This window comes from Nocardia takedensis NBRC 100417 (genome assembly GCF_000308695.1).
Taxonomy (GTDB): domain Bacteria; phylum Actinomycetota; class Actinomycetes; order Mycobacteriales; family Mycobacteriaceae; genus Nocardia; species Nocardia takedensis.
This window is the reverse complement of the sequence record NZ_BAGG01000092.1, coordinates 1-55,723: the sequence shown is the minus strand read 5'-3', so window position 1 is coordinate 55,723 and position 55,723 is coordinate 1. Positions and strand designations below refer to the sequence as shown.

Below are 55,723 nucleotides of genomic sequence, written 5' to 3'. Positions count from 1 at the left end.
TCCCACCCAACACCCGGTCCCCGTCCACGATCCACCGCGAACAGCACCGCCCCTCGGCACCGGCCCGCTCCCGCGCGAGCAACCGATCCACCCATTCGACGAACCCGGCCTCGGAGGCCACGTCATCCGCCGGCGTGAGCCCGAATCCGTCCTCGTGCGTCCCCGGCCCCCACTCACGATGCGCCGCAACCCATTCGTCGTACAAACGCGCGGTCGGCGCGACCAACTCGAACACATACCGACCCTACCGGCGGGGGCATCGGGGGTGTCCGGTCGAGAACGGTGTTGATCACTCGGCGGCGTCGGCCGGTTCAGGGATGTGCGACCGCCGCGACTGGCCGTTCGGAGCGAGGGGTGTTCTCCTCCGCGAGCACTTCCCCGATGACCCGCGCCCCGACTGGCAATTGGGAGCGAGTGGGCGTTTCGCTCCGCGAGCAGTTCCCCGATGACCCGCGCCCAGGCCGCCCGGACCGGCCGTTCGGGTGAGTAGGCGTTCCCTCCGTTGTTTCCCGCACGGCGGGGTGCGTTCGGCGTGGCGGGTTGCCAAAGGGGGCCGTGGGTGGTGACGGTGATGGGGTGCGGGAGTTACCGGAGGATCTGGCGGCGTTGGTGGCGGAGTACGGGCGGCATCTGCGGTTGGGGCGGAACCGGTCCGCGCACACGGTGCGGGCCTATGTGGGGGACGCGCGGGCGTTGTTGGGGCATCTGGTGGAGCGGTCGGCGGATTCGGCGGTCGGTGAGCTGGATCTGACGTTGTTGCGGTCGTGGTTGGCCGCGGCGGCGGCGCAGGGGACGGCGCGCACGACGATGGCGCGACGCGCTTCCTCGGCGCGCACGTTCACGGCGTGGTTGACCGCGACCGGGAGGCTGTCCATCGATCCGGGGTTGCGGTTGGGGTCGCCCTCGGCGCATCGGGTACTGCCCGCGGTGTTGGGCAGCGGGCAGGCGGTGGAGGCGATGGAGGCGGCGCGGTCGGGGGCACGCCAGCACGATCCGATGGCCTTGCGGGACCGGTTGATCGTGGAACTGCTGTATTCGACCGGTATCCGGGTGGGGGAGTTGTGCGGGCTGGACATCGAGGACATCGACCGCGAGCGGCGGTTGGTGCGTGTACTGGGCAAGGGGAACAAGGAGCGCGCGGCGCCGTTCGGGTCGCCCGCGGACGAAGCGGTCGAACACTGGTTGCGGTTCGGGCGACCGACCTTCGCGACGGTCGAGTCGGGGCGGGCGCTGCTGCTCGGTCGACGCGGGCGTCGATTGGATCAGCGACAGGCGCGCACGGTGGTGCACGAGGTGGTCGCGGCCATTCCGGGTGCGCCCGATCTCGCGCCGCACGGCCTGCGACACAGTGCGGCCACCCACCTGCTGGAGGGTGGGGCGGACCTACGGGTGGTGCAGGAACTGCTCGGGCATTCGAGTCTGGCGACCACCCAGCTCTACACCCACGTATCGATCGAGCGTCTCAAGGCCGTGCACGAGCAGGCCCATCCGCGAGCATGAGGCGCGATCGAACGAGCGGTGGCACGTGACGCGGTGTCGGCTCCCTCGGCGAGTCCGAAGCTCCAATTCCTCCGGCGACGATCTCTCCGCGTGCCCGAGTCTCGAAGTCGCTTCGAATGCCGGAGCGAGCCGGACAGCCGATCGAGCGGGAAAGCCGACCCGCGCGCGGCCGGAACTCGTATTCTGTAACGAGTTCTAGTTTTCAGGAGGGTTCATCCGGATGAGCACGCACACCGTCCTCGGTCGGGAAATCCAGATGCCGGTGCGGATCCGCCACGCGCGGGCATTCATGGCGTCCTACCGCGTGCCCGCCGCCGCCGCGCAGCGCCTCATCGACTACTCGGGACTCGCGGTCGTCCGGGTGCCGCGCGAGCGCGCCCTGTGCACGCTGGTGTTCGTCGACTACATCGACGGTGACCTCGGCCCGTACAACGAGTTCGGTGTGTCGTTCATGGTTCGTCACCACACCGCGCCCACCGGCGGCGCGGTGCGGGATCTGCGCGCGCTGGCCTCCGGCGGCGCGGGCGTGTTCATCCACCGCCTGCCGGTCGACGGCGATTTCACCCTGGCGGCCGGTCGCGGGATCTGGGGATTCCCGAAAGTGCTGGCCGACTTCGAGGTGGATCACGAGAGCCGGGAGCGGCGCGGGGTGCTGCACCAGGACGGCGCGCTCGTGGTCGACTTGACGGTGAAACCGGGCCTGCGCACTCCCGGTGGGCGCGGGGCGGGCACCTCCTTCGACGCCTACTCCCACATCGACGGCGTGACCAGATGCACGACCTGGGAGATGGAACCCACCGGAATGCGCGCGCGGTTGGGCGGCGCGGACCTGCGGTTGGGCGACCACCCGGCCGCGGCCGAACTCGCCGCCCTGGAACTGCCCGCCCGGGCCACCATGAGCTCGGCGGTCGACCGCTTGGCGATGACCTTCCAGGACGCGGTGTCGATCTGATCACGAGCGCGGCGTATTCGGCTGCGCGTCAACCATTCTCGTCCTCATTCGGAGTGGTGCGCGGCGCGCCGTGGCGCACCCGGCGTCGTTCGTGGACGCTCCCGTGCCCGCCCGCTAGGCTGACGTAGCGGTTTGTTTGCCTGTCATCGGAGCCGACCAGGAACGGAGCGTATCCGTGAGTTCGGAGGACTGCCTACGTGGTGTAGCGCGGTCCTGTGACGTCGCAGAACCGGTCGGACGGATGAATTCGGGTCGGCCCTCGGCGGGCGAAGCGTGCCCCCGGATCGGATCGACGCCTCCAGCGCACACTTCGGGCAACTTTTCGCGGGTCGGCGGGAACGCCTGCGGCGGCTCGGTGCCGGCGGCCGGGATCGGGTCGGCATGATGCCGCCCACCCCCGAAACCGAGTCCGAGGACGTCCCACGGCAGATCGACTACCGGTTCACCCTGGCCAACGAACGCACCTTCCTGGCCTGGATGCGCACCGCGCTCGGTCTGCTCGCGGGCGGTGTGGCGGTCGAGACCCTGGTGCAGTCCTTCCAGACGGTGGGGCTTCGTCGCGCGATCTCGGTGAGCTGTCTGGTCCTGGCGGTGATCGTCGCGGTCGGCGCCTACCTGCACTGGCGACGGATACGGCTGGCGATGGACCGAGACGAACCACTGCCCGGCACGTACCTGGTGCCGATCCTGTCGGTGGGCATCACCCTCGTGTCCCTGCTCGCCGGGGTGGCGGTGTTGGTGCGATGAGCGACGCCGACCTCGGAATGGCCACCCAACGCACCGCCTTGGCGTGGCGGCGCACGGCCATCGGCGCGATGGCGATCGCCCTGCTGTTCCTGCACCACGCCGCGGTGAGCGGGTGGCGAGCGGCCGGCGTCGCACCGGTCGTCTGCGCGGTCGCCATGGTCGCGCTGGCGGTCCTCTGTTTCGCCCGCAACCGCACGTTGCACCGTCGGAGATACGGGCACGGCGCGGCCGCGGTAACCCTCACCGCCGCGACGGTGGTCCTCGTCGCCTGCGTGGCGGCCCTGTTGCAGATCGCGGATCCGAGTCTCTGACCGCAGACCGGGTGAACCGGCCGAGTACAGGAGGATGGATATGAGCACAGCGACCGAACCGAGCGCTCTCGTCGCCGCCGCACATCGCCGCGCGGCCGCCGATCTGCCCTTCGCCGACGAGGCCGATCACGCCGACGCCGACCGCGGTTTCATGGCCGCGCTGGACCCGGGGGTGGTCACGACCGCCGACGGAACCGTGGTGTGGGACAGCGACTCCTACGCCTTCCTGCGCGGCCCCCGCCCGGATTCGGTGCATCCGGGACTGTGGCGACAGTCGGGTCTGGTCGGCAGACAAGGGCTGTACGAGGTGACCGACGGCATCTATCAGATCCGCGGACTCGACCTGTCGAACATGACCTTGGTCGAGGGCGACACCGGGGTGGTGGTCATCGATCCGCTCATCTCCGCCGAGACGGCCGCGGCGGGCCTCGCCCTGTATCGCGCGCATCGCGGCGATCGCGCCGTGACAGGGCTGGTCTACACCCATTCGCACGTCGACCACTTCGGCGGCGCGCTCGGCGTGACCACCCTGGCCGATGTCGAGGCGGGCCGCTGCCCGGTGCTGGCCCCGGCCGGATTCCTGGCCCACGCCGTCGCCGAGAACGTCTACGCGGGCACCGCGATGGCTCGGCGCGCCGCCTACATGTACGGCGCGGTGCTGCCGCGCGGGCCACTGGGGCAGGTCGGGGCCGGACTGGGACAGACGACCTCGGTCGGCACCGTCACCCTCGTTCCCCCGACGGTGGAGATCACCGCCACCGACCAGGTCGAGACGGTCGACGGCGTGCGCATGGTGTTCCAGGTGACACCGGGCACCGAGGCGCCCGCGGAGATGAACTTCTACTTCCCCGACCATCGCGCGCTGTGCATGGCCGAGAACGCCACCCACACCATGCACAACCTGCTCACCCTGCGCGGCGCGCCGGTGCGTGACCCACTGCTGTGGTCGAAATACCTGACCGAGGCGATCAACCTGTTCGCCCGCGACACCGACGTGGTGTTCGCCTCGCACCACTGGCCGACCTGGGGCGCGGACCGGGTGACCGAATACCTCAGCGCGCAGCGCGACCTGTACGCCTACCTGCACGATCAGACGTTGCGGCTGCTCAATCAGGGGTATGTGGCGGCCGAGATCGCCGAGCGGATCACTTTGCCGCCCGCCCTCGACAACGCCTGGCACGCCCGCGGGTACTACGGCTCGGTCAGCCACAATGTCAAAGCCGTCTACCAGCGCTATCTCGGGTGGTTCGACGGCAATCCCGCACACCTGTGGCAGCATCCGCCCGTCGAATCCGCCAAACGGCACGTGGCGTACATGGGCGGCGCGGAGGAAGTGCTGCGCAAGGCGCGCAAATCCTACGCGGCGGGCGACTACCGGTGGGTGGCACAGGTTCTGGACTATCTCGTCTTCGCCGAACCGGACAACGATCAGGCGAAACGCCTGCAGGCCAGTACATTCGAGCAACTCGGCTACGGCGCGGAGAACGCGACCTGGCGCAACTTCTACCTCAGCGGCGCCTACGAACTGCGCTACGGGCGGTTCGGCACACCGACGACGCCGGACGCACCCACCGTGGTGGCGGCGATGACCACCGAGCAGATCTTCGACGCCGTAGCGCTGCGCGTCGACGGACCGAAGGCTTGGGAGCACCGCGTGGTCACCGACTGGTGCGTGACCGACGAGGACCGGATCCACCGCGTGGAACTGCGCAACGGCGTGCTGATCCACTACGACCGGCCCGACGGTGTGAAACTGCTCGACCCCGACGCCGAGTTCACCCTGTCCCGCACCACCCTGGCCCGAGTGCTGTTGGGCGGGGACGACTTCGGCGTGGCCGTCGCCGCGGGCGACATCGCCATCGAGGGCGACCCGCTGTCGCTGTCGCATCTGGTCGACCTGCTCGACGCCCCTGACCCGGATTTCGCGATCGTCACCCCTTGAGCGCGGCGTCCGGATCTGGTCTCGGGGCGCCCGACAGCGGTATTCTCGACGTTTGCCCGGCGAACGCGCGGGCTCGGTGATCGGCAGGTGGTTCGGCATGGACGTGGCACAGTTCGAACTCGTCACCGAGCGGGTCCGCTCGGCATTGCGCCTGGGTGGCGGCGATCTGGTCGCCGCCACCGTCACGTGCGTGCAGGCGCTGCCCGTCGAGCACGTCGCGATCCTCATCGACGAACCGCACCTCGGCGCGCAGCCCTGGGCCTGCTCGGACGAGTGGACCGCCGGTGTGGAGGCGGCGCTGTCGACGGCGGGCGAAGGACCCGCCTTCGAGGCCGTGGCCGGTGGGGAGGTGGTCGTGCTTACCGAACCGGCGCGGGACGCGGACCGCTGGCCGACGGCCGCGACGGTGCTGCGGGGCTTGCCCGGCGCGATGGTGTCCGTCCCCCTGACCGCCGGACCGACCCGTCTCGGCGCGCTGAATCTGTATCTCGCCCCGGAGCGGTGGTCCCCGGCGCTGGCCGAGGTCGTCGGTGAAGTGTCCGAACTCATTGCCGCGCATCTCCTCTCGTCCAATGCCGCGCCGCCGCCCACGAGCACACTCATACACCGCGCGGCGGGCGCGCTGATCGCCGAACACGGTCTCGATACTGCCGACGCCTACGCCCGCCTACGCCGCGAAGCCGCCGACCGAGGTTCGACCCTGGCCGACTACGCCGGCCACCTCGTCGGGCGTGGATTCCGCGCCGAGTCGGCCGACCGCTGACCGGCCCGGCTCAGCGGGTGAGCGAGGCCAGGTAGCGGCCCGCGATGAACCGTTGCAACGCGCGCACGACCGGACCGCCCAGCCGCACGTACCAGGTTCCGGGCCGGGAGAACGCGACGACCAGGGCCGTCACGCTGTCGTCGGACGGGTCGTAGTCCACCGCGAACAGTTCCTCGCCGATCTCCGGGTGACCCGGCAACGTGCCGTAGGCGAATCCCCGCCGCTCGCCTTCGGTGAGCACGTACACCACCCGGCACGGCGCGGTGACGCCGATCGGCCCGATTCCGAGGCGCACCGTCAGTTCGGTGCCGACCTCGGCGACCGGAGTGCTCGCCTCGTGAAAGAATCCGGTCCCCTTCTGCATCCGATAGCTGAGGATCTCGTTCGCCGCCCGCTCGAACACCGTGCGCCCGTGCCCGATTCGGCGTCGCGCCGTGAAGCGGTGGTATCCGTCGGGCAGCGTCCCGGCCGTCGCCCCGACTTCGGCGTAGGTGAGTTCCGGTGCGCGCTGGGATTCCATGCTCCGATCCTGTACCCCGCGACCCCGTGCGCGACAGTGCGCGCGGACATCGCCTTCGCCACACACGGTCATCGCGGCTGTACCGGTTTCAGGCGCAGCGGTGAGAGGTGCAGCAGACCGAGCGGGTCGAGGTAGTCGCGCGGAACGCTCGCCTCCCGGCGCAACCCCCAGTGCAAGCAGGCGCCGGCCGCGCACCCGGGATGACCCGCCCGCAGTTCTCCGATCCGCGCGCCCCGCGCGACCCGGGCACCCACCTCGACCGCCGCTCCCACCGGTTCGTAGGTCGTGCGCAGACCACCCTCGTGATCGAGGGAAACGACCGGCTTTCCCGCGACCTCACCCGCGAACGCGACGATCCCGGCTCCCGCGGCGAGGACGTCCTGTCCCTCCGCCCCGCCCAGATCGACACCGCGGTGACCCGGCAGCCAGTCCCTCTCGGGTTCGTCGAAGGGCCGCTCGACGGCGGGACGTGGGCGCAGCGGCCAGTCGAAGTCCCCGGTGGGCGCCGCGCCGGCCGCACCCGCCTGCGCCGCCACCGCCGCGACCAGGACCGCGAATCCGCCCGCGACCCGCAGGATGGTCACCGCGTACTTGGCCTGCGGTTCCGGTTTCGTCACACCGGTCTTCTCATCGGACATCGGACACCTCCGATCGGTCGGTGAGATCTTCGATCTCGGGCAGGTATTCGCCGGTGGGCGCGGACAAGGCCGCGGGCACGCAGTCGGACGTCCGCGAGAGTTCAGATCCGGGCACAGAGTCGGCTGTCGGGAGGAATTCGGATGTCCGAACGGATTCGGAGGTGGGCGCGGATTCGGAAGAGGTCGCGGATTCGACGGGCACGCAGATCGTGGCGGGAACGCCGACGGCGGCGGGCGCGACGGCGGGCAACGGCAGCACCCGCGGCGCGGTGCGCACCATTCCCTCGATCGGACAGGCCGACCCGGTGCAGCCGACGTGGGTGCGCGGCGGACCGGAAGCTGCCGCTTGATGTGCGGCGACCAGCGACAACGCGAACAGCCAGGGGAGGATCAACGTCATCGACACGCTGAAACGGTTCATGGCTCCGACCCTGCCCGCCACCGACCTCGTCCGGGCCGCCGATCCGGCGAATGTGGACAACTTCGTCCTGTGTGAATGCCTGGTGTTTCCGATCCGGGAAATCAGACATCGGGCAGCGCGCTGACCTGCGGTTCCCGCTGTTATCCCTGGTCACAGGGGTGGACGGGAGGCGATTTCGGCGGAGGAGGCCGACGCCGTAGACTGGTCGAGCGGTCTGTGCTGGCACGGACCGACTTCGCGCGCCACCCGTGCTTGTTCGTCCGGCGCTGCTCGACTCCGACCTCAGAACCGAGATCGATCGGCAGCGGCTGTGCTGAGCAGGGAATCGCCGGCTGGTCCCGCCCACGAGGCGAGGTCCGGCGGTTCGGCGGCGCCAGGGCGGCGGATCACCGATCCGCCGCGTCAACCGGCAACGAAAGAGGGATACGGGAGCCATGGCTGTCGTAACAATGAAGCAGCTGCTCGACAGCGGCGCGCACTTCGGACACCAGACCCGGCGCTGGAACCCGAAGATGAAGCGGTTCATCTTCACCGACCGCAACGGCATCTACATCATCGACCTGCAGCAGACGCTGACCTACATCGACAAGGCCTACGAATTCGTCAAGGAGACCGTCGCCCACGGCGGCACCGTCCTTTTCGTCGGCACCAAGAAGCAGGCCCAGGAGTCCATCGCCGCCGAGGCGACGCGGGTCGGCATGCCCTACGTCAACCAGCGCTGGCTGGGCGGCATGCTCACCAACTTCTCCACCGTGCACAAGCGCCTGCAGCGCCTCAAGGAACTCGAGGCGATGGAGCAGACCGGTGGTTTCGAGGGTCGCACCAAGAAGGAAATCCTCATGCTCACGCGTGAGATGAACAAGCTCGAGCGCACCCTCGGCGGCATCAGGGACATGGCCAAGGTGCCCTCGGCCATCTGGGTCGTCGACACCAACAAGGAGCACATCGCCGTCGGCGAGGCGCGCAAGCTGAACATCCCGGTCATCGCGATCCTGGACACCAACTGCGATCCCGACCTGGTCGACTACCCGATCCCGGGCAACGACGACGCGATCCGCTCCGCCGCCCTGCTCACCAAGGTCGTCGCCTCCGCGGTGGCCGAGGGCGTCCAGGCGCGCGCGGGTGTGTCCGCGGGCGACGACAAGCCCGAAGCGGGCGCGGGCGAGCCGCTGGCGGAGTGGGAGCAGGAACTGCTCGCGCAGGCCGCCCCCGGTGCCGACGGCGCTGCCGCCGAGGCCCCGGCCGAGGCCTGAGCCACACCGTCGTATTCAGACACTGTTCCGGCGGTGATCACGTGGCCGTGCGCCCGTGATCACCGCTGACCGGTACTCAGGAGCGTCCGGGCGGTGCAGTCGCCGCCCGCCGCACCCTTTCTCGAAGGAGGCTCGCCACCCATGGCGAACTACACCGCTGCCGATGTGAAGCGGCTCCGGGAGCTGACCGGCTCCGGGATGATGGACTGCAAGAACGCGCTGGCCGAGACCGACGGTGATTTCGACAAGGCCGTCGAGGTGCTGCGCATCAAGGGCGCCAAGGACGTGGGCAAGCGCGCCGAGCGCGCCACGGCCGAGGGCCTGGTCGCGGCCAAGGACGGCGTCCTGGTCGAGATCAACTCCGAGACCGACTTCGTCGCGAAGAACGCGGAGTTCCAGACCCTGGCCGATCAGATCGTGGCCGCGGCGGCCGCCGCCAAGCCCGCCGATCTGGACGAGCTCAAGGCGCTGCCGCTGGACGGCCGCACGGTCGACGCCGCGTTGCAGGAGCTGGCCGCCAAGATCGGCGAGAAGCTCGAACTGCGTCGCGTGGTGTCCTACGACGGCCCGGTCGCGACCTACCTGCACAAGCGTGCCACCGATCTGCCGCCCGCCGTCGGCGTGCTGATCGAGTACACCGGCGAGGGCGAGGCCGCCGCGGAGGCCGCGCGCGGCGCCGCGATGCAGGTCGCCGCGCTCAAGGCCAAGTACGTCACCCGCGACGAGGTGCCCACCGACATCGTGGAGAACGAGCGTCGGATCGCCGAGCAGACCGCGCGTGAGGAGGGCAAGCCGGAGGCGGCGCTGCCCAAGATCACCGAAGGTCGCGTCAACGGCTTCTTCAAGGATGTCGTGCTGCTCGAGCAGTCCTCGGTCACCGACTCCAAGAAGACGGTCAAGGCCCTGCTGGACGATGCCGGTGTCACCGTGACCCGCTTCGCCCGCTTCGAGGTCGGCCAGTCCTGATCTGTGTCGAAAAGGCCCCGGATCCAACGTAATTCGTTGAATCCGGGGCCTTTCCGCTATCTTGTAGTCGGTTCGCGGATCGTGGTGGCCCGGACTCGTGCCGTGCGCGGCCCCGCTCGGCGGCCACCGGGACGCGGGCCGTGCTCCGCGCCGTTCGCCCCGCTCAGGTCGAGGGGTCCTCTGCACCGCGGGAAACCGCATAGGGCAGGATGGACGCGCCCTGTGTTGCGGGATCGCAGACGTATTCGCTTTGCCTGATGACTCGCCGTGTCGACAGACCACACCGCCGAAGGAGACCAGCACGATGACGGAACCCGGGACCGAACGTCCAGGATATCGCCGCGTGCTTCTGAAACTGGGTGGGGAAATGTTCGGCGGCGGCGCCGTCGGACTCGATCCCGATGTCGTGCAGACCGTGGCCGAGCAGATCGCCGAGGTCGTCGAGGACGGTATCCAGGTGGCCGTGGTGATCGGCGGCGGCAATTTCTTCCGCGGGGCCGAACTCGAGGAGCGCGGCATGGACCGGGCGCGCTCGGACTACATGGGCATGCTGGGCACCGTGATGAACAGCCTTGCGCTCCAAGACTTCTTGCAGAAACAGGGCATCGATACCCGCGTGCAGACCGCCATCACGATGGGGCAGGTCGCCGAGCCGTACCTGCCGTTGCGGGCCAAGCGCCACCTGGAGAAGGGGCGCGTGGTGATCTTCGGCGCCGGGATGGGCATGCCGTACTTCTCCACCGACACCACCGCCGCCCAGCGCGCGCTCGAGATCGGCGCGGACGTGGTGCTGATGGCCAAGGCCGTCGACGGGGTGTTCTCCGCGGACCCGCGGGTGGACCCGAGCGCGACCTTGTACACCGAGATCACCCACAAGGAGGTGATCGAGCGCGGTCTGAAGGTCGCCGATGCCACGGCCTTCAGTCTGTGTATGGACAACCAGATGCCGATGCTGGTGTTCAATCTGTTGACGAAGGGCAACATTGCCCGGGCGGTCGCCGGTGAGAACATCGGCACACTGGTACGGTCCTGACCCCGCGCCCCGCGGATCATGACGATGACGACGCTGTGGAGGAACGGTCGTGATTGATGAAGCCCTCTTCGATGCCGAGGAGAAGATGGAGAAAGCCGTCTCGGTGGCGAAGGACGATCTCGGAAGCATCCGGACCGGCCGGGCCAACCCCGGCATGTTCCAGCGGGTCGTCATCGACTACTACGGTTCGCCGACGCCGATCACCCAGGTCTCGAGCATCACGGTGCCCGAACCGCGCATGGTGGTGATCAAGCCCTACGAGCAGTCCCAGTTGGGCGCGATCGAGACCGCGATCCGCAATTCCGACCTGGGGGTGAATCCCACCAACAACGGCGACATCATCCGGATCTCGGTGCCGCAGCTGACCGAGGAACGCCGCCGCGAGCTGGCCAAACAGGCCAAGGGCAAGGGTGAGGACGCCAAGGTCGCGATCCGCAACGTCCGCCGCAAGGCCATGGACGAATTGTCGCGGATCCAGAAGGATGGCGAAGCGGGGGAGGACGAGGTCGGCCGGGCCGAGAAAGAGCTCGACAAGACCACGGCCAAGTACGTCGGTCAGATCGATGAACTGGTCAAGCACAAGGAAGCTGAACTGCTCGAGGTCTGAGGCACCGGACAGGCGCGGCGGGCCGAGGAGGTAGGGAGGGCACCGCACATGCCGCAGACCGGGGAGAGCCGAGGACCCGCCAGGGCGGGGGACGAACGGAACGACGAGTTGAGCGACGGGACAATCGTGGCCGAGAAAGCCGCCTCGACCGGTGCGGCCGACGAGCCGACACCGGCCATCGGCACACCTGATGCGCCGCACGGATATTCCGGCGACGCCCCGAGTGTCGGGCGGCCCGCCGACGACCTCGTGGACCGGGAGGTGCCCGCGGCGCCGGCCGCCGCGCCGCCGTCGGGTTCGCGCGCCGGGCGCAATCTGCCCGCGGCGCTGGCGGTCGGGTTCGGTCTGGGGCTCTCGCTCATCGCGATCCTGCTGTTCGTGCCGAAAGTGTTCATCGCGGTGGCGGGCGCGGCGGTTGGCGTGGCCACCTGGGAGGTGGCCAAGCGACTGCGCGAGGCCGACGTGCTGGTGCCACGGATTCCGCTGATCGTCGGCGGTCAGGCGGTGTTCTGGCTGGGCTGGCCCTACGGTGCGAGCGGTGTGGCCGGAGCGTTCGCCGCGACGGCGCTGGTGTGCATGGTGTGGCGGTTGTTCGACCACGGTCTGCGCACGGCGCCGCGCAACTTCCTGCGCGATACCGCCATCGCCCTGTTCACCCTGTCCTGGATTCCGCTGCTGGCCTCGTTCGCGACGTTGCTGCTGCTCGAACCCGACGGCAACCTGCGGGTGCTGACGTTCATGATCCTGGTCGTGTGCTCCGACGTCGGCGGCTACGTGGCGGGCGTGCTGTTCGGCAAGCACCCGATGGTGCCCTCGATCAGCCCGAAGAAATCCTGGGAGGGTTTCTGCGGTTCGCTGGTCTTCGCCGTGATCGGCGGGTTGCTGACGGTGACGCTGCTGCTGGAGGCGAACTCGATGATCGGCGTCGTGCTCGGCGTCGGTCTGGTGCTGGTGGCCACCGTCGGCGACCTGATCGAATCGCAGGTCAAACGCGAATTGGGCATCAAGGACATGGGCACCTTGCTGCCCGGTCACGGCGGCATCATGGATCGCCTCGATTCGATGCTGCCGTCGGCGTTCGTGTCCTGGCTGGTGCTGTCCACCCTGCTCTGAGCGGGGTGGACGCCCGCCTCAGTGTTTGGCGACCCGCCGCAACTGCATGATGCGCAGGCCGCCGACCAGGGCCATGACCAGTGCGCCGAGGATGACCGAGAGCAGCACGGCCACGCCGATCGGCAGGTTGAACTCCCAGAAGAACAGGCTCACCTGGACGCTCTGCAAGTTCTGCAGGATGAAGATGAGCAGCACGACCAGGATGAGCGTCCCCACGACCAAGCCCATCCAGGCGTAGCCGGTACGCGAGGAGATCGAGGTCTTCTTACCGGTGACCGTCGGGACGGTGGCCGCGGTGGGCGGGTCGACCGTCGGGTGGTCGCCGGGTAGATCTTCGGCGTTGGTGGACATCTGTGCATCATCTCCGACCGCTTCGTCGGGGGCACGCATTTCGTGCCGTCCCGAATCATGTCGCCGTTCCGTGCCCGGTCCGGCGTGCGTTCACCTCGCCCTCCCGCGGTACCCCGTAGCGGCCGGAATACGCGACGAAGCGACCGAATGCGAGAATGGGGGAACTATGACCGTCTCGCTGCCCCTCGTGTTCGACGCCCCGCGCCGCGGTATGCCGCCGCGCCATCTCGCCGATCTGGACGCGGACGGCCGCACAGCGGTGATGGCCGAACTCGGTCTGCCGAAGTTCCGTGCCGATCAGATCGCCCGGCAGTACTACGCGCGGTTGGAGGCCGACCCGGAGCGGATGACCGATCTGCCCGCCCCGGTTCGCTCGGCGATCGGCGAGGCCCTGTTCCCGCCGCTGCTGTCGGTGGTCAAGCATGTGGCCTGCGACGACGGTCAGACCCGCAAGACGCTGTGGCGCGCGCACGACGGCACCCTGCTGGAGAGCGTGCTGATGCGCTACTCCGACCGCAACACCCTGTGCATCTCCAGCCAGGCGGGCTGCGGCATGGCCTGCCCGTTCTGCGCGACCGGCCAGGGCGGACTGGACCGGAACCTGTCGACCGCGGAGATCGTCGACCAGGTGCGCGCGGCCGCGGCGGCCCTGCGCGACGACGAAGTGGCGGGCGGACCGGGCAGGCTGTCCAACATCGTGTTCATGGGGATGGGTGAGCCGCTGGCGAACTACAAGCGGGTGGTCAACGCCGTCCGCCGGATCACCTCGCCCGCGCCGGACGGTCTCGGGATCTCCCAGCGCAACGTGGTGGTGTCCACCGTCGGCCTGGCCCCGGCCATCCGCAAGCTCGCCGACGAGGACCTCTCGGTCACCCTCGCGGTCTCCCTGCACACTCCCGACGACGAACTCCGCGACACCTTGGTCCCGGTCAACAACCGCTGGCCGGTCGCCGAGGTCCTCGACGCGGCCCGCTACTACGCCGACAAGTCCGGCCGCCGCGTCTCGATCGAGTACGCGCTGATCCGCGACGTCAACGATCAGCCCTGGCGGGCCGACATGCTCGGCAAGAAGTTGCACAAGGCGCTGGGCTCGCGGGTCCACGTCAATGTCATCCCGCTGAACCCGACACCGGGCAGCGAATGGGACGCCGCCCCCAAGCCTGTCGAACGCGAATTCGTTCGTCGCGTCAACGAGCAGGGCGTGCCATGCACCGTCCGCGACACCCGCGGCCAAGAGATCGCCGCCGCCTGCGGACAACTCGCCGCCGAAAACTGACGCGCTACTACGCCGTCGGCACCTTGGGGGTAGGCGTGGCATTGCTGAAGTGTCGGTCCGCCGTAACCCATAATTGGAAATATCGGGAGTCAACAGGCGTTTGGTCTGTTTGCTGGTCGGTCGAAGTACTTGCTGGTCACGAACCATGTTGTGCGCAACTTGGCTCGCCCCACGGCGCTTGGCGCCTGTCGTGATTCTACGGGCTGCGGGTTAGACCGTTCCGCTCGCAGTCAGCTCGGCACCGGGCGCTGTCGGTCCGGCGGTGGTGCGGCGCTTGTCCAGGCGTCGCGAACGAGGCGGAGTGCGTGAGCGGCAGTCACCTCGAGTCGGGTTTGGCCTGCGAGTTGTGCATGCCATTGAGCTTCGCTTGGGGCGGTGGCGAATTGCCAGGGTTGTGGGGGTTTGTTGGTGGGACCAAGTCATTGGAAAAGGGTGGCGGCCTCATGGTCGATGGCGTTTATTCTTGCGAGGGCCCAGAGATCCCAGAGATCTCTTGGGGCGGCGCGGTCGTACCAGGCGACGGCTTTCGCGGCGGCGAAGGCGGGGCGGGTGGGGACGGACAGGGTAGCGGGTGAGGTGTTGCGGTAGCGCTGGGTGAGACGGCGCGGTTCCGTGGGCCATCGGGTTGTGCCGGTCCTGGAGAGTAGCTGGATCTTGATACCGATTCTGCCGTCCGGGGTGATCAGCCGGGCCGGTTCGGTATCGATGACGGCGCTGAGGCTGGTTTCCCACTCCAGTCGGCCGAATTGGCGCTGTACAGAGCGCGGCAAAGTGCGCGTGAGTTCGGCGGCCAGGCGGGAGCGAGGTGTAATGGCGATGAGGTCGATGTCTTCGCTGAGGCGGCCGTTCGGCAGGTGGGTGCGAGCTAGTGCGGTACCGCCGAAGAAGATGAGGGATTCGGCATGTGTGCTGCTCAGATGGCCGAGTATGAGTGAGATCAGGTAGTCGCGTTCGACTTGGGCGTGCGCGACTCCGAATTCGGTGGCGGTCGCTGCGCGTTCGTCGGGGTCGAGTGTCACCGGTTCTCCACGATGTCCTCGGCACGGTTGAGTGCGGCACGCAGGCGCTGTTCGGTGGCGAGCTCGGTTAGTCGGTCGGTGTCGCAGAGGCGGTAGAGAGTGCGGATTGCCGTCGGTATTTCGGTGTCGGCGTCGCCGAGGCCTGGTCGGTGGGCGAGGTCGAGGACGGTCTGTTCGGGCGTGGTGGCGAGGGTTGGGCCTAGTTCTGTGCGGATGAGTTCGGCATCGAGGCGGTCGATGTCACGGGTGACGAAGCGGATGGTGGCGTCCCGGTCCGTGAGTTGCAGGGCGGCGCGCTGTTTGGGGACTGCCACGACGGCGACCGCCAGGGCGCGAGGGATTGCGCCGAGGACCCGGGCGGCGCTGACGCCCATGAGGATTGCGCGTTCGGGACCGAACATCGCCGTGGCTATGCCGGCGGCGGCGGCCTCGAGTTCGGGCTGCCAGGGCTGGTCGACGCGGTCTTGGGGTACGACGATGTAGTAGCCGTAGGCGGCGCGATGCAGAAGCCCGCGAGCCGCGAGTTTCGCTAGCTGTTGATGGGGATGCTGGTAGATGGCGGTTACGTGCTGGGCGGTGAGCGTGCGCAGCGGTAGGCGCGCCAGTTCCGGGCGAATACCGGCCTGCCTATACCCTGGATCTTCCAATTCCGGCTCAATCATTATTAGAAGTCTAACCTAGAAGGCTAGTAATTCACTAGTGATCGTGACGTTGTGCTCGATGAGGCTGATCAGCCAGCCAAGGCGAGGGTGTCGGCGGGTGGCGGTGCCCGTTTCAAGCAGGCGCCGGGGCCGTCACTGCCGGTCAGGGCATTTGTAAATCCCTGTTCTCGATGCCATTCGTAGACGTGTCTCGCGTGGCGGGGGGCTGGAAAGTGGCTCTCTGAGTGTGAGTTTGACGCCCGAACAGCGCACGCAGGTAGCCCGATTGCTCGGCACCGGTTGGGAAGTCGGCAACAAGGCGGTGACGTTGCGCGCGCTCGCTCTCGCCCTTGCCGAGCACGGTTTGACCGTACGGCAATTCGTCGAGCTCATGGATGGACGGAAGCTGACTGTTCGTCGGGAAACGCAGGCGGTCGAACAGCGCGCAGCAGAAGAGGAACGGCGGAGTGCCCTGCGAATCCTGCGCGCCGTGGGGATTGCCGAGCCTGTGGGGAACGATTGGTTGACCGGCCCGCGGGCACCCCGCTCAGGGTCGGGCGCGGCGGTGGAACCAGCCCAACGGATAGCTCTCGTGTGGCCGCGGTTGCCCTGGGATGGAACAGGATTGCGTCTCGCCCAACTCGCCGCCGAGACGACAGGTGACGCGCACGGACTCGACTACACGACCGATCTCGGGCGAACGGTTGCCCGGCTGATCCATACCGAGAGGGAGTTCGCGCACGAGGAACATCGTGTCCCGAAGCACTGCCCGCTGATGCTGCGGGCGACAGATCGCCGTGAGTCCGTGGGCGTGCTGCTGCTGCGGTGGACGCGTTCGAGTCGCGTCGACACGTCGACAAGAGTCGTAGAACCGTCTGCTGCTTCGGGGGCTTCAGCGAGCTACCATGCACATAGCGCACAACAGACACACTCGTGTTGTGCAATGAAAGGATGCTGTCGTGGCGACCAATATCGAGGTGGATCCGGCGCTGTTGGCTGACGCCATGCGGCTGTTCGGGACCAAGACGAAGAAGGACACTGTCAACACCGCCCTGCGTGAGGCAGTCCAACGGCTGAAGCGTGCTGAAGCGCTGGAACGGCTTGTCGCGAGAGCCGAGGCCGGCGATTTCGACGCGGCGATCGCGGCATACGATGCCCGAAAGGCTGCTCAGCGGGGCGATGTGTGAAGTACTTGGTGGATACATCCGGTATCTGGAACCTGCTCCGCGACAAGGGGACACGCGCGAAGCTGTTCTCCGTCCTGGAGACCGGCTCGATCAATGTGTGCGCACCCACCCGGCTCGAGTTCCTTTTCTCGGCACAAGGCCCTGTGGACCGCGACCAGATGGATTCCGAGATGAACAGTTTGTTCGAGCCGGTTCCCGTGCCCAAGGATGCGTGGCGGTGGGCTGAGATGGCCCAGTACAAGCTCACGCAGCACGGGCAACATCGCGGCCCAGGGCCCCTCGATCTGGTGCTGTGCGCTACTGCGGTCCATCACGGGCTCACGGTGCTGCACGCGGACAATGACTTCACCACGGTCTCCCGTGTGCTGCCTGAACTGACCGAAATCGACATTCGGCGTTTGTGAGGGCTGACAGCTGCAAGCGGCGGTCGGGAGATCGCCGCCGCTGACAGTTGCCGAGGGAGGAGGGGTCAGCGGTTTTTGGCGGGGCGGTTGGTGGCGGCGCGGCGGTCGGCTTCTTTGGTTTTGATGCGCTCGTTCTCGGCGCGGACCGCGGCGAAGGATTCGCGTTCGCGGGTCAGCCAGGCGGGCGGGTCGGCCAGCAGGGTCGCGATCTGGTCGGCGGTGAGGGCGTCGGCGACCTCGGCGCGGGCCAGGCCGCTGTTGGAGATGCCGAGTTTGCGGGCGACGACGTCGCGGGGGAACGGGCCGAGGCGGCGCAGTTCGGTGAGCCAGGCGGGCGGGTCGGCGCGCAATTTCTCGAGCTGTTCGCGGGTGATGTCCGCGTCGCGGAATTCCGCGGGTGCGGCCGGGAGGTAGATGCCGAGTTTGTTGGCCGCGGTCAGCGGTTTCATGGTCTGCGGTTTCCGGTCCTGGCTCACCGGCCAAGCTTAATCGACGTCGGATGCCGCGCTCACCGCCCGTCCGCCGCGCCGCTAGTCTTGCTCCAATGAGCCGGTTCGAGACGATCGATGTCACCCGTCTGCGCTGGTTCGTCGCGGTCGCCGAACAGTTGCACTTCGCGCGCGCGGCGAAATCGTTGAACATCTCCCGGCAGCGTTTGAGCCGCACCGTGATCGAGCTCGAGGAAGAACTCGGCGTCCGGTTGTTCGTGCCGGGGGCGCAGCCGACCGAGCTGACCGAGGACGGGCGCGCGCTGCTGGCGCGGGCCCCGGAGCTGATCGCGGCCGCGGAGGTCGAGGTGGTCACGGCCGAGCCCGCGGAGACGACGCTGCGTGTCGGTTTCGTCCCGGGCGTCACGGTGTCGAAGTGGACGCGGATCTGGGGGGAGCGCTTTCCCGGGATCGCGCTGGAGGTGACGCCCGTCCCGCAGGTTGAGCAGGTCGCCGCGCTGCGTGAGGGCCGGGTCGATATGTGCTTCGTGCGCCTGCCGGTGGATCGCGACGGGCTGGCGGCGATTCCGCTCTACCGGGAGGTGGCGGTGGTGGTGGTGCCCAAGGATCATCCGATCGCGGTGTTCGACGCCGTGACCGCAGCGGAGTTGGCCGAGGAGAAGGTGCAGACCGAGCACGCGCTCGATGACGCGGCGGTGACCTTGGAGATGGTGGCGGCGGGGGTGGGGCACGCGATCGTGCCGCATTCGGTCGCCCGCCTGCACGCGCGCAAGGATCTGGTCTATCGCCCGGTCAGCGACGCGCCCGCGACCGAGATCGCCCTCGCGTGGCCGAGCGCCGCGACCGGTCCGGTGATCGAGGATTTCATCGGGGTGGTGCGCGGACGCTCCGAACACAGCTCCCGCGCCCGGACGATCGCGGCGCCACGGCCGGGTGCACAGGGCAAGCCGTCCGCGGACAAGGGCGGGAAGAAGCGTCAGCCCGTCGCGCGCAAGCAGGTCAAACGGCGCGGGCGCTGAAACGCGAACGCCGCCCCCGCGTGGGCGGGAGCGGCGTCGCATGTCGTGTGCGTCAGCGGGGCTTGCGCCGGTAGATCTTGTCGTAGACGACGATCCCGATCAGCGCGAGCGCGAAACCGACGAGGTAGAGGTCCTCGACGCGGCCCTTGTGGTTGCCGATGAGCATCCCGAGCAGGATGACCGCCACCACGATGGCCGCGATCCGGAAGGTGCGCGGTGATTCGCCGCTCCATCCCCACTCGGCCGACGGCACCTCGGCGGTGTCGACGTGAGAGACGACCGCGCGCTCGGTGTCGGCGGGTTCGAGTTCCGTGGCGGCCACGATCGCTCCTTAGCTCGAGGTACGACCCCGATCGGCGGGGTAGTTCCCCGATATCGTGGCATACGACCGTCCGTCGTAGCCAGTGGCCCTGCCACAATGGGGCCGTGTCCGACATCGTGAGAGTCCTGCTGCTGGGCAGCACCGGATCCATTGGAACCCAAGCGCTCGAGGTGATCGCCGCCAACCCCGACAAGTTCGAGGTGGTCGGGTTGGCCGCGCGCGGCGGCAACACCGAACTGCTCGCGGCGCAGATGGCGGCGACGGGGACGCGCAATGTCGCGGTCGCCGACCCCGCCGCCGCGCGGGCCCTGGATCTGGGGTCGGGCGGACCGGACGCGGTCACCGAACTGGTGCGCCGCACCGAGGCGGACGTGGTGCTCAACGCGCTGGTCGGTTCGCTGGGGCTGGAACCGACGTTGGCCACTCTGGAGTCGGGCACCCGGTTGGCCTTGGCGAACAAGGAGTCGCTGGTGGCGGGCGGTTCACTGGTGACGAGGGCGGCGGCGCCCGGGCAGATCGTCCCGGTGGATTCGGAGCATTCGGCGTTGGCGCAGTGTCTGCGCGGCGGTCGGGCCGAGGAAGTGGACCGGTTGATCCTGACGGCGTCCGGCGGCCCGTTCCGTGGGTGGACGGCGCAGATGCTCGAGTCGGTGAACCCGGAGGAGGCCAAAACCCATCCGACCTGGTCGATGGGGTTGATGAACACCCTGAACTCGGCGTCGCTGGTGAACAAGGGCCTGGAGTTGATCGAGACCCATCTGCTGTTCGGTATCCCCTACGACCGGATCGATGTGACGGTGCATCCGCAGTCGATCGTGCACTCGATGGTGACCTTCACCGACGGTTCGACCTTGGCCCAGGCCAGCCCGCCGGATATGCGCCTGCCGATCGCGCTGGCGCTGGGCTGGCCGGATCGGGTGCCGGGCGCTGCGGCGGCCTGCGATTTCTCGACCGCCTCGACGTGGACCTTCGAACCGGTGGACAACGTCGTCTTCCCCGCCGTCGACCTGGCCAGGCAGGCCGGGGAGGCGGGCGGCAGCGTCACGGCGGTCTACAACGCCGCCAACGAGGTGGCGGTACAGGCGTTCCTGGACGGTCTGATCGGTTTCCCGCAGATAGTGGGGACGGTGGCGCGCGCGGTGGAGGCGGCCGAGCGCTGGCGGGCCGAACCGGAGACCCTGGCCGAGGTGCTCGCGGCCGACCGCTGGGCCCGCGAGCACGCTCGGGCGCTGGTGGCGGGCTGATCCGACGCGCGGTCCCGACCGGTGCCGGCACACTGTGACGTGAGGTCGTCGCGGCCTGCGGTTACTGTGGTCGGGTGCGCGCGGCCGTGACGGAAGCGGGCGTCCGGAGAATCGCGGCCGAACCGGCGGCCGAGGCGACAGGCGAGCCGGGTCACGCAGGAGGGCTGTACATCGATGGTGTTCGCGTTGGGGTTCGTGTTGTTCGCGCTCGGCATCACGATTTCGGTCGCGTTGCACGAATGCGGGCACATGTGGACCGCGCAGGCGACCGGGATGAAGGTCCGGCGCTATTTCGTCGGCTTCGGCCCGAAGGTCTTCTCGTTCCGGCGCGGTGAGACCGAATACGGTCTCAAGGCGCTCCCGCTCGGCGGCTTCTGCGATATCGCGGGCATGACCGCGCTCGACGAGATCGAACCGGAGGATCTGGACCGGGCGATGTACCGGCAGGCCACCTGGAAGCGCCTGGTGGTGATGTCGGGCGGTATCGCGATGAACTTCCTGCTCGGCTTCCTGCTGGTGGCCGTGCTGGCGGTCGGCTGGGGTCTGCCGCGCTTCGACCAGCCGCCGGAGACCCAGCTCGGCACCATGGGCTGCGTGCCGCAGCAGAATCCCGACGGCACCGCGCAACCGTGTACCGGCACCGGTCCGGCGCAGCAGGCCGGATTGCGGCGCGGTGACATCGTGACCGCCGTCGCGGGCGTTCCCGTGGACACCTGGAAGGAGTTCCAGGCCGAGACCCAGAAGCAGACCGGGCCGTTCGACTACACGGTCGAACGCGACGACCGGAGCCTCACCGTCACCGTCGACCCCGTTCGCGTCACGCGCTACCCGGAGGCGGGCGGTCCCGGCAAGGAGGTCGGTGCGGTCGGCGTCGGCTCGGACTTCTACGAACCGGTCCAGTACGGCGTCCTGGCCGCGATCCCGGCCTCGGCGGCTTTCACCGGCGACATGTTCGTGCGGACCTTCCAGGCGCTGGCCCAGATGCCGCAGAAGGTGTCGGCGCTGTGGACGGCGGTGACGGGTGGCGAGCGCGATCCGGAAGCGCCGATCAGCGTCTACGGCGCGAGCCGGATCGGCGGCGAGACGGCCGAGCGCGGGCTGTGGAGCGTCTTCATCCTGATGTTGGCGAGTCTGAACTTCTTCCTCGGCGCGTTCAACATCCTGCCGCTGCTGCCGTTGGACGGCGGACACATCGCGGTGGTGCTCTACGAGAAGGCCCGCAATTCGGTGCGCGGATGGCGCGGATTGGCGCCCAGCGGGCCGGTCGATTATATGAAACTGATGCCGCTCACTTATGCGGCCGTGGTTCTCGGTGGCGCGTACATGGTGCTGACCCTCGCCGCCGACATCGTGAATCCGGTCAAACTCTTCCCGTGAGCGCGCGCTCCCGTGAGCGGATTCGCGTGGGCACTCGGGGGACACCGCCGTGTCAGCCGCGCTGTCATCGCGGTCACGAGGCGACCTCGCGGCGGACGCGACTAAGCTTGGCGAGCGTACGGCACGCGCAGATCGCAGGAAAGTAGGCAGCCGACAGTGACCAGCACAATCGGATTGGGGATGCCGACCGCACCGGCGGCCGTTCTCGCACCCCGACGCAAGACCCGTCAGTTGATGGTGGGCAATGTCGGGGTCGGGAGCGATCACCCGATCTCGGTGCAGTCGATGACCACCACCAAGACCCACGACGTGAACGCGACGTTGCAGCAGATCGCGGAATTGACCGCTTCCGGTTGCGACATCGTCCGCGTGGCCTGCCCGCGTCAGGAGGACGCGGACGCGCTGGCGACGATCGCGCGCAAATCCCAGATTCCGGTGATCGCGGACATCCATTTCCAACCGCGCTATATTTTCGCCGCGATCGACGCCGGTTGCGCGGCGGTGCGGGTGAATCCGGGCAATATCAAGGAATTCGACGGCCGCGTCGGCGAGGTGGCCAAGGCGGCGGGCGCGGCGGGTATTCCGATCCGCATCGGCGTGAACGCGGGCTCGCTGGACAAGCGGATGTTGGAGAAGTACGGCAAGGCGACGCCGGAGGCGTTGGTGGAGTCGGCGCTGTGGGAAGCCTCGTTGTTCGAGGAGCACGGTTTCGGCGATATCAAGATCTCGGTCAAGCACAACGACCCGGTCGTGATGGTCGAGGCGTACCGGCAGTTGGCGGCGGTGTCGGACTACCCGCTGCATCTGGGCGTGACCGAAGCCGGGCCTGCCTTCCAGGGCACCATCAAATCCGCGGTGGCCTTCGGCGCGCTGCTGGGCGAAGGGATCGGCGACACGATCCGGGTGTCGCTGTCCGCGCCGCCCGCCGAGGAGATCAAGGTCGGCGGCCAGATCCTGCAGTCGTTGAATCTGCGGCCGCGCAAGCTGGAGATCGTGTCGTGCCCTTCGTGCGGGCGCGCGCAGGTCGACGTGTACACCCTGGCCAACGAGGTCTCGGCGGGTCTGGAGGGCATGGAGGTGCCGCTGCGGGTCGCCGTGATGGGGTGCGTGGTGAACGGTCCCGGTGAGGCGCGCGAAGCCGACCTCGGCGTCGCCTCGGGCAACGGCAAGGGGCAGATCTTCGTCAAGGGCGAGGTCATCAAGACGGTGCCCGAGGCCAAGATCGTGGAGACGTTGATCGAGGAGGCGTTGCGCATCGCCGAGGAGATGGGCGAGGACGCGTCCGGGGAGCCGGTGGTCACCGTCGGCTGATCGGCGCGACTCGGTGTGATCATTTGCGGATGCGCACACCACGGCGTCGCGTTTCGTGGCAGGCTGTGGTGGTGCGGAGTCTGCTGGAGCCGGCGCGTCGGGCGAGGATCGCCCCCGCGCGTCAGCTCGCGAACAAGGACCTGGCACAGGTCCTCCGTGTGCTGGACACCGACCCGGTGGCCACCTGTATGGTCGCGGCCCGTCTGCAGGAATGCGGACTCGACAGTCGCGGCGGCGGCGCCGGTGAGTTGTGGAGCCGCGGCGGACCGCACGATTCGCTCTGTTTCTCCGGGGCGAATCTGGTTCCGCTGCGCGGCGACCGCGACGCCCTGCGCGCCTTCGCCGAACGCGCGACGCGCTGGCCGCGGGTCTGCTCCTCGGTGGTCGGCAGGCAGGAACTGGCGTTGCCGCTGTGGGAACTGCTGACCGCGCGCTGGGGTCCGGAACGGGAAGTGCGCGGCGCGCAACCGCTGTTGGCGTTGGCCCAGCCGCCCGTGGCGGCGTGTGATCCGCAGGTGCGCCGGGCGCGTCCCGACGAACTCGACCGCTACCTGGTGGCGGCCATCTCGATGTTCATCGAGGAGGTGGGCGTCGATCCCCGGGCGGGCGACGGCGGGCGCGGGTACCGGCGGCGGATTCAGAGTCTGATCGAATCGGGCCGGGCGTGGGCGCGTTTCGAGGACGGCGAAGTCGTCTACAAGGCCGAGGTCGGTTCGTTGTCCCGGCGGACCGGCCAGATCCAAGGGGTGTGGGTGCATCCGGATCACCGGGGGAAGGGCCTGGGCATCACGGGGACGGCGGCGATCGCGAACGCGGTGGTGGCTTCGGGGCGCACCGCGAGTCTGTACGTCAACGACTACAACGAGGTCGCCCGGCGGGCCTACGCGCGGGTCGGATTCCGGCAGATCGCCACCTTCGCGACGATCCTGTTGGATTGAAATGCACCGCGCGATCGGCCGATCCGCTGTCCGGGAAATGAAATACACGCGCGTCGTAGGCGTTTGCCGATAGTTGGCTATACCATCGGTGCCGATGTCGATTCGCATGATCGTCCCGCCTGCCGTCGTGGCGCTCGCCGTCGCGGTGGCGGGGTGCGCGGCGGGTTCACAGGGGCCGGTCCCGGCCGCCGACGCCTTCGTCGCCGCGTTCGCCGCCCGCGATCTGACCCGCGCCGCGCAGTTGACCACGGTCCCCGAGAAGGCTTCGGTCGCACTGGAATCCGCGTGGTCGGAGCTACAGGCCCGGTCGCTGACCGCCGAGACCGGCGCGGCCCGGGTCACCGGTGACACCGCTACCGTCGACTACACCTACGAGTGGAAGCTGCCCAAAGACCGGGTGTGGCGCTACACCGGCCAATTGCAGTTGGGGCGCAGCGACGGTCGCTGGGCGGTCCGCTGGACGGCCTCCGACATCCATCCGAAGTTGGGGGACACCCAGACCTTGGTGCTGCGGGCCCATCCCGCGCCGCGCGCCCGGGTCAACGAGTCCTCGGGCAGTGACGTGCTGGTGCCCGGCAAGGTGACCCGGGTGGCGTTCACGGCCGCCGAGGCGGGCGACGCCGCCGCCGTCGCGCGGGCGCTGGGCGCGGCGCTGCTGCGTTTCGACGACCGACTGACGCCCGAACAGATTCTGCGCGCGGCCCGTTCGGCGGGCGGCGCGTACACCGTCGCCCTGCTCAGCGAATTCGAGTTCGACCAGGTCAGCGGGGAGATCCTGGGTCTGTCGGGTGTGCGGTTGACCCAGGAGTGGGATCTGGTGCCCACCGACCGGCATTTCGCGCCGGATCTGCTCTCGCAGGTCCGCAAGACCGTGATCGAGGAGGTCGACGGCAAGGCGGGCTGGAGTGTGGTCACCGTGAACGCCTACGGCGTGGACACCGATGTGTTGCAGGAGGTGCCCGCGCAGCCCGCGCCCTCGTTCGCGCTGAGCATCGACCGGTTCGTCCAGGCGGCCGCGCAGCGCGCCGTCGACGCGCCTGCCCAGCAGACCATGATGGTGGTGATCCGGCCGTCCACCGGCGCGATCCTCGCGGTCGCGCAGAATCGGGCCGCCGACCGCGACGGTCCGGTGGCCACGATCGGCCAGTATCCGCCGGGGTCGGTGTTCAAGACCGTGACGGCGGCGGCGGCGATCTCCGCCGGGTTGGCGACACCGGACACGGTGGTGCCGTGTCCCAGTCGGATCGTGGTCGGCGAGCGCACGATTCCCAACTACAACCTGTTCAGCGTGGGCAGTGTGCCGATGGCGACCGCCTACGAGCGGTCCTGCAACACCTCCTTCGCCAAACTGGCCAGCGAACTGCCCGCCGACGCGCTGCACGACACGGCCGCGAAATTCGGTGTGGGTCCGGGATACACACTGGTCGGTATGCCGACGACCTCCGGGTCGGTGCCCGCCGCGCAGGATCTGGTGCAGCGCACCGAGGACGGGATCGGTCAGGGGCGCGTGGTGGTCAGCCCGTTCGGGATGGCGATGATGGCCGCCACGATCGCGGCGGGGAGCGCGCCGGTGCCCTACCTCATCGCGGGCAGGCCGACAGTGGTCGACGGCGATCGTCCGCCGGTCGAGCCCGAGGTGATCGACGGGCTGCGCCGGATGATGCGGATGGTGGTGACCGGCGGCACCGCGGAGCGCATCGTCGATCAGGGCGAGGTGTACGGGAAGACGGGCGAGGCCGAGGTGGCGGGCGGCTCGCATTCCTGGTTCGTCGGCTACCGCGGAGACATGGCCTTCGCGACCCTGCTGGTCGAGGGCGGCAGCTCCGACAACGCGGTGGGCGTCACCCGGGATATGCTCGCCGTGCTGCCGCCGGGCTATTAGTGCCTGCTGTCGTTCCGGTGACAGGTGACACCGTCGCGGGCTACCGGTCGCGGCACCGCCATTCGGCTGGGGAATCGGTGTCGCCCGCGCTGTCGGATCGCCACAGGGACGAGAGTGTTCAGACCCGGTGCAGGGCCGCCGAGAGGTGAGGGGTGAGCGGTTCGCCGACCGCGGCCATTCGCAGCGTGTAGTCGAGGGTGTCGCCGACCAGGCTGAAGGTCCGCCCCAGGGCGGTGACCACCTTGGCGGTGCTGGCGCGGCCGACGTCGGTGGACTCGAATTCCATCCGCAGTTCACCGTCGACGTGGGTGAGCGCGCCTTCGCAGATCTCGGTGATCCCGGTGGGGTGGGCAAGGATCAGCTCGACGTGGTCGGGGCGGGGACTGCGCAGGTAGCCGGTCTCCACGTGCAGGGGCCTGCCGTCCTCGGCGGACCTGGTGCGCTGCTTGTAGGTCAGGAACGGGCGGCCGAGATGGCCGAAGCGGACTTCCTCGAGATAGTCGAAGGCGTCGATGGTGGGGTATTCGCCGTGCCCCGACCCGCGCCAGGTGCCCAGCAGCGCGGCCAGCGGCGCGATGGCGGGATGCGGGGTGACGGGCGGTTGCGGTTCGACCACGGCGCCAGCATAGTGCGATGCCGCACCGGGTTCGCACGACATCCGTCGTCATGTCGGCCGAATTCCGCGATCGGACACGTCGGCGAACGGGCGGTCGGCCGATTCGCCCGTCACGGCGGATGTCCACGGGTGAGCGGACACGGCGGACGATCGGATTGTCCGCATCGATTCGTGGCTGTCCGGGATGCGGATCGCGCGACAATCGGGTAGCTGATGAAAGGCCGATGGACAGGCGGCTGGTGCTATGACGAATGTGCGCGACAGATGTTTGGTCCCCGGCAAGGAGCTGATGCTCGCGGCTTGCCGGGGGCTGCCCCACGACAGTCACCCGATGTTGGACGCGGCGGGTGAGCTGGCGCAACTGCACGAGATCCGGGAGCGCACACCGCGCTTCGAGCTGGCCAAACTCGATCGCAGGCGGATGCAGTTGATGCGCTCGGTGGATCGGTGGATCACCTTGGCCACGCCGGTGCCCTACGACTCGGTGGGCCTGCACGAGGAGACCGTGGGCCGGATCGTGGACAGGTTGGCCGAACTCGTCGCGCAAGCCTGTGTGCCGTTGGCGCACGCCCCGGAGGCGGTCAGCTACGACGCGTGGCTGCGGGTCGGCGAATTGGCCGACAACTACCAGGATCTGGTGGACGGTCTGCGCGCGGGCACCCGTCGGGTCCCTGACACCTGTTAGCGACGGCCGAACAGGCGGAAGCCGCGTCCCTGTTTGCGGGGCAGGGTGGCGTAGACCATCGTCATGTCCGCGAACACCTCGGCCTCGCGTTCGCCTTCCGTCCCGAATTCGGCGCGGCCGAGCACGTGTTGGGCCGCCAGCGAGGTGATCAGCGCGGCCAGTGCCGAGGGCGGCGGCGCGGTGTCGGGCGCGGCGTCGAGATCGCCGTGGCCGAGCAGCATGTGGCCGATCTCGTGCAGGATGATGTGCTCGGCGTTGCGGCCGGTGGCTTCCTCGTCGTAGACGATGATGTCGTCGTGTCTTCGGGCGACCCACAGTCCCTTGCCGCGACAGCCCTTCTCGGCGAGCATGTCGCCCGCCACCGGCCGCAGTGAGATGGACCGTTTGCGGTGTGCGGCGACTTCGGCCAGGTAGGCGTTGATATTCCACGGATTGGGGAGCGGCACTGTCCGGGCAGCGTCACCGAAGTGGGCTTCCATGCTGGTCATCGCAGCACACATTACCGACCGGGTCGAGCCGAGTCATCTCCGCATATCGGACATCACCCCGGTGACCGACCCGGTCGATCGATCATTCACCGTGGTCAGGGCTCCGGCGTCGGAATCTTTTCGGTGTGTGGGGGTTCGCGGTGCAGAGCCCGGATCACCAGGTGGTTGACCACCCACAGCACGACGCCGATGGCGAGCAGGACGCCGGCGATGGCGTACTGCTGCGGATTGCGGTCGGTCCATGGGGTGACCAGGAATCCGCAGGTGAGCGCGCCGACCACGGGCAGCACCGTGGGGGTGCGGAAGTGGCTGTGCTCGACCGGGTCCCGGCGCAGCACCAGCACGGCCACGTTCACCACGGTGAACACCGCGAGCAGCAGCAGCGCGGTGGTGCCGCCGAGTTCGGGGACCTCGCCGACGAACAGGATCAGGCCCAGGGCCAGCAGGGTGGTGAAGGCGATCGCGATGTACGGGGTGCGCCTGCCCGCGTGCACCCGCCCCAGCGGTCGCGGGATGACGCCCTGGCGGGCCATGCCGTAGAGCAGCCTGCTGGCCATCAGCATGTTGATCAGCGCCGAATTGGCCACGGCGAACATGGTGATGAAGGCGAAGATGTGGGTCGGGAAGGCGGGCGCGCCGACCTCGACCACCTTCAGCAGCGGGGTGTCGCCCTGTCCGAGTTGGTCGGCGGGGACCAGGGCGATCGCGGTGATCGACACCACCACGTAGATCAGACCGGTGAGCAGCAGTCCGGCCAGCAGCACCTTCGGGAAGATCCGGCTGGGTTCCTTGCACTCCTCGGCCATGTTGACCGAATCCTCGAAGCCGACCATGGCGTAGAAGGCCAGGGTGGTCGCCACGATGACGCCGCCGAGCGCGCTGCGGTCGCCGGTGTCGAATTCCACGACCCGCCCGAAATCGCCGTTGCCGAATCCGAGTGCCCACAGCCCGATCACGATGACGATCAGCAGACCGGTCAGCTCGACACAGGTGAGGACGACGTTGAGTTTCACGCCTTCGCTGACCCCGCGCAGGTTGATCGCGGCGACCACCATCATGAACGCCAGCGCGACCAGGGTGACGCCGATGCCGGTGCTCAGGTCGAACTCGAAGGCTTCGGCGAAGTTGGCGGCGAAGGCGCGTGCGGCGGTGGCGGCGGAGGTGATCCCGGAACTCATCACGGCGAAGGCCACCATGAAGGTGAAGAAGTGCACGCCGAACGCCTTGTGCGTGTACAGGGCGGCGCCCGCGGCATGCGGATATTTGGTGACCAGTTCCAGGTAGCTGAAGCCGGTGACCAGCGCGACGAGGAAGGCGACCAGGAACGGCGCCCACACCGCGCCGCCGACTTCGTTGGCGACTTTGCCGGTGAGAGCGTAGATGCCGGTGCCGAGGATGTCGCCGACGACGAACAGCAGCAGCAGGCCGGGGCCCATGACGCGTTTGAGCGTCGGTTCGGCGCCCTGCCCCTCGGGGGTGTTCGGCCCGGGGTCCGCGCTCGGTCCTGATCCGGCGGTCACATCTGCCATGACGTGCACTCCTACGGTGGGAACGGGTAAGGGTAATACCCCGTCCCGCACCGGAATAGTCGTCCGGCGGCCGTGTCGTGACCCGCCCGGTGGGGCGCGGCGATTCCGGTGGCGCGCTCGGCCGTGTCGCCGGAAACGCCGCGCCGACTCAGCGGCGGTCGTCGAGCAACTGGTCCGCGACGCGCTGGATCCGGGTGATCGAATCGCGCGGACTCAGCGCCATGGCGCGCAGTTGGTCGAAGATCACCCCGAAGCGGCGGATCTCGATGTGGCCCTCGATCAATTCGTCACCGGCGATGCCCTCGACGTAGACCAGTTCGGGATCGTTGGGTTCCGGGAAATCCAGGAGGGTGAACGAGCCCGCCATACCGGGGTGGGCGCCCGCGTCGAACGGGAGGATCTGGAGGATGACGTTCTTCTGCTTGCTCTGTTCGACGAGTTTCTGGAGTTGGCCGTACATGACCTCGGTGCCGCCGACGACGCGGGTGATCGCGGCTTCGTCGAGCACCACCCACAGTTCCAGCGGTTCGTCCTTGGTGAGCACGGTGGCGCGGTTCATGCGCGCCGAGACCCGGCTCTCGGTGACCGCGGCCTCCACCTTCGGCATCGAGGTGTCGATGACCGCGCCCGCGTACTGCGGGGTCTGGAGCAGGCCGGGGATGTAGGAGGTCTGGTAGTGACGGGCCGAGAGCGCCTCGGACTCGAAATTGATGTACGCCGAGTAGACCTCGGTCAGGTTGGCCTCGTATGGCCGCGACATGCCGGGTTTCTGGGCGTCGGAGAGCAGATCCAGCGCGTATTTTCGGCGATCGGGCTCGATGTCGTAGAGCTCGAGCAAGGTCATCAGGGTGCGCCGCTGCGGGCGGGCCTGGGCCGCCTCGATGCGGTACAGCGTCGTGACGTTGATGCCGGTTCTCCCGCTGACCTCCTCCTTGCTCAGATTCACGCCTTCACGCATCTCGAACAGCAAGGCGGCCAGTCGGCGCAATCCGGCGGTGAGAACGGTGCGCTTGCCTGCCATGTCGGCAATCCTCGCACCTCGCGATGCGATTCGGCCCCTAATCGGGCGTCTCGGTCAGGTCTGCGGCATGGGCAGCGGGATCACGATGCCCATCGGCAGGGTGATGCTGGGCTGATGGGTGGGCGGCGGCGGTTCGACGGGCGCCGGTTGCGGTGCGGGTTCGGGCGCTTCGAGCCGGAAGGGCTGCTGCAGCGGACGTTGCGGCGCCGGTTCGGGTTCGGGTTCGGGTTCGGAGAGCACCGGTTGGCACAGCACGCCGCATTCCAGGGTGAGTCCGGGCATGGTGACCAGGGGCGGGGTCTCCCGTTGCGGCGCACTGGCTTCGACCATCGGTTGCAGCGGGATGGCCCCGCCGGGCGCGGTGGGGCCCGCGGCGAGCAGTTGCGGGGCCACACTCGCGCGGGGGGTGGCCGTGCCGGGCGGTATGAGCTGCGGGGAGACGGGGACCCGGCTGGGGGTGCCGCCGTCGCGATAGGCCGCCGACCAGCTCAGCACGTCGGCGGCGTAGGCCATCGAGTTGTTGTAGCGCAGGACCGCGCGCAGTTCCTGGGCGGGGTCGCGCAGGTCGAGGCCGTCGGCGCACAGGTATTTGCCCGCGCCGAGCGCGGCGTCGAAGACGTTGTGCGGGTCGGCGATTCCGTCGCCGTTGCCGTCGGCGGAGTAGCGCGACCAGGTGCCGGGCAGGAACTGCATGGGCCCGACGGCGCGCACGTAGCCGCCGCCTGCCGCCGGGATGACTTCGTTGCCGGGCAGGGTGCCGTCCAGGGACGGACCGAGAATGGGGGTGACGGTGGTGCCCCCGGCGTCGGTGCGTCCGCCGAAGGCGTGGCCGGATTCGATGCGTCCGATGCCCGCCAGCAGGTTCCAGTGCAGCCCGCAGTTCGGCATCGCCGATTCCAGGGCGAGTTCGGCGTTGCGGTAGGCGGCCAGGGAGATCTCGGGAATGCCCAGTGCCCCGGCGGAATCGGGCAGGGCGATCTCGCGCAGCGCGGGCGCGGTGCCCGCGGGCAGCGGTCCGTCGGCGGTGGGGGTGACGGCGTGCAGGCTGCGGGCGGTGCCGGGAACGACCGGAAGCAAACCGACCGAGCCGTCGGGGCCGGCGGCGGCGTCGGCCGCGGCCAACAGGGTCTCCGAGGTGCCCTCGGGGGCGGGCGTGGCTGATTCGGCCGCCGACCCGGACATGACGACACCGGCCGCCAGCAGTGCCGACGCGGTGATCGGGGCTGACATACGCATGCGACCACACCCATCCCGACATCGGGGAATCGGCGCGTCACGGACGCGCCATGACCCCGCTTCCCGAACGACGTCGTCCAGAAAACACAAGAACAGTCATTAACATAGTGCATCAGGTGCCGATGTGGCGAGGGTTTTTGTGACCGAATCACGGGTTCACATCCGGACGCCCGGTCTGGTAAGGGGGCGAGCGTCCCCGACGGGGATGGTTTGCGCGGAATTCGGTAGCTGAAAATCAGCTGAAACGCCAAAGATGAGAATTCTCCGGGAAATTCCCCCGCGACCCTCGGCCGTGCGCACGAAGGTTCCTGAGGCGAAACAACACTCGGAATCGATTGAACAACTGTCCGTGTCCATATCGCGACAGTTGTCGAACAATCCGACGACCCGTGCCACGCGAATAGTGATTGCTGAATGTTGACTGAAACAGAGAGGCTTGGTCACAGAGGTGGTGCTGGATCGGAAAGTGGCGGTCATCGGTGCGGGATTCGGTGGAATCGGCATGGGCGTGGCGCTCAAACAGGCCGGCTACGACGACTTCGTCATTCTGGAGAAGGGCGATCGGGTCGGCGGCGTGTGGCGCGAGAACACCTACCCCGGCTGCGACTGCGATGTGCCCTCACACCTGTATTCCTTCTCCTTCGCGCCGTATCGCAGTGCGCGCAGGCGCTATCCGGGACAGGAACAGATCCTGGACTACCTGGTCGGCGTCACCGAGGAGTACGGCCTCACCCCGCACCTACGCCTGAACACGACCCTGACCGCCGCGACCTACCGCGAAGAACACGGCGACTGGGACCTGGAAACCGCCGACGGACAACACATCCGGGCGCAGGTGGTGATCTTCGCCCTGGGCCAACTGCACCGGCCCTACGTGCCGGACATCCCCGGTCACGCGGACTTCGCCGGACCGGCCTTCCACACCGCGCGCTGGGATCACCACCACGATCTGCGCGGGCGCGAGATCGCCATCATCGGCACCGGATCCAGTGCCGCGCAGATCCTGCCGGAGATCGCGGGCATCGCCCGTCGGGTGCACCTCTACCAGCGCACGCCACAGTGGCTGCTGCCCAAGCCCGCTCGCGAATTCGGCCCGCTGTCGCGGCTGGCGTTGCAGGTGCCGGGGGCGCACCGGATGTATCGCACGGCCTTGCATCACGGTGCGGACGCCGTGCTCGCGCCGATCATGCACCGGGGTTGGTCGGCGCGACCCGCGCAGTGGTTCGCCCGCGCCTACCTGCACCGCCGGGTGGCCGACCGACGCCTGCGCGCGGCGGTCACCCCGGACTATCCGATCGGCGGCAAACGCATCATCTTCGACAGCCGCTACTACCCGACGCTGGCCCGGCACAACGTCACGCTGGTGACCGATCCCATCCACCGCATCGTCTCGGACGGGGTGGAAACCGTCGACGGCGCGCACCGGCACGCCGATGTCCTGATCTACGCCACCGGTTTTCGCGCGACCGAGTTCATGGTGCCGCTCACGGTGCGCGGGCGCGGCGGACGAATGCTGGACGAACAGTGGCGCGACGGGGCCGAGGCGTACATGGGGCTCGCGGTGCCGGGCTATCCCAACGCCTTCCTCATCGCCGGACCGAACTCCTTCACCCCCGCGGGCAGCAACCCGACCATGAAGCAGTACCAGATCGACTACATCGTCGAATGTCTGCGCTGGCGCGAACAACTCGACGGCGCGGCGATCGAGGTGGGGCCGGTGGCGATGGCCCAGTACCAGCGGTGGCTGCGGCGGGCGCTGTCCAAGACGATCTGGACCGGACCGGTGGACAGTTGGTTCAAACACGCCAACGGACGCGTGGTCAATCCGTGGCCCGGGACGACCAAGGAGTTCGCCCGCATGCTGCACCACCATCCCGCCGAGGCGTTCACCCCGGTGCCGCGCGCGGGGACCCCCGCCGACGAACGCACGCTGTGCTGAGGCGCGCGGGCGCGACGGGGGACCTTGCCCGAATGTGATGAACGCGGCGCGGTCACGGGCCTGGTCCTGACGAGAACGACCGCCCGGAGCCGTGTTCCGGGCGGTCGCGTCGTGTGCGGACTGTTGTCGCGCGGGCCCTACTTCTGTCCCGCGCGCACCCCGGATTCCACGCGGTCGCCGAGGTTCTTGTCGACGTTGCGCCAGTACTCGAAGGCGCGCTCGAGCACCGGTTCGGTCACCCCGTCGAGCAGGTGGCCGACGATGTTGTCCACCAACCGTTCCCGCGCCGCGTCGTCGAGGACGTCGCGCACCATCGTGCCCGCCTGACCCCAGTCGTCGTCATCGGCGCGCGGAGTGTAGGCCTGCCGCACCATCTCGCCGTCGGTGTGCCAGCCCACCGGCGGACCCGACACCGCCGGGTCGGCGTGCGGGCCGCCCTTGGAATTGGGCACGTAGACCGGGTCGCCCGGATTGTGATGGCGCATCTGCCCGTCCTTGGAGTAGGAGCGGGCGGTGGTGGCGTGCGGCGAATTGACCGGCAGCTCTTTGTAGTTGACGCCGATCCGGTAGCGGTGCGCGTCCGGGTAGGAGAACCACCGGCCCAGCAGCATCTTGTCCGGACTGGGTCCGGTGCCGGGCACCGAGTTGCTCGGCTCGAACGCGGCCTGCTCGATCTCGGTGTGGTAGTCGGCCGGATTGCGGTTCAACGTCATCTTGCCCACCTCGATCAGCGGGTAGTCGCCGTGCGGCCACACCTTGGTCAGGTCGAAGGGGTTGTAGCGGTAGGTCTTCGCGTCGTCGAACGGCATGATCTGCATGTGCAGCGTCCAACTCGGATGCTCACCGCGATTGATCGATTCCCACAGATCCCTGGTGTGGTAATCGGCGTCTGAGGCCGCCAGCTTGTCGGCCTCGTCCTGGGTGAGGAATTCGATGCCCTGATCGGTCTTGAAATGGTATTTCACCCAGAAACGCTCGCCCGCGGCGTTGTACCAGAGATAGGTGTGGCTGGAATAGCCGTTCATGTGCCGCCACGTGCGCGGGATACCGCGATCGCCCATCAGCCAAGTGACCTGGTGCGCGGATTCGGGGGACAGCGTCCAGAAATCCCACTGCATGTCGTGGTCGCGCAGATTGTTGTCGGCGCGCCGCTTCTGCGACCGGATGAAATCCTGGAACTTCATCGGATCGCGGACGAAGAAGACCGGTGTGTTGTTGCCGACCATGTCGAAGTTGCCCTGTTCGGTGTAGAACTTCAGGGCGAACCCGCGCGGATCGCGCCAGGTGTCCGGGCTGCCGCGCTCGCCGGCGACGGTGGAGAACCGGGCCAGCATCTCGGTCCGCTTGCCCGGTTGGAACAGATCGGCCCTGGTGTAGGCGCTGACGTCGCCGGTCACCTCGAAGGTGCCGAACGCGCCGCCCCCCTTGGCGTGCGGTTGACGTTCGGGGACCCGCTCGCGGTTGAACGCCGCCATCTTCTCGATGAGGTAGGCGTCGTTGAGCAGGATCGGCCCGTCGGGCCCGACGGTGAGCGAATGTTCGTCACTCGGTACCGGGATCCCGGAGTCATCGGTGGTGAAATTCGACATTGTGCTCCCTTCTACCCGCGGTGTTCAGGAGGTCGGGGGCGACGGGTCGACCACGTCGTCCCTGGTCGGAAGCCTACGCCGCCGCGGGGTCGTAGAAGGCATAACACCGGGTCAGCGACTCAAACACCGGGGCGGTCCCGCACCGCCGGGCGTTCGTAAGGATTTCGTTGGAGAACTGCTAGCCGTCCGGGATTCCATAGGACCGTGCGATCGCGAAGGCGACGCCGCCGCCGATCCGAGAGCCGGATCGACACCGGATGGGAGAGACCAGTGCCGACGACGTACGCCACCACCGTCACCGCGCCGACCGTAGCCGTCGACGTCGCCGCCGCCGCGCGGGACCACGCCCGTTTCGGGTGGACGGTCGCCGTCACCGCGCAGGGTCCGCACCTGGTCACCGATGCCGAGGTCGCGGGCATCGAACTCACCGACGCCTTGGCCGCCGGGGTCCGGCGCTACCTGCGCTCCAACAATCTCACCGGCCCGGTCCTCGAGATCCGCGGCGCGGGGCGCCGGGAGATCCACCTGGTCACCGGCGCGAGCAAGGCCCGTCGGGCGATCGAGGCGCTACGCGAGGCGGGCGCGATCGTGCACGTCGACGGCGCGGTGATCCCGCTACCGTCCGGGGGCGGGGACGGACCCGCGTGGGGCGTCGCGCCCGCGGAGGCGCGCTGGGCGCCGCCGCTGGTGGCCGTCGCGGCCGCCGTGCGGTCCGCGGCGCGCCGGGCGAAGCTGCTGGGGGCCACCCGCTGAGCGCCCGAACGCCGCTGTGACGTGGACCGCCGTACCGGTTTCGGTGCGGCGGTCCCGGGTAGTTCGCCCGATGTCAACGCTCGAAGCGACAGACGCTCGAGACAAGAGAGGCGGGCACTATGAGCACACCGATCACGAGCACCCTGGACCCGGAACAGCAGCGCATCGCGGGCGAGGCGTTGCAGGCCACCGTAGTGGACCTGATCGATCTGTCCCTGATCGCCAAACAGGCCCACTGGAACGTGGTGGGCCGCAATTTCCGTTCGGTCCACCTCGCCCTGGACGAACTGGTCGTGGCGGCGCGCGACTTCACCGACACCGCCGCCGAGCGCGCGACCGCGATCGGCGTGAGCCCCGACGGGCGCGCGGCGACGGTGTCCGCGGAATCCGGCGCACTCGGCTTCGAGTCGGGCTGGCAGCAGGACACCGACGTCATCGATTCGGTCGTGGCGAATCTGGCCGCCGTGATCGGCCGGTTGCGCGAGCGGATCGAGTCCACGGAGAAGGCCGATCCGGTCACCCAGGACCTGTTCATCGAGATCGCGGCGCGCCTCGAGCAGCTGCATTGGATGTGGCAGGCGCAGTTGGCCACCGCCTGACGGGCGCGATGGTTACCGCCTGACGGGCGCGATGGTTACCGCCTGACGGGCGCGATGGCCACTGCCTGACGGGCGCGATGGTTACCGCCTGACGGGCGCGAAAGCCGGCGCCGACGGGGCAACGGACAACGCCGCACGGGCGTCGTGGATATCGCACGGCGCCCGTTTCGGCGTTGTCCGGCGGGTAATGCCGGTGGTACCGTCCAGACACATGTCCGAATATGTGTCTGCCCGGTGCTGCCGTCATCCCGCGGGCGGGCGGAAAGGTGGTCGCGGTGGCGATCGTTGAACCGTTGCCGACCGAAACGGGGGAACGCAGGCGCTGGGCGCTGACCAGTCCGGTCGACCGCTCCGCGCTGGGGGAATGGGAGGCGAGCAGCGCGGCCGACGTCGACGCCGCCCTCGCCAGGGCGCGCGCCGCCCAACCCGCGTGGGCCGCCCGCCCGATCGCCGAGCGCGCCGCGATCATCCGCCGCGCGGTCGAGGTGTTGATCGCGCGCAAGGACGAGATCGTCGAATCGCTGCGCGTGGAGACCGGCAAACCGCGCGCCGAGGCGCTGACCATCGAGATCCTGTCCTCGGCCGATTTCCTGAACCATTGGAGCGCGCGCGCCGTGCGCCAACTGCGCGACGAACGCCGCCGCCTGCACGGCTACCTGCTGCCGGTCAAACGGCTGACCGTGCACTACCAACCACTCGGCGTCGTCGGGGTGATCACCCCGTGGAACGCGCCGTTCGTGCTGTCGCTCAACCCGATCACCCAGGCGCTGCTCGCGGGCAACTCCGTGGTGCTCAAACCGTCCGAGGTCACCCCGCGCTCGGGCGCGTGGGCCGTGGACGTACTGCGCGAGGCGGGCGTGCCCGAGGACGTCGTGCAGGTCGTGCACGGCGACGGCGAGACCGGCGCGGCGCTGGTCGCGGGCGATGTGGACAAGATCGCCTTCACCGGCAGCGTGGCCACCGGACGCCGGATCGCCGAGGTGTGCGGCAGGCGGTTGATCCCCTGCACCTTGGAACTGGGCGGCAAGGACGCGATGATCGTGTGCGCCGACGCCGATCTCGAACGCGCCGCCGCGGGCGCGGTCTACCTGTCGATGTTCAACACCGGGCAGGTCTGTCTGAGCGTGGAGCGGATCTACGTGGTCGACAGTGTCGCCGACGAATTCGTCCGCCTGGTCACCGAGAAGGCGGCCGCGCTGACCTACGGCGCCGGGCCGGACAAGGATATGGGGCCGCTGTTCTCCGATCGGCAACTCGAGATCGTCAGCCGCCACGTCGACCAGGCCAAGCAGGCGGGCGCGGTCGCGGCGGTGGGCGGTTCGCCCGGCAAGGGCGACGGACTGTTCTTCGAGCCGACGGTGCTGGTCGGGGTCGATCACTCGATGCCGCTGATGACCGAGGAGACCTTCGGCCCGATCGCGGCAATCATGCGGGTCCGCGACGAGGACGAGGCCGTCCGACTGGCCAACGACAGTGCCTACGGACTCAGCGCGAGCGTGTTCACCAACGACCCCGCGCGCGCCGAGCGGATCGGCAAGCGGCTGATCACGGGGTCGGTCGTGCACAACGACGCCGCCACCATCTACGGCGTGACCGAGGCGCCGTTCGGCGGGCGCAAGGCCAGCGGGGTCGGTCAGGTCAACGGCGTCGACGCGCTGCGCAAGTTCACCCACGCGCAGCCGATCCTGCTGGCCCGGTGGCGCACGAAGTCCGAGCACGTCTGGTACCCCTACACCGCCGACACCGAGAAGACGATCGAGACGATCCTGCGGGTCGCGTTCGGGAACCGTTTCGTGCGCCGTCTGATGTCCTGACCCCGACACGTCGAAAGCGCCGGAACCGCTGTGGGTTCCGGCGCTTTCGCGGGCGGGTCAGTTGCCGTCGGGGAAGATGGCGGCCAGCTTGCCCGAGAGCCGTTCCAGGTAGGCGCGCACCTCCGCCTCGCTCTTGTCCGGCAGACCGTAGAGCACGTCGGTGACCCCTTCGCCCGCCCACTTGACGAGGCGTTCGGCGTCGGGCTTGAAGTCGAGGACCACGACGCGGGGCTTGTCGGCGCGGCCCGCGTCGGCCCAGATCTTGTGCAGCAGCGCGAGCCGTTCGGAGATGTCGGTCTCGCCCGGCGTGGTGATCCACCCGTCGCCCGAGCGCGCGATCCAGGTGAAGGTCCGCTCGGTGCCCGCCGCGCCGATGAGCACCGGCACGTCGCCGCGCACCGGCTTGGGCCACGCCCAACTCGGGCCGAACTTCACGAAATCGCCCTGGTATTCGGCCTCGTCCTGCGCCCACAGCGCCCGCATGGCCTCGATGTATTCGCGCAGGACGGTGCGGCGCTTGTTCGGCGGCACCCCGTGGTCGCCGAGTTCGTCGGTGTTCCAGCCGAATCCGGCCCCCAGCGTCACCCGGCCGCCGGACAGGTGGTCCAGCGAGGCGATGGTCTTGGCCAGCGTGATCGGGTCGTGCTCGACCGGCAGCGCGACCGCGGTGGACAGTTCGATCCGTTCGGTGACCGCGGCCGCCATGGCCAGCGACACCCACGGGTCCAGGGTGCGCGTGTAGCGGTCGTCGGGCAGGCTCGCGTCGCCGGTCTGCGGGTGGGCGGCCTCCCGTTTGACGGGGATGTGGGTGTGCTCGGGCACGTAGAAGGAGTGGAAACCCGTCTCCTCGGCCGCGCGGGCCGCCGCCGCGGGCGTGATGCCGCGGTCGCTGGTGAACAGGACGATGCCGAATTTCATGCGGTGCCTTGTCTTGTCGGTCCGGTCAGTTCTTCGCCGCGGAGATTCCGGCCCGGCGGCCGTAGAAGCTCCCGTCCCCGAGGGACGCGCCGCTGACGTAGCCGCCCGCGCAGATGCCCGCGGTGCACCGGCCCGCGGCGAACAGGCCCGGAATCGGTTCTCCCGACACGTGCAGCACGCGGGAGTCGAGGTCGGTGCGCAGGCCGCCGAGGGTGAATCCGGCGGTGAAGCCGCGCATGTCGAATCCGGCGACCGGGCCGGTGATCGGCGCGACCCACTCGGATTTCTTGCCGAACAACGGGTCTCGGCCCTGTTCGGCGTGATGGTTGTAGACCGCGACGGTGGACTGCAACGACTGCGCGGGCAGGCCCATGTCGGATTCGAGTTCCGCGACGGTCTCCGCGGCCCAGGTGGGCGGCTGGCGGAAGAACGGCGTGGCGGTCTCGGTGGCCAGCGCCGCCTCGTAGGAGGCTTCGTCGATGACCAGGTAGGCGACGTTGTCCTGGCGCAGCAGCGTCATCTGGCCGATGCGCCCGGTGTAGGTGTCCTCGGTGACGTAGCGCTGGCCCTGTCCGTTGACCAGGATGCCGCGCGCGAGCATCTGCGGGTCGCCGAAGAAGGCGACCTCGGTGGCGTCCATGTGCGCGAGTTCCGCGCCGAGGCCCTGGGCCAGTCGGATGCCGATGCCGTCGTGTTCCTCGATGGCCGCGCCGGGCCGCCCGATCAGGCGCGGGGCGTAGCTCTCGATCATCTGGTCGTGGTAGGCGAAACTGCCGGTCGCCAGGATCACGCCGCGTTCGGCGCGGATGGCGATCTCCTCGCCGTAGCGGCGGGCCAGCACACCGACCACGCGGCCCGTGCCGTCGACGATCAACCGCGCGATCCTGGTGTCGTAGTCGACGGTGACGCCGAGTGATTCGGCGGTGGTCGCCAGCGGCTGCATGAGCATGTAGCCGCCGCCCTTCTGCCCCGTGCGCTTGTTCTGCATCCGCGGCACGTGGCCGCGCGGCGCGGGGGTGGCGATCTCGTTGAACGGGGCGGCGTTCTCGCCACCGGAGTACATCAGACCCTCGTCGTGCGGGGGTTCCCAGCCGGGTTCGCCCCAGAACGCCTCGCGGAACGGGACGCCGTTGGCCACCAGCCAGTCGTAGTGCTCGAGGCTGCCGCGGCAGTAGTCGGCGATCTTGGCCTCGTCCACGCCGGGGCCCAGCGCCGCGCGCAGGAACTTCTCCATGTTCTCGGCGGAGTCCTCGAAGCCGAGGGCCTTCTGCAACGGGGTGCCGCCGCCGAGGTAGATGAATCCGCCGGCCTGGGCCGCCGCGCCGCCCCACCCGCTGGTGCGTTCCAGGATCAGCACCTCGGCCCCGGCGCGCGCCGCCTCGATGGCCGCGCAGACGCCGGCGATGCCGTATCCGGCGACCACGACGTCCGCGGACTTGTCCCACGAGGTGACCTCGTCGGCCGACAGCGGCCGCAGGGGAGAGGGGGTGCTCATCGCGCGTCCTTTCCGGCGGCCTTGCGCCGCTGCGCGAGGACCGAGCCGACGACCGAGTCCAGTTTGGTGCCCGCGGGCCACCCGACGTAGTGACACAGGAACAGCGCGATCTCGCGCAACTGGGTCTCGTCGAGTTCCTCGTTGCCCAGCGCCGCGCCGATCTGGATCTCGGCCACGTCGAACAGGCCCTGCGCGGTGAGCGCGCCGAGCAGCAGCAGGCGGCGGTCGCGCAGGCTCAGCGCCTCGCGCGACCAGATGTCGGCGAACAGGTGGTCGGCGGTGACGGCGAAGTGCTCGCCGGGACCGTCCTGGAACTCCCAGCCGTAGACCTCGGACATCTTCGCCAGTCCGCGTCGACGCACGTCGTCGTCGACCGCGGCGGGTGTGTCGGTCATCGCTGGTCCCCTTTCGCGGGCACGTCGTGCCCGGTGTCGGCCTCGTCGCCACACGCAGTGTCTTGAATGCTGTCTGGACAGGTGTTCGGAATATACGACTCGCGGAGCACTCCGCGCAAGCGCCGTTTCGGCGCCGTAAGGCGGCCTCGCGTTGTCCGCGACCTGTAACGGTGATACTGTCCAGACACATGTCCGAGCGTGTGTCTTCCGGTGGGGTGGGCGTCCGCGGCGGACTTCCCGGGAATTCGTGACGGTCCGCTCGGAGACGAAACGCCATGGCCTACAACTTCGCCGACCTGTTCGAGCACGCGGTCGACGCCATGCCCGAGCGGACCGCCCTGATCGAGGACGGTCGCCGGGTCAGCTTCGCCGACCTCGACAGCCGCGCCAACCGCTTCGCCCGTCACCTCGCGACCCTCGGCGTCGGCAACGGCACCCACGTCGGCTACCAGATGCACAACAGCATCGAGACCGTCGAGACGCTGCTCGCCTGCTTCAAACTCGCGGCCGTCCCCATCAACGTCGACTACCGCCACGGCGTCGAGGAACTGGCCGAGCGCTACGCCGACGCCGACGTGGAGGTCCTGATCCATCACGCCACCTACGGCACGATGGTGCGCGCCGCGCGAGCGCGCGGCGGGAGCGTGCGACACACGATCTGCGTGGACGACGGCTTCACCGTCGCCTGGACCCCGGAGACCACCGCCCGCTACGAGCAGGCACTGGCGGCCGCCGAACCGTGGCGGCCCTTCGTCCACCGCACCGGCGACGACCTGTTCCTGATCTACACCGAGACCGGCGCGCCGCGCGGGGTCATGTGGCGGCAGGAGGACCTGTGGCGCGCTTTCGGGGGCGGCATCGACTTCTGCACGGGCGAACGGGTGCTCGACGAGTTCCAGCAGTCGCGGATCGCGGCGCGCACCGAACCGAGCACCTGGTTCGTGCTGCCGCCGCTGATCGAGGCCGCGGGCGTCCTGCCGACCTTCGCCGCGCTGTGGACCGGCAACGCGGTCATGTTCACCCCGCGCTTCGACCCCCGCGCGGTGTGGCGCACCGTCGCCCGCGACCGACCGCAGGTGCTGGTCGTCACGGGGGACGCCATGATCGACCCCCTGGTCGCCGCGTACCGGGACGTTCCGGTCGACGCGTCGTCGCTGATCGCCATCGCCTCCGGGTCCGCGCTGCGCGCGCGCACCGGAGCGGACAACCTGCCCGCCCTGTTCCCCTCGACGGTCATCGCGGAGGGGATCTGTTCCTCCGACGGCGATTTCGGGCACGTCGGCTTCTTGCAGACCGATGCCGATTCCGCGGGCGAACTGCGCGTACGTCCGGGCACCGGGGCGATAGTCGTCGACCGGGCCGGTCGGCCCGTGCCCGACGGGACCGAAGGATGGCTCGCGCAGACCGGAGCCGTGCCGATGGGGTACTACAAGGGCGCGACACACTCGGAGACGCTGTTCCGCACCGTCGACGGCGTGCACGTCGTCCTCACCGGGCATCGTGCGCGGGTCGCCGAGGACGGCACGATCGTGGTCCGCGCCGCCGCCGAACCGGTGCCCGACCCGCCCCCGCCCGATCTCGCCGAGGGCGCGGCCGAACCGATGCCGCGGCTGGCGCGGACCGTGCCCGCGCGGTTCGCGCCGTTCGAATCGGCGGTGCTGCGCGAGCACGTGCGGCGCAGCACGCCGGGATACACGCCGCCGCAGCGGGTTCGGCTCGCGGAGATGATCGTCGGTGAGGGGGCCAACTGCCGGATCCTTCCGCTCGCCGACCGGGGCTGAGCCCGCTCGAGGCAGTGCGGTGCGGCTGGGCGCGACTCGCCCCCCGTCCGGTGCGGCTCAGCTCGATCCGGACAGGTCCGGTGTAGCGGGCTCGGGCGGGACGGCTCCTCGGGTCGAGGAGCGCCTCCCGGCTCGGTTCAGAAGGGGGACGTCACCCCGGGCAGTCCGCCCATCAGGATCTCGAAGACGCTGGGCGCGTTGAGGATCTGCTTGGTGGGCGGCACGAACGCCTGCCCTTCGTTGGTGTCGGTGACCAGATAGTTCGAGTGGCTGCCGGGCACCCGGTCCAATACACCCTCGCAGCGCGGTCCGCCGGTCGCGTTGACCTTCGGCAGATCGCGCGGGTACTTGTACGGCTCGCCCGCCATCAGGAAGTTGGTGTTGAACGACAGCCACGGGTTCGGGCCGCCACCGAAGAGCAACTCCGCCATCGGCATCAGCGACCCGAGACCGTTGATGACGCAGTTCAGCGCGGGCGCGTACTCGTTCAACAGCGCGGTGGTCGGCCGCAACAGGCTCATCGTCTGCGCGAGACGTGTTTCGTTGTCGGCCAACACCGTCCGTCCGGTGTCCGCCAACCCGGTGACGCCCAGCAGCATCGCGTCCAAGTCGCCCTGCGATTGCGCGAGGGTGCCCGAGGTGACCGTCGCGTTGTCGAGGGTGCGCAGCAGGTCGTCGGCGGTGTCGGCGTAGATCCCGCCGACCTGGTTCACCGCGACGGCGTCGCGGCGCAGTGCGGGCAGACTCGGATTCAGCTGGCGCAGATAGGCATCGCCGCCGGCGAGCAGTTCACCGAGTCGCTGCCCGCGTCCGTCCAAGGCGGTGCCGAGGGCTTCGAGCGTGGCGTTGAGATGGGCGGGTTCGACCTTCGCCAGGATCGCGGCCAATTGCTCGAACACCGTGTTGATCTCGACGGTCACCGCTTCGGCCCGGATGGTGGTGCCCGCCCGCATCGGCGTGCCCGTCGAACCCGGCGGGGCGACGAAGTTGACGTACTTGGCCCCGAAGATCGTGGTCGACCGGATGTCGACGAGCGCGTCGGCGGGTACCAGGCGCAGTTGCTCCGGGGCGATCTCGAGGTGCAGTATCGCGCGGTCGCCGCGGTGTTCGATGGCCGCGACGTGTCCGATCTCGACACCGCGCACGCGCACTTTGGCGTCGGTGTCGAGCACCAGGCCGCTGCGCGGCGCGTCCACGGTGAGTGCGACCGAGGACTGGAAGCCACCGGCGAACATCGCCAGGGACACGGTCACCACGGCCGCGATCACCAGCACCAGCGCGAGGCCCGCGACCTTCAGCCCGAAGGCGTTCCAGAATGCCGCGAGTCGGCGCGTGTTCGCGGTCGGGCGTCTCGAATCCACCAGTGCTGCCTCTCGGGCGGTATCCATGTCGGGGCCGTCGCGCTCCAGGCCGCGGGCTGCGCGGTCGAGCCCGCCGTCCCCGTCGCGGGCCTGCCGGGCGAACACCGCCCGGACAGGTGTCGATCATATGTCTGGACACTGGTCTAGGAAATGGTTTCAGAGAATTTGCCGAAAAGATGCTGATGATCGTGCGGCCAGGTGGCGACGCGAAACCGGCGGCCAGGTGCGATGACGGCCGTCACCTATTGGAGCTACCGAGGGGCGATCGCGCCCGCGCGCGTGACAGCGGGGCCGGTGCGCGTTCGCGGCCAGTCGTATCGGGGACGGACGGGCGTCCCCGGGCGTGCCTATCGCTCGCGGATCACGCCTCGCCGCGCATGAGCAACTGCGCGGTCTTCTCGATGCGGTCGGCGGTCTCCAGGAAGGAGGCGTAACCCATGCCCGCGCGCAGCAGCGCGCCGGAGTAGAGCAGTTCGAGGGCTTCGGCCAGATCGGGGGAGGCGGTCGCGCCGAGGGCGTCCTCGATCCAGCGGCGGATCTCCAGGCCGATGCGCACGCGCAGGTGGGCGACGTCGGGATCGCTGCCGAGCAGCGCGCTGGTGACGGCTTTGGCCATCTCGGGTTCGTCGCCGAGCAGGAAGGTGATGGCGCGCAGGGCCGCCACCGCCCGGCCCGCGGTGTCCAGATCGGGATCGTGTTCGGGGGGCGTGGCGCTCGCGAGTCGTCGCCACATCACCTCGGCGATGAGGTGGTCCTTGGAGGAGAAGTAGGTGTAGGCGGTCGCGGTGCCGACGCCCGCGGCGGTGGCGACCATGCGCATGGTGAGTCCGTCGAAGCCTTCGCGGCGCAGGATGTCCACCGCGGCGCGGGTTAGTCGGTCGACGGTTTCGGCCTGTTTGGGGTTCAGGCGACGCCGCGTCGACTCGACAGTGGCGGATAAGTGAGCGGACACATGTCCAAATTACGGTGCGTCCGCGTATGCGAGCAAATCCGTCCGCGCCGAAATGTCGCAGTTCACACCCTGGATGACGGGTGGGGCACAAGCGGTTCGGAAATCGTTCACCCGAGCGAGCATATGTCTGGAATGATGTCTGGAACATGTTCCAGTTCTGTGTCACGGTGATGGCCTGGCACCACGTCGAAGAAAAGAAGGCCCATGTCGAACACCTTCGCCGACCTGTTCGAGCACTCCGTCGACGCGATGCCCGAGCGCGTCGCGCTGATCCAGGGCGACCGCCGGATCACCTACCGCGAACTCGACGAACGGGCCAATCGGTTGGCGCACCACCTGCTGGCGCGCGGCGCGGGCCGCGGCGCCCACATCGGGTTCCAGATGCACAACGCGATCGAGACGATGGAAGTGCTCATCGCCGCGTTCAAGATCCGCGCCGTCCCGGTCAACGTCAACTTCCGGTACGGGCCGGAGGAGTTGCGCTACCTCTACGACAACGCCGACCTCGAGATCCTGGTCCACCACCGCGCCTACGCCCCCGTGGTCGAGAAGGTCCTGCCGCTCACCCCGCGACTGCGCCACGTGCTCGTCGTCGAGGACGACCAGTCCTCCGGCGAGATCGACAGCGGCGCCACCCCTTACGAACAGGCGTTGGCGCAGGCCGCGTCCACGCGTCCGGCGATCGACCGCGACGCCGACGACCTGTTCATGATGTACACCGGCGGCACCACCGGCCTGCCCAAAGGCGTGATGTGGCGGCAGGAGGACATGTGGCGGGTGCTGGGCGGCGGCATCGACTTCTACACCAACGAACCCGTCGCCGACGAGTTCCAGCAGTCGCGGGTGGGCGCGCAGTCCGACCCCGCGACCTGGCTGATCCTGCCCCCGCTGATCCACGCCTCGGCGATGATGCCCACCTTCACCGCGCTGTGGACCGGCAACGCGGTGATCTTCCTGTCGCGCTTCGACGCCGAGGCGGTGTGGCGGACCGTGGCCGCCGAACGGCCGCAGGTGCTGGTCATCACCGGTGACGCGATGGCGCGCCCACTGCTGGACGCCTACCGCGACCGCCCCGTCGACGCCACCTGTCTGGTCGCGTTGGCCTCTGGTGCCGCACTGCTGTCCCAACCGGTGAAGAACCACCTGCTGGAACTGTTCCCGCACGCGATCGTCTCCGATTCCATCGGCTCCTCCGAAACCGGTTTCGGCGGTATCGGTTTCGCCGAGAAGAGCGACGACCCCGCGCGCGGTCCGCGGGTGCGGATCGGGCGCGGCGCGGTCGTGGTCGACGACGAGGGCAGGCCGGTCGCCGCGGGGACCGAGGGCTGGCTGGCCAAGACCGGTTCGGTGCCGATCGGCTACTACAAGGATCCGGTCAAGACCGAGAAGCTGTTCCGCACCGTCGACGGCACCCGGATGGTTATCACCGACGACCGGGCGCGCGCCGAGGGCGACGGCGCCATCACCCTCATCGGGCGCGGCAACATGGTCATCAACACCGGCGGGGAGAAGGTGTTCGCCGAAGAGGTGGAGGCGGTCGTCAAAGCGCACGCCGACATCTACGACGTGGTCGTGATCGGCGTGCCCGACGATCGGTGGGGTCACGCGGTGGCCGCGGTGGTGTCGGCGTCCGCGACCTCGGTGGACTTCCCCGCGCTGACCGCGCACGTGCGCGCGCACTTGGCGGGATACAAACTGCCGCGCCGGATCTGGGTGGTCGACACGGTCAGCAGGACCCCGTCGGGCAAACCCGACTACCGCTGGGCCAAGGAGCACGCCGCGAGCCGGGAACCGGACCACCTCGTCGGGAGCTGAAGTCGTCCGTGCCGCCGAGACATTCGGCGGCACGGACCTCGGTTCGGAATTCGTGACGGCGCGGCCTTCGTGCGGCGCGGAGTTCGCAAAGGTGTGGAGTTGCCCTCGGCTTGTGCTGCGAGATGGCGCGCGGGTTCGTGTCGGCACGGACGAAAGCCGCCCCGCCTGTGAAGCGGGGCGGCTCGGGTGTCGGCTGGTGCGAGCGCGGATCAGGAAGTGCGCCGCCGGTAGCGGATCGTGCAGGGCTGCTGCAACTGCACGACCATCTTGGAGTGGTCGTTGCGGTAGGTGTCCGAAGGCTGGGCCAGCTCGAATTCCCAGTCCCGCAGCAGGATCGAGAAGATCGCCTTGAGCTGCATGAGCGCGAAGGGCGCGCCGACGCAACGGTGCCGCCCCGCGCCGAAGGGGATCCAGGTCCAGCGGTTGACCAGGTCTTCCTGGTTGGGATCGATGTAGCGGCCCGGATCGAAGGAGTCCGGCTCGGGGAAATCCTCGGGCAGTCGGTTGGACACCGCCGGGGTGGTGGCGACCAGGTCGCCGGGGGAGATGCTGTGGCCGACCACCTCGAAATCGCCCTGGGCGACCCGCATCAGGATGATCAGCGGCGGATGCAGTCGCAGCGTCTCCTTGAGCGCGGCCTCGAGGCGCGGGATCTGGCGCATCGCGTGGTGGCTCACGGTGGCACCGTCGGTGAACAGTTCGTCCAGTTCGGCGACGACCTCGGCGAGCACGTCGGGGTGACGCAGCAGTTCGATCACCGTCCAGGCGGCGGTGCCGGAGGTGGTGTGGTGGCCCGCGAACATCATCGAGATGAAGATGCCGGTGATCTCGCTGGCGCTGAAGCGCGGATTGCCCTGCTCGTCCGGGATGGAGACGAGCACGTCGAGCATGTCGCGATCCTCCTTGCCCTTCGGCGGATTCGCGATGCGGCCGTTCATGATCTCCTGGACCAACTCGACCAGTTTCGCGCGCGATTCGTCGCGGATGCGGAAGCTCTCGATGTCGGCGTAGGGGTCGACGTAGCAGTAGGCGTCGGTGCCGCGCTCGAGTTCGTGGTAGAGGTGGGCGAAGCGTTCGTCGAGTTCCTCGCGGAACTTGGTGCCGATCAGGCAGGCCGAGGAGGTGTAGATGGTCAACTCGGCGAAGAATTCGAGCAGGTCGATCTCGCCCTCGTCGTTCCAGCGCGCCAGCATCTGGTCGACCTCGCGCGCGATGGTCTCGGCGTGGCCGCGCATGTGTTCGCCGCGCAGCGCCTGATTGTGCAGCATCTCCTTGCGGCGTTCGGGGCTGGCGTCGAAGACGACGCCTTCACCGAAGATCGGCTTCATGAACGGGTAGGCGGCGGCCTGGTCGAGGTCGTCGTCGCCGGCCCGGAAGAAGAATTCGTTGGCTTCCGCGCCCGAGAGCAGGATCACGTCCTTGTCCGCCAGGCGGAACGAGCCGACGTCGCCGCATTCCGCGCGCACCCGGCGCATGAGGGCGATGGGGTCGGTGCGGAATTCCTCGAGGTGCCCGTGTTCGTGCTCGCCCCCGGAAACTTGTCGCGGTTTGACCAACGTCATTTCTGCAACCTTTCAGGCATGCCTGTCCGAAACCTGATCTGGACAACTGTCTGGACAGTACTACGGTGTAGGGAGGCGGGCAAGTCCCGCCGATCGGGAGAGGGTCCCCGCGGGGCCGCGAGGGAGAACGAATATGAGCAGGTCGGCTCTTGTGCGAGGGCGCGTCGCGGTGGGGGTCACCGTGCTCGGCGCGCTCGCGCTGGTCCGGCGGGGCAGCCGCGCGCACCCCGACCTCCGGGTGCACGCGGCACTGCTGCCCCGCGAACCGATCACGCCGCGCACCCTGCCACTGATCCGCGCGCTGACCCGGTGGACCGACGGTTTCCGCGCGGTCGAGGTGATCCGGGTCGACGCGCACGTCACCATGCGCGTGCACCGGCCCTCGACCGCCGCCGCGACACCGGCGCTGCTGTGGATCCACGGCGGCGGCTACGTGATCGGCTCCGCGAGCCAGGACGACGCGCTGTGCCGCCGCTTCGCCCGGGTCCTCGGAATCACCGTGGCCGCCGTCGACTACCGACTGGCCCCCGAACACCCCTACCCGATCCCGCTCGAGGACTGCCACACGGCGCTGCGCGCACTGACCGCCGCCGCCGATGTCGACCCGACACGGGTGGCGATCGGCGGGGCCAGCGCGGGCGCGGGACTGGCCGCCGCGCTGGCGATCACGGCCCGCGACCACGGCATCCCGCTCGTGCTGCAACTGCTGGCCTACCCGATGCTCGACGACCGCACCGGCGCGCGGCCGTGCCCTGCGCCGGGACCGGGCGCGCCGAATCGGTGGCGTCGCGGAATCGCGCGTCGCGACCGTGCCGATCATCGGTTGTGGGGTCCTGCTTCGAACCGTTTCGGCTGGCGCTCCTATCTGGGAACCGCCGACGCCGCGACCGCGGTCCCCGCCCGCCGCGACGATCTGACCGGCCTCGCGCCGGCCTGGATCGGTGTCGGCACACACGACCTGTTCCACGCCGAAGACCTGACCTACGCCCGCGCCCTGCGCGCCGCGGGCGTCGACTGCGCGGTCCTCGAAGTGCCCGGCGCGTTCCACGGATTCGACGCGGTCGCCCCGCGCGCGAACGTCTCTCGGCACTTCTTCGCCGCCCAATGCGCCGCCCTACGAGCGGCCTTCACCCGCTGATCACCCGAACCGGCCCGGGCGCACGATAGGTGCCACAACGACGCGGTGGGCACAGGCGTGCGGTCTCCACCATGCTCGCGGATTTCACGATCGGAATCACCAGGATGCGGGTGGATCCGGTCGTTAACCGTGTTTTCAGCGGACGACAAGCGGCGCGGTCGAGACTTCTGTCGTCACCTCCTCCGACGACAGGATTCCGATCATGGCGCTCAGCACTCTCCGTCCCGTCCGCACCGCCGCCCTGGCCTTCACCGCGCTCGCCGCGACCGCGTCGCTCGCTTTCGCGGGTGCGGGTTCGGCCGCCGCGGGGGTGCTCGCCGATGTGCATTTCGCGCCGGGGACCAGTGAGGCCACGTTGACGGGCGCGGTGGTGCGCGGTGACGCCGACAGCTTCTTCTTCGAGGCTCGCGCCGGGCAGTTGCTCGGCACCGGCATCGTCGCGCTCGAGGACAACGCGAATTTCAGCATCCTCGATCCCGACGGTCGCGTGCTGGTCGTCGAGGAGACCTGGACCCAGGTCCGGCTGCCCGCCGACGGGCGTTACCGGGTGATGGTCTGCCCGACCCGCGGCAACGCCACCTACACGCTGCACGTCGAGATCTACTGAGTCGAAGCGGGTTTCAGGCGGTCGAGCGCAGCTTGGCCTTGCTGATGCGGCGCGAGAGATTCGCGCGGTCGGTGTGCAGTCGACGCGCGAGTTCGGAGATGGAGTACTCCGGGGCGACGCCGTCGTAGGCGGTGCGCAGTTCGCGTTCCAGTTGGAACGCGGACTGGCAGGCCAGCGCGTCGGCGGCCTCGCGGTACAGCCACGCCTGGGCGATCCCCGGCCCCAGCGCCTGCGCCATGTCCATCGCGGTGCGGGCGTGGGTGGCGATGCCGTCCATCGCCCCCTGGGTGACGCGCACGTCGACCCGGCCGTCGGGGCGGGTGCGGAAGATCGTCCAGTCCAGGCCGCGCGTGGTGACCACGCAGTCCTCGCCCCATCCGCAGGCGCGGGTGATCGCGCCGCGTTCCAGAGCCGAGCCCAGGGCGATGCGCCGCGCGTCGTGGACGGCCGCGGCGTCGTCGGCGTAGTCCGTGTAGGCCGCCAGCACTTCGACCCGGTCACCGCGGCCCACGAGTGTCTCGACCGGCCTGCCGTCCTCGACATCGACGCCCTCGCGGCGGAATTCGGCGACGAGTTCCTCGAGGCGGGCCAGTTGCTCGGGGCCGTGGGTGTAGCGGACCAGCACCGTCACCGGCGGGCTCACGCTGTCGGGTGCCAGGGCCCAGGCCCCCACGCCGCGGCATTCGGCTCCGGACGTCTCGCCGACATAGCCGCGCGGGGCCCGCAACCGGCCGACCTCACGCCACGGGGCGTCCGCGCCGACGGCGGCGCGCACCTGTTCCATACGCGGGTCGTCGTCGGTCAGCGGTGTCCCGCGCGCGACGAGCAGCGGCACCAGATTGCCGAAATCGATCACCGTTCCCCATTCCCCTCGCCCTGCGCTGATCCGTGCTCGTGGCACGCGGTTGGCTCTACCGGCGGGGTAGTCGAGTGGTGACGGTTGGTGACCGCCGGGCGAACGCCTGTCCAATCGTGGTGTCGCGGTGCATCTCACCCGCCTCCGTCCGGTGTGTCGACGGCCGGACGGCCGCGCGGGTGGGGGTCGGCGCGCCCACCGTTACGGAGTCTACGGTGTTTCGGCGCGTCGCGAAAACGGACAGATCAGACAGGGCCGTCCTGGATCAGGCCAGCGTCGTCGAGCAGTTCGGCCTGGCCGGTGACCACCGTGGTCAGAATGGCCCGGGCGACCCGCAGCAGTTCGGCGACCTCCGGCGAAGTCAGCGCGTAGGTCACCGACAGACCCTCGCGCCGCGCGGTGACCAGGCCGGTGCGGCGCAGGATCGCCAACTGCTGGGACAGGTTCGCCGGTTCGATCCCGACCTCGGGCAACATCTCCGAGACCGCGTGGTCGCGCTCGCTGAGCAGTTCCAGGACCCGGATGCGCACCGGATGGCCGAGTGTCTTGAAGAATTCGGCCTTCATCCGGTACAGCGGAAGCCGCGCCCCGCCCACGATGCACCTCCAAGCCCGAACTTCTCTGCGACCGAACACTTTTCCGACGGCGAGCGCGCGCTGCGGCCTCGCGGGGGCGGCGCGCCCGCCGGGGGAGCGCCGTCGCTGGAGAGTACCGCCGCGCCGGGATCGCGGGCTCCGAATCGCCCGATTCTGGACCCGCCCGCCCCGGCGCTCAGACCTCGATCTCGGCTTCGATGTTCTCCAGTCGTCGCCGGGCCAGCGCCAGGTTGCCGCGCGAGCGGTCCAGCGCGAGATACAGGAACAGTCCGCGCGTCTTGCGGCCGCGGGTCGGGCGGATCAGGTGGTACTGGCTGCCCAGGGTGATCAGCACGTCGTCGATCTCCTCCTGGAGGCCGAGTTGTTCGATCGTGCGCATCTTGGCGCGCACCAGTTCGGTGTTGCCCGCCGCGGCGATCTCGATGTCGAAATCCTTGGACCCGCCCAGGGTGCCCAGCGGCATGCCGCTGCCGTAGTCGACGACCGCGGCGGCGACCGCGCCGTCGAGCATCATCATGTCCTTGAGGGCAACTTCCATGTCCGCCACTGTGTTTCCTCTCTCGCACCGTCCGTTCCGGTTCGGCCCGACGCTACCCACGCGCGCGGTCCGGAGGGCACGGAAAGATGAAGAATTCCGGAAGGTACGCAATTGCAGAATTGCGCAATCAGCTCGGTCGGCCCCTGGTCGGACGCCGCTCGGGCGGTCGCCGCGCCCGGGACGCGCCGTCAACCCGGCTGAACATCACTCGGGCGCGGACTCCGCCGGATCGACCAGGCGGACCCCCGTGACGATCGTGGGTTCGATCTCGACTACGGTGTCCATCACCCGGTCCACCCACGACCGCAACAGCACTTCGTAGCGGGCCACTCGCGCGGGATCGCGTACCGGCCGGGCCATTCCGGTCACCACCACCGACCAACCGGTCCGCCACGCCGGGTCGATCTCGTCGGCCTCGTAGGCCACGACCATCGCCGAATCCGCGCGCACCGCCTGCGACAACTGCGCGGCCAACCGCGTGCGCAGGATCACCATCCCGTCCTCGACCAGATGGTTGACCGGCCGGATCGCCGGTAAGGCGTTGCGGGTGAACACGACCCGCCCCACCGGGACGCTCGCCAGCAGTCGCAGCGACTCCGCGCGATCCAGCGTCCGCACCGTGCGGCCCGCTTGCGTCAGATCCTCGATCACGACGCCGCGCCCTGCTCGGACAGTCCCATCGATGACCACCTCTTCCGGAGACACGGAGACGACGGTTCCATGGCATCACCGCCGGGGGCCGGGCCGACAGGGCCGGAAGTCCTGGACGAACCGGTCGTTATGCCTTCAGCTCAGGCCGTGCGCGGCCAGCGTCGCCTCGTCGGCGAGGATCGTCGCCATCGGTCCGTCGGCGACGATCCGGCCGCCGTCGAGCACCACCGCCCGCTCGCAGATCCGCCCGGCGTAGGGCAGATCGTGGGTCACCATGATCAGCGTCGTCGGCAGCGCGGCCAGGATCCGCGCGAGCTCGCCCCGCGCCGCCGGGTCCAGATCCGCCGATGGCTCGTCCAGTACGAGAACCTCGGGCCGACAGGCCAACACGCCCGCGAGCGCGGCGCGCCGCCGCTCGCCCGAGGACAACCGCAGCGGTGACCGGTCCGCGCGATCGGTCATTCCCACCGCGGCCAGCGCCGCGCGGACGTCCTCGGTCAAGCGGTCGCCCCGCACCCCGAAATTCGCGGGGCCGAAGGCCACGTCCTCGGCGACGGTCGGCATGAACAACTGATCGTCGGGGTTCTGGAACACCACCCCGACCCGCCGCCGGATCTCGCGCAGCGTGTCACGGGCGATCGGCGTCTCACCGATCTCGACCGTCCCCGAACTCGCGATCAGCACGCCGTTGAGGTGCAGCATCAAGGTCGACTTGCCCGCGCCGTTGCGCCCCAGCACCGCCACCCGTTCGCCCGCCGCGATATGCAGATCGATCCCGTGCAGCGCGGGCGTGCCGTCCGGGTAGGCGTGGGTCACGCCGGTCAGTCGAACCGCGGCGGCAGTCACCGGCACCCCTCTCCGACGCGGACCATACGGATCGAGGGTATGCCCCGCGCGGGCGGCGGACGAACCGGGGCGCGAGCGCTCACGCCACGGCGGTGCCCTCGAGTTCGACCAGCAGTCCGGGAATCGCCAACCGGGTCACGCCGAGCATCGTGGTCGCGGGGGCGACCCCGGCCGCGCCCAGTCGCCCGGCCAGCACGCCGTAGCGCGGCAGCAGTCCGTCGACGTCGGTGGTGTAGACGGTGAGCCGGACCAGGTTCGCCCACGACATCCCCGCCCCGGCGAGTACCGCCGCGAGATTGTCGGCGCTCGCCGCCAACTGCGCGGCCATGTCGCCCTCGTGTCGGGGCCGACCCTGGGCGTCGGTCGCGGTCTGGCCCGAGCAGTACAGCGTGCGGGTGTGCCCGGACACCACCTCGCCCTGGTTGAATCCCCACTCCGCCGCCCACGTCACCGGATTCACGGCCTCGCGTCGCACTGTCACGTCCACTCCTCTGTTCGGTCTTCGGTACGGCCCCGAGCCTGCCGCCGAATCACGACACCCCCTGTCGGGTATTCCGAGTAGATTTCCGGCATGCGCGCCGACCGGTTGGTCTCCCTGGTGCTGCTGCTGCGTCAGCGCGGCAGGCTCACGGCGGACGCGCTCGCCCGCGAACTCGAGGTCTCCACCCGCACGGTGCTGCGCGATATCGAAGCCCTGTCCGCGGCGGGCGTTCCCGTGTACGCCGAACGCGGCCGCCACGGCGGATTCACCCTGCTGCCCGGTTTTCGGACCGAACTGACCGGCCTGCACCGCGACGAAGCACTCGCCCTGCTCGTCGCCGGATCACGGCGCGGCGTCGAGGTGTTCGGCCTCGGTTCGGCGCTGGCCTCGGCCATGCTCAAAGTGGTCGACGCCCTGCCCGAGAGCTACCGGGCCACCGCGGGCGAGGCGGCCCGGCGGCTGCTCGTGGAGCCCGACACCGATCTGCTGGAGCGCCGGTCGACGGCCGAGGAGGAGACGCCCGACCCCGTCGCCGCCGAGGTCCGGCGGGCGGTGCTGACCGGGCACCGCCTGCGTCTGCGCTACGCGGCGATCGAGCAGGAGCCCCGGTGGCGCACGGTCGACCCGATCGGTCTGGTGACCGTCCGCGGCCGGACCTACCTGCTGGCCACCGAATCCGGCGCGGACCGCACCTACCGGCTGTCGCGGATCTCGGCCGCCGAGGTCCTCGCCGAACCCGCCGACCGCCCGGACCACGTCGACCTGGACCACGCCTGGCGGGAGCGCGGCGCCCGGTTCCGCACCGGCGGTGACCAGGTCACCGTGCGGGTGGTGACACCCGAGCGGCTACGCGCGGTTCTGGTGGACACCGCCTTGGCGGTACTCGCCGAAGACACCGACGCCGACGGCCGCGCGCTGCTGGAACTCACCTTTCAGGACGCGCGCCACGCCGAATGGGCGCTCTGGCAGGTCGCCCCCGACGCGCACGCTTTGTCGCCCACGTGGTTGCGCACCGCGCTGCGCGAGCGCGCCGCCGGGATCGCCGAGCGCTACGCGGACCCGACCTGAGGCCGCCACGTCATCGCCCGTGCGTAGAGTCGCGCGCATGGCTCGAAGCATGCAGGTCTCCGACAGCGTCGTGATCGCCGTCGACCCGAACACCGCCTACGACGCCGTCGCCGACGTCACCGCGATGAAGCAGTGGAGCCCGGAGAACACCGGGGCCGTGCTCGACAGTCCCGGCCGCCCGGTCCGCGTGGGGGACGGTTTCGTGGGG

Annotated in this window: 58 protein-coding genes (1 of these 58 cut by a window edge); 31 read left to right on the top strand and 27 right to left on the bottom strand. The window is 69.1% G+C overall.

The annotated features are described in order from the left end of the window. Positions 1-235: the 5' end (the start) of a GNAT family N-acetyltransferase gene (locus tag ON30_RS18790; RefSeq protein WP_040708778.1), read on the bottom strand. It extends 302 nt beyond the left edge of the window; only the first 235 of its 537 coding nucleotides appear in the window; it begins with the start codon at positions 233-235; its stop codon lies off the left edge, out of view. A gap of 341 nt (positions 236-576) precedes the next feature. Between ON30_RS18790 and ON30_RS18785 the strand changes: the two genes are divergently transcribed. From ON30_RS18785 to ON30_RS18760, 6 genes are all read left to right on the top strand, one after another. Continuing rightward, positions 577-1,500: a tyrosine recombinase XerC gene (locus tag ON30_RS18785; protein WP_040708846.1), complete on the top strand. Its 924-nt coding sequence runs from the start codon at positions 577-579 to the stop codon at positions 1,498-1,500. A 220-nt stretch (positions 1,501-1,720) separates the two neighbouring features. Beyond that, positions 1,721-2,452 (top strand): acetoacetate decarboxylase family protein, encoded by a 732-nt coding sequence (locus tag ON30_RS18780; protein WP_040708777.1) that lies wholly within the window; start codon positions 1,721-1,723, stop codon positions 2,450-2,452. A gap of 381 nt (positions 2,453-2,833) precedes the next feature. Further along, positions 2,834-3,199, top strand: coding sequence for a YidH family protein (locus ON30_RS18775; RefSeq protein WP_040708845.1), 366 nt, complete (start codon positions 2,834-2,836; stop codon positions 3,197-3,199). Continuing rightward, positions 3,196-3,510: a DUF202 domain-containing protein gene (locus ON30_RS36210; RefSeq protein WP_051029517.1), complete on the top strand. Its 315-nt coding sequence runs from the start codon at positions 3,196-3,198 to the stop codon at positions 3,508-3,510. Before ON30_RS18775 ends, ON30_RS36210 begins: the two co-directional genes overlap by 4 nt. A 40-nt stretch (positions 3,511-3,550) precedes the next feature. Further along, complete coding sequence (locus ON30_RS18765; RefSeq protein WP_040708843.1) at positions 3,551-5,452, top strand: alkyl/aryl-sulfatase; 1,902 nt, start codon at positions 3,551-3,553, stop codon at positions 5,450-5,452. Positions 5,453-5,549: 97 nt separating this feature from the next. Further along, a complete protein-coding gene (locus ON30_RS18760) occupies positions 5,550-6,215 on the top strand; it encodes a GAF and ANTAR domain-containing protein (RefSeq protein ID WP_157183771.1) in 666 nt (221 codons plus the stop codon). A 10-nt stretch (positions 6,216-6,225) separates the two neighbouring features. On the opposite strand, the gene ON30_RS18755 is transcribed toward ON30_RS18760, so the two are convergent. The 3 genes from ON30_RS18755 to ON30_RS18745 form a co-directional block, all read right to left on the bottom strand. Beyond that, entirely contained in the window at positions 6,226-6,735 is a 510-nt protein-coding gene (locus ON30_RS18755; RefSeq protein ID WP_040708773.1) for a DUF1990 domain-containing protein, read from the bottom strand. Positions 6,736-6,803: 68 nt separating this feature from the next. Next, positions 6,804-7,373, bottom strand: a complete 570-nt coding sequence (locus ON30_RS18750) for a M23 family metallopeptidase (protein WP_083911505.1) — start codon at positions 7,371-7,373, stop codon at positions 6,804-6,806. Further along, complete coding sequence (locus ON30_RS18745) at positions 7,363-7,794, bottom strand: hypothetical protein (RefSeq protein WP_040708772.1); 432 nt, start codon at positions 7,792-7,794, stop codon at positions 7,363-7,365. The genes ON30_RS18750 and ON30_RS18745 overlap by 11 nt, the downstream gene beginning before the upstream one ends. Positions 7,795-8,228: 434 nt before the next feature. On the opposite strand from ON30_RS18745, the gene rpsB reads away from it, so the two are divergent. The 5 genes from rpsB to ON30_RS18720 all read left to right on the top strand — a co-directional run bounded on the left by rpsB (position 8,229) and on the right by ON30_RS18720 (position 12,766). Next, positions 8,229-9,047, top strand: a complete 819-nt coding sequence (gene rpsB, locus ON30_RS18740; RefSeq protein WP_040708771.1) for a 30S ribosomal protein S2 — start codon at positions 8,229-8,231, stop codon at positions 9,045-9,047. A gap of 141 nt (positions 9,048-9,188) precedes the next feature. Further along, complete coding sequence (tsf, locus tag ON30_RS18735) at positions 9,189-10,013, top strand: translation elongation factor Ts (RefSeq protein WP_040708770.1); 825 nt, start codon at positions 9,189-9,191, stop codon at positions 10,011-10,013. Between the two features lie 304 nt (positions 10,014-10,317). Further along, the gene (gene pyrH / locus ON30_RS18730; RefSeq protein WP_040708769.1) at positions 10,318-11,046 is read left to right on the top strand and encodes a UMP kinase; all 729 of its coding nucleotides are present in this window, start codon (positions 10,318-10,320) and stop codon (positions 11,044-11,046) included. A 49-nt stretch (positions 11,047-11,095) separates the two neighbouring features. Further along, positions 11,096-11,653: a ribosome recycling factor gene (gene frr / locus ON30_RS18725; RefSeq protein ID WP_040708768.1), complete on the top strand. Its 558-nt coding sequence runs from the start codon at positions 11,096-11,098 to the stop codon at positions 11,651-11,653. Positions 11,654-11,830: 177 nt separating this feature from the next. Next, on the top strand, positions 11,831-12,766 hold the full coding sequence (locus ON30_RS18720; protein ID WP_040708841.1) for a phosphatidate cytidylyltransferase: 936 nt from the start codon (positions 11,831-11,833) through the stop codon (positions 12,764-12,766). A gap of 18 nt (positions 12,767-12,784) precedes the next feature. On the opposite strand, the gene ON30_RS18715 is transcribed toward ON30_RS18720, so the two are convergent. Further along, positions 12,785-13,117: a LapA family protein gene (locus ON30_RS18715; RefSeq protein ID WP_051029516.1), complete on the bottom strand. Its 333-nt coding sequence runs from the start codon at positions 13,115-13,117 to the stop codon at positions 12,785-12,787. A gap of 166 nt (positions 13,118-13,283) precedes the next feature. Here ON30_RS18715 and rlmN point away from each other — a divergent pair, with 166 nt between their 5' ends. Next, positions 13,284-14,393 (top strand): dual-specificity RNA methyltransferase RlmN, encoded by a 1,110-nt coding sequence (gene rlmN, locus ON30_RS18710; RefSeq protein WP_040708766.1) that lies wholly within the window; start codon positions 13,284-13,286, stop codon positions 14,391-14,393. A gap of 419 nt (positions 14,394-14,812) precedes the next feature. Here rlmN and ON30_RS18705 read toward each other — a convergent pair whose 3' ends face one another. Both ON30_RS18705 and ON30_RS18700 read right to left on the bottom strand, forming a co-directional pair. Further along, the gene (locus ON30_RS18705; RefSeq protein WP_306307389.1) at positions 14,813-15,412 is read right to left on the bottom strand and encodes a nucleotidyl transferase AbiEii/AbiGii toxin family protein; all 600 of its coding nucleotides are present in this window, start codon (positions 15,410-15,412) and stop codon (positions 14,813-14,815) included. Continuing rightward, on the bottom strand, positions 15,409-16,074 hold the full coding sequence (locus tag ON30_RS18700) for a type IV toxin-antitoxin system AbiEi family antitoxin (RefSeq protein WP_051029515.1): 666 nt from the start codon (positions 16,072-16,074) through the stop codon (positions 15,409-15,411). Before ON30_RS18700 ends, ON30_RS18705 begins: the two co-directional genes overlap by 4 nt. 226 nt (positions 16,075-16,300) lie before the next feature. Between ON30_RS18700 and ON30_RS42295 the strand changes: the two genes are divergently transcribed. From ON30_RS42295 to ON30_RS18690, 3 genes are read left to right on the top strand one after another with little or no spacing between them, the layout of a single operon-like run. Then, on the top strand, positions 16,301-17,053 hold the full coding sequence (locus ON30_RS42295) for a TIGR02679 domain-containing protein (protein ID WP_157183770.1): 753 nt from the start codon (positions 16,301-16,303) through the stop codon (positions 17,051-17,053). Then, entirely contained in the window at positions 17,013-17,240 is a 228-nt protein-coding gene (locus ON30_RS18695) for a type II toxin-antitoxin system VapB family antitoxin (RefSeq protein WP_040708765.1), read from the top strand. The genes ON30_RS42295 and ON30_RS18695 overlap by 41 nt, the downstream gene beginning before the upstream one ends. After that, entirely contained in the window at positions 17,237-17,644 is a 408-nt protein-coding gene (locus ON30_RS18690) for a PIN domain-containing protein (RefSeq protein ID WP_040708764.1), read from the top strand. The genes ON30_RS18695 and ON30_RS18690 overlap by 4 nt, the downstream gene beginning before the upstream one ends. Positions 17,645-17,709: 65 nt before the next feature. On the opposite strand, the gene ON30_RS18685 is transcribed toward ON30_RS18690, so the two are convergent. Next, positions 17,710-18,120 carry a DUF5997 family protein gene (locus ON30_RS18685; protein WP_040708762.1) on the bottom strand — a complete coding sequence of 137 codons (411 nt, stop codon included), beginning with the start codon at positions 18,118-18,120 and terminating at the stop codon, positions 17,710-17,712. A 68-nt stretch (positions 18,121-18,188) separates the two neighbouring features. Between ON30_RS18685 and ON30_RS18680 the strand changes: the two genes are divergently transcribed. Beyond that, on the top strand, positions 18,189-19,112 hold the full coding sequence (locus tag ON30_RS18680; protein WP_040708761.1) for a LysR family transcriptional regulator: 924 nt from the start codon (positions 18,189-18,191) through the stop codon (positions 19,110-19,112). A 52-nt stretch (positions 19,113-19,164) separates the two neighbouring features. Here ON30_RS18680 and ON30_RS18675 read toward each other — a convergent pair whose 3' ends face one another. Further along, entirely contained in the window at positions 19,165-19,434 is a 270-nt protein-coding gene (locus tag ON30_RS18675) for a DUF2631 domain-containing protein (protein ID WP_040708760.1), read from the bottom strand. A 104-nt stretch (positions 19,435-19,538) separates the two neighbouring features. Between ON30_RS18675 and dxr the strand changes: the two genes are divergently transcribed. The 5 genes from dxr (at position 19,539) to ON30_RS18650 (ending at position 26,186) form a co-directional block, all read left to right on the top strand. After that, positions 19,539-20,678 (top strand): 1-deoxy-D-xylulose-5-phosphate reductoisomerase, encoded by a 1,140-nt coding sequence (dxr, locus tag ON30_RS18670; protein WP_040708759.1) that lies wholly within the window; start codon positions 19,539-19,541, stop codon positions 20,676-20,678. 174 nt (positions 20,679-20,852) lie between these two features. Continuing rightward, positions 20,853-22,055, top strand: a complete 1,203-nt coding sequence (locus ON30_RS18665) for a M50 family metallopeptidase (RefSeq protein WP_040708758.1) — start codon at positions 20,853-20,855, stop codon at positions 22,053-22,055. Positions 22,056-22,211: 156 nt separating this feature from the next. Beyond that, complete coding sequence (ispG, locus tag ON30_RS18660; protein ID WP_040708757.1) at positions 22,212-23,366, top strand: flavodoxin-dependent (E)-4-hydroxy-3-methylbut-2-enyl-diphosphate synthase; 1,155 nt, start codon at positions 22,212-22,214, stop codon at positions 23,364-23,366. A gap of 71 nt (positions 23,367-23,437) precedes the next feature. Then, on the top strand, positions 23,438-24,304 hold the full coding sequence (locus tag ON30_RS18655; RefSeq protein ID WP_051029523.1) for a GNAT family N-acetyltransferase: 867 nt from the start codon (positions 23,438-23,440) through the stop codon (positions 24,302-24,304). A gap of 94 nt (positions 24,305-24,398) precedes the next feature. Then, on the top strand, positions 24,399-26,186 hold the full coding sequence (locus ON30_RS18650; RefSeq protein WP_051029514.1) for a penicillin-binding transpeptidase domain-containing protein: 1,788 nt from the start codon (positions 24,399-24,401) through the stop codon (positions 26,184-26,186). Positions 26,187-26,304: 118 nt separating this feature from the next. On the opposite strand, the gene ON30_RS18645 is transcribed toward ON30_RS18650, so the two are convergent. Next, positions 26,305-26,844 (bottom strand): peroxynitrite isomerase, encoded by a 540-nt coding sequence (locus ON30_RS18645; protein WP_051029513.1) that lies wholly within the window; start codon positions 26,842-26,844, stop codon positions 26,305-26,307. A gap of 211 nt (positions 26,845-27,055) precedes the next feature. Between ON30_RS18645 and ON30_RS18640 the strand changes: the two genes are divergently transcribed. Then, positions 27,056-27,487: a hypothetical protein gene (locus tag ON30_RS18640; RefSeq protein ID WP_245554111.1), complete on the top strand. Its 432-nt coding sequence runs from the start codon at positions 27,056-27,058 to the stop codon at positions 27,485-27,487. Here ON30_RS18640 and ON30_RS18635 read toward each other — a convergent pair. The 4 genes from ON30_RS18635 to ON30_RS18620 all read right to left on the bottom strand — a co-directional run bounded on the left by ON30_RS18635 (position 27,484) and on the right by ON30_RS18620 (position 31,761). After that, on the bottom strand, positions 27,484-27,975 hold the full coding sequence (locus ON30_RS18635; RefSeq protein ID WP_040708753.1) for a hypothetical protein: 492 nt from the start codon (positions 27,973-27,975) through the stop codon (positions 27,484-27,486). The genes ON30_RS18640 and ON30_RS18635 overlap by 4 nt on opposite strands. 95 nt (positions 27,976-28,070) lie before the next feature. Continuing rightward, complete coding sequence (locus ON30_RS18630) at positions 28,071-29,411, bottom strand: APC family permease (protein ID WP_245554113.1); 1,341 nt, start codon at positions 29,409-29,411, stop codon at positions 28,071-28,073. A 241-nt stretch (positions 29,412-29,652) separates the two neighbouring features. Next, entirely contained in the window at positions 29,653-30,525 is an 873-nt protein-coding gene (locus ON30_RS18625; protein ID WP_040708751.1) for a helix-turn-helix domain-containing protein, read from the bottom strand. Positions 30,526-30,579: 54 nt separating this feature from the next. Then, positions 30,580-31,761: a lytic transglycosylase domain-containing protein gene (locus ON30_RS18620; protein WP_040708750.1), complete on the bottom strand. Its 1,182-nt coding sequence runs from the start codon at positions 31,759-31,761 to the stop codon at positions 30,580-30,582. A gap of 436 nt (positions 31,762-32,197) precedes the next feature. Here ON30_RS18620 and ON30_RS18615 point away from each other — a divergent pair, with 436 nt between their 5' ends. After that, complete coding sequence (locus ON30_RS18615) at positions 32,198-33,700, top strand: flavin-containing monooxygenase (RefSeq protein ID WP_051029512.1); 1,503 nt, start codon at positions 32,198-32,200, stop codon at positions 33,698-33,700. A gap of 137 nt (positions 33,701-33,837) precedes the next feature. Here the strand turns inward: ON30_RS18615 and ON30_RS18610 are convergent, their stop codons facing one another. Next, complete coding sequence (locus tag ON30_RS18610; protein WP_040708749.1) at positions 33,838-35,289, bottom strand: catalase; 1,452 nt, start codon at positions 35,287-35,289, stop codon at positions 33,838-33,840. A gap of 270 nt (positions 35,290-35,559) precedes the next feature. On the opposite strand from ON30_RS18610, the gene ON30_RS18605 reads away from it, so the two are divergent. The 3 genes from ON30_RS18605 (at position 35,560) to ON30_RS18595 (ending at position 38,455) form a co-directional block, all read left to right on the top strand. Beyond that, the gene (locus tag ON30_RS18605) at positions 35,560-36,042 is read left to right on the top strand and encodes a hypothetical protein (protein WP_040708748.1); all 483 of its coding nucleotides are present in this window, start codon (positions 35,560-35,562) and stop codon (positions 36,040-36,042) included. A 119-nt stretch (positions 36,043-36,161) separates the two neighbouring features. Continuing rightward, positions 36,162-36,641 (top strand): Dps family protein, encoded by a 480-nt coding sequence (locus tag ON30_RS18600; RefSeq protein ID WP_040708747.1) that lies wholly within the window; start codon positions 36,162-36,164, stop codon positions 36,639-36,641. 275 nt (positions 36,642-36,916) lie between these two features. Continuing rightward, positions 36,917-38,455 carry an aldehyde dehydrogenase family protein gene (locus ON30_RS18595; protein ID WP_040708837.1) on the top strand — a complete coding sequence of 513 codons (1,539 nt, stop codon included), beginning with the start codon at positions 36,917-36,919 and terminating at the stop codon, positions 38,453-38,455. A gap of 57 nt (positions 38,456-38,512) precedes the next feature. Here the strand turns inward: ON30_RS18595 and ON30_RS18590 are convergent, their stop codons facing one another. From ON30_RS18590 to ON30_RS18580, 3 genes are read right to left on the bottom strand one after another with little or no spacing between them, the layout of a single operon-like run. After that, positions 38,513-39,373 carry an LLM class F420-dependent oxidoreductase gene (locus tag ON30_RS18590; RefSeq protein ID WP_040708746.1) on the bottom strand — a complete coding sequence of 287 codons (861 nt, stop codon included), beginning with the start codon at positions 39,371-39,373 and terminating at the stop codon, positions 38,513-38,515. A 25-nt stretch (positions 39,374-39,398) separates the two neighbouring features. Continuing rightward, positions 39,399-40,868: an FAD-dependent oxidoreductase gene (locus ON30_RS18585; protein WP_040708745.1), complete on the bottom strand. Its 1,470-nt coding sequence runs from the start codon at positions 40,866-40,868 to the stop codon at positions 39,399-39,401. After that, a complete protein-coding gene (locus tag ON30_RS18580) occupies positions 40,865-41,263 on the bottom strand; it encodes a carboxymuconolactone decarboxylase family protein (RefSeq protein WP_040708744.1) in 399 nt (132 codons plus the stop codon). Before ON30_RS18580 ends, ON30_RS18585 begins: the two co-directional genes overlap by 4 nt. A 275-nt stretch (positions 41,264-41,538) precedes the next feature. Between ON30_RS18580 and ON30_RS18575 the strand changes: the two genes are divergently transcribed. Continuing rightward, entirely contained in the window at positions 41,539-43,044 is a 1,506-nt protein-coding gene (locus tag ON30_RS18575) for an AMP-binding protein (RefSeq protein ID WP_051029511.1), read from the top strand. 137 nt (positions 43,045-43,181) lie between these two features. Here the strand turns inward: ON30_RS18575 and ON30_RS18570 are convergent, their stop codons facing one another. Continuing rightward, on the bottom strand, positions 43,182-44,405 hold the full coding sequence (locus ON30_RS18570) for an MCE family protein (protein WP_063719906.1): 1,224 nt from the start codon (positions 44,403-44,405) through the stop codon (positions 43,182-43,184). Between the two features lie 361 nt (positions 44,406-44,766). Beyond that, positions 44,767-45,357: a TetR/AcrR family transcriptional regulator gene (locus ON30_RS18565; protein WP_040708743.1), complete on the bottom strand. Its 591-nt coding sequence runs from the start codon at positions 45,355-45,357 to the stop codon at positions 44,767-44,769. 204 nt (positions 45,358-45,561) lie between these two features. Here ON30_RS18565 and ON30_RS18560 point away from each other — a divergent pair, with 204 nt between their 5' ends. After that, positions 45,562-47,172, top strand: a complete 1,611-nt coding sequence (locus ON30_RS18560) for an acyl-CoA synthetase (protein ID WP_040708742.1) — start codon at positions 45,562-45,564, stop codon at positions 47,170-47,172. 209 nt (positions 47,173-47,381) lie between these two features. Here ON30_RS18560 and cyp51 read toward each other — a convergent pair whose 3' ends face one another. Next, entirely contained in the window at positions 47,382-48,734 is a 1,353-nt protein-coding gene (gene cyp51 / locus ON30_RS18555; RefSeq protein ID WP_040708741.1) for a lanosterol 14-alpha demethylase, read from the bottom strand. Between the two features lie 133 nt (positions 48,735-48,867). On the opposite strand from cyp51, the gene ON30_RS18550 reads away from it, so the two are divergent. Further along, positions 48,868-49,872: an alpha/beta hydrolase fold domain-containing protein gene (locus ON30_RS18550; RefSeq protein ID WP_083911501.1), complete on the top strand. Its 1,005-nt coding sequence runs from the start codon at positions 48,868-48,870 to the stop codon at positions 49,870-49,872. A 202-nt stretch (positions 49,873-50,074) separates the two neighbouring features. Continuing rightward, complete coding sequence (locus ON30_RS18545; protein WP_051029510.1) at positions 50,075-50,479, top strand: hypothetical protein; 405 nt, start codon at positions 50,075-50,077, stop codon at positions 50,477-50,479. Between the two features lie 13 nt (positions 50,480-50,492). On the opposite strand, the gene ON30_RS18540 is transcribed toward ON30_RS18545, so the two are convergent. The 6 genes from ON30_RS18540 to ON30_RS18515 all read right to left on the bottom strand — a co-directional run bounded on the left by ON30_RS18540 (position 50,493) and on the right by ON30_RS18515 (position 54,441). Then, entirely contained in the window at positions 50,493-51,335 is an 843-nt protein-coding gene (locus ON30_RS18540) for a hypothetical protein (RefSeq protein WP_040708740.1), read from the bottom strand. 245 nt (positions 51,336-51,580) lie between these two features. Next, positions 51,581-51,901 carry an ArsR/SmtB family transcription factor gene (locus ON30_RS18535; protein ID WP_085999356.1) on the bottom strand — a complete coding sequence of 107 codons (321 nt, stop codon included), beginning with the start codon at positions 51,899-51,901 and terminating at the stop codon, positions 51,581-51,583. Positions 51,902-52,106: 205 nt separating this feature from the next. Next, on the bottom strand, positions 52,107-52,478 hold the full coding sequence (locus ON30_RS18530; RefSeq protein ID WP_040708739.1) for a hypothetical protein: 372 nt from the start codon (positions 52,476-52,478) through the stop codon (positions 52,107-52,109). A 195-nt stretch (positions 52,479-52,673) separates the two neighbouring features. Continuing rightward, entirely contained in the window at positions 52,674-53,120 is a 447-nt protein-coding gene (locus tag ON30_RS18525) for a pyridoxamine 5'-phosphate oxidase family protein (protein WP_444543693.1), read from the bottom strand. Between the two features lie 135 nt (positions 53,121-53,255). Then, on the bottom strand, positions 53,256-53,966 hold the full coding sequence (locus ON30_RS18520; RefSeq protein WP_040708822.1) for an energy-coupling factor ABC transporter ATP-binding protein: 711 nt from the start codon (positions 53,964-53,966) through the stop codon (positions 53,256-53,258). 79 nt (positions 53,967-54,045) lie between these two features. After that, positions 54,046-54,441, bottom strand: a complete 396-nt coding sequence (locus ON30_RS18515) for a RidA family protein (protein WP_040708821.1) — start codon at positions 54,439-54,441, stop codon at positions 54,046-54,048. A gap of 96 nt (positions 54,442-54,537) precedes the next feature. Here ON30_RS18515 and ON30_RS18510 point away from each other — a divergent pair, with 96 nt between their 5' ends. Then, positions 54,538-55,515: a helix-turn-helix transcriptional regulator gene (locus tag ON30_RS18510; protein ID WP_040708738.1), complete on the top strand. Its 978-nt coding sequence runs from the start codon at positions 54,538-54,540 to the stop codon at positions 55,513-55,515. Positions 55,516-55,723 lie beyond the last annotated feature (208 nt).

What these genes read in the sequence shown, in the direction of transcription:
- ON30_RS18760 (WP_157183771.1), top strand. Translation starts at nt 5,550, where the DNA reads ATGGACGTGGCACAGTTCGAACTCGTCACCGAGCGGGTCCGCTCGGCA.
- ON30_RS18545 (WP_051029510.1), top strand. Translation starts at nt 50,075, where the DNA reads ATGGCGCTCAGCACTCTCCGTCCCGTCCGCACCGCCGCCCTGGCCTTC.
- ON30_RS18680 (WP_040708761.1), top strand. Translation starts at nt 18,189, where the DNA reads ATGAGCCGGTTCGAGACGATCGATGTCACCCGTCTGCGCTGGTTCGTC.
- pyrH (WP_040708769.1), top strand. Translation starts at nt 10,318, where the DNA reads ATGACGGAACCCGGGACCGAACGTCCAGGATATCGCCGCGTGCTTCTG.
- ON30_RS18700 (WP_051029515.1), bottom strand. Translation starts at nt 16,074, where the DNA reads ATGATTGAGCCGGAATTGGAAGATCCAGGGTATAGGCAGGCCGGTATT.
- ON30_RS18535 (WP_085999356.1), bottom strand. Translation starts at nt 51,901, where the DNA reads ATGAAGGCCGAATTCTTCAAGACACTCGGCCATCCGGTGCGCATCCGG.
- ON30_RS18645 (WP_051029513.1), bottom strand. Translation starts at nt 26,844, where the DNA reads ATGTCGTGCGAACCCGGTGCGGCATCGCACTATGCTGGCGCCGTGGTC.
- ON30_RS36210 (WP_051029517.1), top strand. Translation starts at nt 3,196, where the DNA reads ATGAGCGACGCCGACCTCGGAATGGCCACCCAACGCACCGCCTTGGCG.
- ON30_RS18625 (WP_040708751.1), bottom strand. Translation starts at nt 30,525, where the DNA reads ATGGCAGGCAAGCGCACCGTTCTCACCGCCGGATTGCGCCGACTGGCC.
- rlmN (WP_040708766.1), top strand. Translation starts at nt 13,284, where the DNA reads ATGACCGTCTCGCTGCCCCTCGTGTTCGACGCCCCGCGCCGCGGTATG.
- ON30_RS18610 (WP_040708749.1), bottom strand. Translation starts at nt 35,289, where the DNA reads ATGTCGAATTTCACCACCGATGACTCCGGGATCCCGGTACCGAGTGAC.
- ON30_RS18510 (WP_040708738.1), top strand. Translation starts at nt 54,538, where the DNA reads ATGCGCGCCGACCGGTTGGTCTCCCTGGTGCTGCTGCTGCGTCAGCGC.
- ON30_RS18620 (WP_040708750.1), bottom strand. Translation starts at nt 31,761, where the DNA reads ATGCGTATGTCAGCCCCGATCACCGCGTCGGCACTGCTGGCGGCCGGT.
- cyp51 (WP_040708741.1), bottom strand. Translation starts at nt 48,734, where the DNA reads ATGACGTTGGTCAAACCGCGACAAGTTTCCGGGGGCGAGCACGAACAC.
- ON30_RS18765 (WP_040708843.1), top strand. Translation starts at nt 3,551, where the DNA reads ATGAGCACAGCGACCGAACCGAGCGCTCTCGTCGCCGCCGCACATCGC.
- ON30_RS18755 (WP_040708773.1), bottom strand. Translation starts at nt 6,735, where the DNA reads ATGGAATCCCAGCGCGCACCGGAACTCACCTACGCCGAAGTCGGGGCG.
- rpsB (WP_040708771.1), top strand. Translation starts at nt 8,229, where the DNA reads ATGGCTGTCGTAACAATGAAGCAGCTGCTCGACAGCGGCGCGCACTTC.
- ON30_RS18550 (WP_083911501.1), top strand. Translation starts at nt 48,868, where the DNA reads ATGAGCAGGTCGGCTCTTGTGCGAGGGCGCGTCGCGGTGGGGGTCACC.
- ON30_RS18590 (WP_040708746.1), bottom strand. Translation starts at nt 39,373, where the DNA reads ATGAAATTCGGCATCGTCCTGTTCACCAGCGACCGCGGCATCACGCCC.
- ON30_RS18580 (WP_040708744.1), bottom strand. Translation starts at nt 41,263, where the DNA reads ATGACCGACACACCCGCCGCGGTCGACGACGACGTGCGTCGACGCGGA.
- ON30_RS18745 (WP_040708772.1), bottom strand. Translation starts at nt 7,794, where the DNA reads ATGAACCGTTTCAGCGTGTCGATGACGTTGATCCTCCCCTGGCTGTTC.
- ON30_RS18715 (WP_051029516.1), bottom strand. Translation starts at nt 13,117, where the DNA reads ATGTCCACCAACGCCGAAGATCTACCCGGCGACCACCCGACGGTCGAC.
- ON30_RS18650 (WP_051029514.1), top strand. Translation starts at nt 24,399, where the DNA reads ATGTCGATTCGCATGATCGTCCCGCCTGCCGTCGTGGCGCTCGCCGTC.
- ON30_RS18630 (WP_245554113.1), bottom strand. Translation starts at nt 29,411, where the DNA reads ATGGGCCCCGGCCTGCTGCTGCTGTTCGTCGTCGGCGACATCCTCGGC.
- ON30_RS18665 (WP_040708758.1), top strand. Translation starts at nt 20,853, where the DNA reads ATGGTGTTCGCGTTGGGGTTCGTGTTGTTCGCGCTCGGCATCACGATT.
- ON30_RS18750 (WP_083911505.1), bottom strand. Translation starts at nt 7,373, where the DNA reads ATGTCCGATGAGAAGACCGGTGTGACGAAACCGGAACCGCAGGCCAAG.
- ON30_RS18600 (WP_040708747.1), top strand. Translation starts at nt 36,162, where the DNA reads ATGAGCACACCGATCACGAGCACCCTGGACCCGGAACAGCAGCGCATC.
- ON30_RS18585 (WP_040708745.1), bottom strand. Translation starts at nt 40,868, where the DNA reads ATGAGCACCCCCTCTCCCCTGCGGCCGCTGTCGGCCGACGAGGTCACC.
- ON30_RS18635 (WP_040708753.1), bottom strand. Translation starts at nt 27,975, where the DNA reads ATGACCAGCATGGAAGCCCACTTCGGTGACGCTGCCCGGACAGTGCCG.
- ON30_RS18775 (WP_040708845.1), top strand. Translation starts at nt 2,834, where the DNA reads ATGATGCCGCCCACCCCCGAAACCGAGTCCGAGGACGTCCCACGGCAG.
- ON30_RS18575 (WP_051029511.1), top strand. Translation starts at nt 41,539, where the DNA reads ATGGCCTACAACTTCGCCGACCTGTTCGAGCACGCGGTCGACGCCATG.
- tsf (WP_040708770.1), top strand. Translation starts at nt 9,189, where the DNA reads ATGGCGAACTACACCGCTGCCGATGTGAAGCGGCTCCGGGAGCTGACC.
- ON30_RS18780 (WP_040708777.1), top strand. Translation starts at nt 1,721, where the DNA reads ATGAGCACGCACACCGTCCTCGGTCGGGAAATCCAGATGCCGGTGCGG.
- ON30_RS18560 (WP_040708742.1), top strand. Translation starts at nt 45,562, where the DNA reads ATGTCGAACACCTTCGCCGACCTGTTCGAGCACTCCGTCGACGCGATG.